The organism is Nocardioides sp. Z40_12 (assembly GCF_058215795.1).
This window is the reverse complement of the sequence record NZ_JBZAJA010000002.1, coordinates 502225-558104: the sequence shown is the minus strand read 5'-3', so window position 1 is coordinate 558104 and position 55880 is coordinate 502225. Positions and strand designations below refer to the sequence as shown.

Below are 55880 nucleotides of genomic sequence, written 5' to 3'. Positions count from 1 at the left end.
TCACCCGCGCCGGCGTTCCCGCGGCCGAATTGAGCGCCAGCCTGGCGGGCGTGCTGCGACGCGCGTGCGAGTTCGACGACGCCGCCCCGGCGCTGGAGACGATCGCAGGCGACGCGCGGTTCCCCGGATGGGCACGGCTGTACGTGGCTCTCGCGGCCGGCATGCCCGACAAGGTGGCCGAGCTCGAGAAGCATACCGTTCAGCTCCTGACGTCCTGCACCAACACGTCGCTCATCCGGGTCGGGCGACAAGATTCGGGTTCAGCGACAACAAACGTGGGAAGCGGTGCGTCACACCCGGTAAGAAGTCCAGCGAGTGACATCTCGAGAGGAAACCCATGGACCCGCTCCGCCCCCGTCATGCCCCATCCACCCGGATCGGGGTCGCGCGTGCCCTGACCGCCACGACCGCGTCCGCAGCAGCCCTCTCTGTCGTCGCGCTGGCCGGACCGGTGCTCGCCGCGCCCGACGGCGGGAGCCAAGCCGCCTGGCAGTCCGCGTGGACAGGTGCGGAGGACGTCGGAGGCGACGTGTGGGTGCAGGGTTCGGTGATCGACCCGACCACCGGTGACGTGCTCACCTTCGGCCACCACGGCGGTCTGCCCGGTCACAAGCGACTGCGTCGCGTCTCCGGGGAGACCGGGTCCACGCTCTGGGAGGTGGGGCTGCCCCCGGAGGCCTCCGGGGGCATGGCACTGGCCTACGACCCGGCTGCCGGACGCACCGTGGTGGCGGGCCAGGAGCCGTCGGTGAACCCGGCCGCGTCCAAGGCGGTGGTGCACTCGGTGACGTCCGACGGGAGCCTCGGCTGGACGCGCGAGGCGGTGGGCAAGGGCGAGCTGATCGAGCTGGTGGTCGACCCGCGTACCGGCACCTCGTGCCTGTCCTCACGCTCCAAGGGCAGGGCGGGGAGCGGGAAGCCGACCGCCACGTGGCACCTCACCTGCTTGGACCGGGCCGGCACGACGACCCTGTCGAAGTCGTTCACCCACAGCGGCGCTGGCACGGCGCCGGTGGTGGCGGTCGACCCGGACCGCCAGCGCTGGTACGTCGCGGGCACCCACCGCACGATGAAGGGGCAGCGCCTGGTGCTGGTCTCCTACGACGCGGCCGGGAAGCGCGTGTGGAAGCGCGTGCGCGACCGGAGCGGCGCGCTCGAGTCGCGGGTCGCGGCGATCACCGTCGACCAGAACAACCACCGGGTGCACGTGGGTGGCTCGGTGGTCCGCACCAAGAACCAGGGCAAGAAGAACCAGGGCACCAAGAACCTGGGCACCCTGACCACCTGGAACGCCGCGGGCAGCCTCGCGTTCGACCGCAGCTGGAGCTCCAACCAGAGCCAGGGCGTCCTGGACCTCGCGGTCGACCCGGGCAGTCACCGCCTCTTCGCCGCCACCACCGACGACCGCTTCGGCGTCAGCGTGCGGCTGATGTCAAGCAAGGGCCGGCTGAAGAAGGTGGTCCGGCACGACGGCGGCCCCGGGAACGGCACCGCCCAGCTGGAGATCGACCCCGAGCGCCGCCTGGTGCTGGTCGGGTCGGAGTCGGTGGGCGTCTACACCTGGGGCGGCAAGCCGGTCTGGCGCGACACCAGCGAGAAGCGCCTCGTGCGCGACGTCGACCACGACGCCGACCGCGGTCGTCTGGTCGTCACCTGGTCCAGCCTGGGCGACCTGGGCGGCGGCCAGCGCGCGTGGGTCACTGCCTGGTCGTCCTGAGCACGGGTCGGCGGTGAGGACCGTGCACCGAGCCGGTCCTCACCGCACCTCGACCAGCCTGGCCAGCGCGAAGTGCATCGGGTCGGTCCAGGCCCACAGACCGCCCCAGGCGAAGCCCCACTTCGCGAAGATCGACACCACCCGCCGGTCGATCTCGCCGACCGTGCCCCGCTGGTTGCCCGGCACGTTGAGGTCGACCGCGATGCCGAAGGCGTGCAGCGAGAGGCTGGCGGTCTCGGCGATGAAGCGCGGTTGGTAGCAGCCGCCGTACTGCTCGGGGCGGATCTCGCCGGCCAGGCCGCTGCGCTCGATCTCGGTCAGCGCCGCCCGCAGCTGGGGCAGCAGCACCGCGTGATGGACGCGACGGGCGACGAGGAGGTCCAGGGATGAACGCCGACGCGATCGTGATGATGGTGGTGGCCATGCTGATCCTGTGGGGCGGGCTGCTGGTGGCGGTGATCCGGCTCAGCCGGAGCCCCGACCTCCCCCGGAACGACGAGGTGCACCGAGACCTCTGAGCGACCGCACGGCGACCCAGGAGACCAGCCCGCCGACGACCAGCAGCCCCGCACAGATCCGGAGCGCCGCGTCGTACGCCGGACCGAACGCGCCCGGGTCGGCGTACCCGTCGCCGGTCGTGCGCGCCACCACCCGCCTACTTCAACACGCTTCCGTAGCCCGCGCACCCGCTACGACCGAACCGCACGTTGCCTGAGCAGTGCGTATCAACGGTATGCGACGCCCAACAGGTGTTCGATGCTCACCCGCGCAGGAAGTCCATCCGGACCTGTCGCACCGCGTTGTCCACGTTGAGGTCGACCAGGCAGATGCTCTGCCAGGTGCCGAGCGCCAGGCGGCCGCCGTCGACCGGGACCGACGCGTAGGGCGGGACCAGCGCGGGCATCACGTGGGAGCGTCCGTGCCCCGGAGAGCCGTGCCGGTGCCGCCAGCGGTCGTCGGCGGGGAGCAGGTCGCCGAGGGCGGCGAGCAGGTCGACGTCGGAACCCGCGCCGGTCTCCAGGATCGCCAGCCCCGCCGTGGCGTGCGGCACGAAGAGGTGGAGCAGCCCGTCCCCGCGGCCGGCCACGAACTCGGCGCAGTCGTCGGTGATGTCCAGCACCCGCTCGACGTCCCCGGTCAGGTAGTCGGTCCTCAGCGTCTCCACGGCCCTCAGCCCGTCTCCGAGAGGTGCGCCTCGAGGCGACGCACCTTGCCCTCGAGCTCCCCGGAGTCGTGGCCCGCCCGCAGGTCGGCCTTCAGGACCAGGCCGACCCGCGGCGACGCCTCGGCGACCTTGAAGACGGCCTCCTTGACCACCGCCATCACCTCGTCCCACTCCCCCTCGATGTTGGTGAACATCGAGTTGGTCTCGCACGGCAGGCCGGAGTCACGGATCACCTGGACGGCCTCGGCGACCGCGGCGGCGACCCCTCCGGTCTCGTCGGCGGACGCGGGACTGATGCTCAGAGCGACGATCATCCCGACACGGTAGCGAGTCTCCGCCGGGAAGGCTCTTGTGTAGTAATTTGGTAGACATTATCCCATTGAGGTCCTCCGCGGCACCCAGGAGTCAGCATGACCGTCCTTCGCAGCAGCACCCGTCCCCGGCCGCTGGAGGTCCTAGTGGTCGGCGGCGGCGCCTCCGCGGTGATCGCGGTCCTCCACCTGTTCCGGCGGACCACCGCGGAGAGTCCCGTCGACGTGCACCTGGTGGAGCGCACCCCCCGCCCGGGACCTGGCCTGGCCTACCGCACCGAGAACCCGCGGCACACGGTCAACAACTTCGCCGAGCGGCTCAGCGCCGTCGACGGCGACCCGGGCCACCTGATCCGCTGGTGCGCAGCGCGCGGCATGGACCTCGGGGCACGCTCCTTCCCCTCTCGCCGCATCTACGGCGACTACCTCGCCGCAGTGCTCGAGGAGGTGGAGGTGCCCGCCGGCTCCTCGCTGCGCCGCACCCGCGACGAGGTGGTGGACCTCGCCGACGACGGGGCCAGGTGGCGGGCCGAGCTGGCCTCCGGCGCGAGCCTGGGCGCCGACCGGGTCGTCCTGGCGCTGGGGAACCCGCCACCCCGCCCCCAGGACCACCTCGCCGCCGATCTCGGGGAGCGGTTCGTCCCGGACCCGTGGGAGGCGGACTGGCGCTCGCGGGTGGACGGCGTCCGGAACGTGCTCCTCCTGGGCACCGGGCTGACCATGCTGGACATGGCCGTGGAGCTGGAGCACCTCCTTCCCCGGGCCGAGATCGTCGCCGCCTCGCGCCGGGGCGCCCTACCTACCGCGCACGTGGTGGAGCCCACCGACGGCACCGACTGGCGCGACGCGGTGGACGCCGCCCGCGGATTCGCCAACCAGCTGTGGGCCGGGCTCTCGCCTGAGGACCAGGCGCGGTTCGCCGCCACCTACGCCCACACCTGGGACCTGCACCGGCACCGCATGTCCCCGGCGATGGCACACCACCTGGACCGCCTGCGCGACCAGGGCACCCTGGTGGTGCGCACCCTTGACCAGGTCGTTCCCGCGGACTTCGACCTCGTCCTCAACTGCACCGGTCCCCGTCCGGTGCCCACACGGGGCTGGAGCCGGCTGGTCGACGCGCTGCTCGACCGCGGCCTGCTGCGGCCCCACCGCCTCGGGCTCGGGGCCGACCTGGTGTCGCCGGGCCACCCGGTCGACGAGAGCGGCCGGGTCCTCGAGGGGCTGTTCTGGCTGGGGGCCGCCCGCAAGGGGCTGGAGTGGGAGGTGGGCGCCATCCCCGACCTGCGCGCCCAGGCCGTGGCCCTGGCCGAGGTCGTCGCGGCGGCCGCCCAGGAGGCGGCGGACGAACGAGCCACGCTGTTCCGCTGACAGGTCCGAGGTCCCCTGGCACGACAGCTCCCCCGGCACACCGAAGGGGCCGGCCCGGGAGATCCCGGACCGGCCCCTTCGAGCGGTTCAGCTGCGCAGGAGGTTGCGCAGCACGTACTGCATGATGCCGCCGTTGCGGTAGTAGTTCGCCTCACCGGGGGTGTCGATGCGGACGACCGCCTCGAACTCCTTGTCGTCGGCCCTCACCGTGACCGTGCGCGGCGTGGTGCCGTCGTTGAGCGCGGTGATCCCGGTGATGGAGAAGGTCTCCTCGCCGGTCAGGCCGAGCGACTCCGCCGTCTCCCCCTCGGGGAACTGCAGCGGGATGACGCCCATGCCGATCAGGTTGGACCGGTGGATGCGCTCGTAGGACTCGGCGATGACGGCCTTGACGCCCAGCAGCGAGGTGCCCTTGGCCGCCCAGTCGCGCGACGAGCCGGAGCCGTACTCCTTGCCCGCCAGCACCACCAGCGGGGTGCCCGCGGCGATGTAGTTCTCCGAGGCCTCGTAGACCGAGGTGACCTCGCCGCCGTTGGTGAAGTCACGGGTCACGCCGCCCTCGGTGCCGGGCGCCAGCTGGTTGCGCAGCCGGATGTTGGCGAAGGTGCCGCGGATCATCACCTCGTGGTTGCCCCGGCGCGAGCCGTAGGAGTTGAAGTCCCGCTGCCCGACACCGTGCTCGGCCAGGTAACGGCCGGCCGGGGAGTCCTTCTTGATGGCACCGGCCGGGCTGATGTGGTCGGTGGTGACCGAGTCGCCCAGCTTGAGCAGCACCCGCGCGCCCTCGATGTCGGTGACCTGCTCCGGCTCGGCGGGCATCCCGTCGAAGTACGGAGGACGGCGGACGTAGGTCGACTCGGCGTCCCAGGCGAAGGTGTCGCCCTCCGGGGTGGGCAGCGACTGCCACTGCTCGTCCCCGGCGAAGACGTCCTGGTAGGAGTTACCGAACATCTCGGCGTTGATCGCGCCGGCGATGGTCTCCTCGACCTCGGACGGCGAGGGCCAGATGTCCTTGAGGAAGACGTCGTTGCCCTCGGCGTCCTGGCCCAGCGGGTCGCTGAAGAGGTCGACGTCCATCGAGCCGGCCAGCGCGTAGGCGACCACCAGAGGCGGCGAGGCCAGGTAGTTCATCTTCACGTCCGGGTTGATCCGGCCCTCGAAGTTGCGGTTGCCCGACAGCACCGAGACGACCGCGAGGTCCGCCTCGTTGACGGCGGCCGAGACCTCGGGGATCAGCGGCCCGGAGTTGCCGATGCAGGTGGTGCAGCCGTAGCCGACGAGGTTGAAGCCGAGCTTGTCCAGGTACGGCGTCAGGCCGGACTTCTCGTAGTAGTCCGAGACGACCTTCGAGCCCGGCGCCAGCGTGGTCTTGACCCACGGCTTGCGCTGCAGGCCCTTCTCGACCGCCTTCTTGGCCAGCAGGGCGGCGCCGATCATCACCGACGGGTTGGAGGTGTTGGTGCAGGAGGTGATCGCCGCGATGGTGACCGCCCCGTGGTCGAGGGTGAACTTCGTGCCGTCCTCGAGGGTCACCTCGACCGGGCTGCTCGGACGGCCGCCGTCCTTGGCCGCGGCGGAGTGCCAGTCCTGGGGGGCGGGCGCGTCGTCGTGACCGTCGCCGTTGCCGTTGGTGGAGGGCGCGTCGCTGGCCGGGAACGACTCCGCGGAGGCCTCGTCGGCGCCGGTGTTGACGCCGAAGGGCTTCTCCTGGCCGGGCACCCCGGGCTCGCGGTCCTCGCCGCCGGTCTCGTCGGCGGCGACGTAGTCGGCCAGCGCGCTGCGGAAGGCGGGCTTGGCGTCGGTGACCTCGATGCGGTCCTGCGGGCGCTTGGGCCCGGCGATGGACGGCACCACGGTGGAGAGGTCGAGCTCGAGCTTCTCGGAGTAGCGCGGCTCCGCCGAGGGGTCGTGCCAGAGACCCTGCTCCTTGGCGTAGGACTCCACCAGGGCGAGCTGCTCGGCCGAGCGGCCGGTGAGCTCGAGGTACTTCAGGGTCTCCTCGTCGATCGGGAAGACCGCGATGGTGGAGCCGAACTCCGGGCTCATGTTGCCGATCGTGGCGCGGTTGGCCAGGGGCAGCGCCGAGACGCCGGGACCGTAGAACTCCACGAACTTGCCCACCACGCCGTGCTTGCGGAGCATCTCGGTGATGGTCAGCACCAGGTCGGTGGCGGTCGAGCCCTCGGGCAGGTCGCCGGAGAGCTTGAAGCCCACGACCCGCGGGATCAGCATGGAGACGGGCTGCCCGAGCATCGCGGCCTCGGCCTCGATGCCGCCGACGCCCCAGCCCACCACGCCGATGCCGTTGACCATCGTGGTGTGGGAGTCGGTGCCGACGCAGGTGTCGGGGTAGGCCTGGAGGACGCCGTCGACCTCACGGGTGAAGACGGTGCGGGCCAGGTGCTCGATGTTGACCTGGTGCACGATGCCGGTGCCGGGCGGGACGACCTTGAAGTCGTCGAAGGCACCCTGGCCCCAGCGCAGGAACTGGTAGCGCTCGCGGTTGCGCTCGTACTCGATCTCGACGTTGCGCCCGAACGCCTCGGGGGTACCGAAGACGTCGGCGATGACGGAGTGGTCGATCACCATCTCGGCGGGGGCCAGCGGGTTGATCTTGGCGGGGTCGCCCCCGAGCTCGGCCATCGCCTCGCGCATGGTGGCGAGGTCGACCACGCAGGGCACGCCGGTGAAGTCCTGCATGATCACCCGGGCCGGGGTGAACTGGATCTCCTTGTCGGGCTGCGCGTCGGCGTCCCACCCGGCCAGGGCCTTGATGTCGTCGGCGGTGATGTCGGCACCGTCCTCGGTGCGCAGCAGGTTCTCCAGGAGAACCTTCAGGCTGAAGGGCAGCGAGTCGACATCGAGGCCGTCGCCCTCCACCGCGCTCAGACGGAAGATCTCGTAGGACTTCCCGTCCACGTCCAGGGTGCCCTTGGCACCGAAGCTGTCCTGACTGACCATCAGTCGCGTCTCCTAGCGGGGATTGTGGGTGTCACCGCATCCATCTTGCCGCCGCCCTCCACGAGGGCGTAAGCAAGGCTGACCTAACCGGACGTGCGGCACCGGGGAATATCTCTCGACATCAAGATACACGACGGACCATACGGTTGTCCGCCCGCCACACCTCACGACGAGCCCCGCTCCGCCGGGCACGTCGGGCAGAGCGCCCGAGCTTCCCGGTGCGCTCCGCCCGCACCCGGGGATTCAGGCGCTGCTCGCCGGATCCTCGAGGAGCGCGCGGGCCAGACCAGCCAGGAGGGCGGCACGTTCCGGCATCGCCGCGACCCGGACGAACTCCCCTTCCGCGTGCGCGTTCCCACCCACCGCGCCCAGCCCGTCGAGGGTGGGGCATCCCAGCGCTGCGGTGATGTTGCCGTCGGAGGCGCCACCGACGGCGACGGCGCCCGGCACCGCGATGCCGAGGTCCGCGGCGACGGCCCGGGCGGTCGCCACCAGCCCGGCCGCCTGGTCGCTCGTCATGGGCGGGCGCGTCGGCCCGCCCGTGACCACGAGCTCGGCCCCGGGGAGTCGCGGGGTGATGCCGCGGAGCCCCTCGTCGACCCGTCTGAGCTCCTCGGGACTCTCGACCCGCACGTCGACCTCCACCCAGGCCGTGGCGGGGACCACGTTGTTCGCGGTGCCGCTGCGGCCGATCGTCGGGGTGACGGTCGTCCCGGCGGAGGGTCGGCTGAGCCGGTTGACGTCGACGACCACGTCGGCCAGCGCGGTCAGGGCGTTGACCCCCCGCTCGGGCTCCAGCCCGGCGTGCGCCGCTCGACCGGTGATGGCGAACTGGTACATCCCGGTGCCCTTGCGGGCGTGCTTGAGGTCCGGGCCCGCAGCCCCCTCGAGCACCAGCGTCGCCCGGGAGCGCCGGGCGGCCTCCGCGATCAGCCCCCTGCTCGTGGTGGAGCCCGCCTCCTCGTCGGCGGTCACCAGGATCTCCAGCCCGGCCCGGTCGTCGAGGCAGGCGACCCCGTGGAACATCTGGACGAGCCCGGCCTTCATGTCGAAGCATCCCGGGCCGGTGGCGGTCCCGGAGGCCCGGTCCACCTCGAACGGCCAGCGCACCAGGGTGCCCACCGGCCAGACCGTGTCGTAGTGACCGAGCAGCAGCACCCCCGGCACGTCGGAGTCGAAGGCCCACCGAAGGTGACGCCTGCCCTCGACGACCTCGGACGTCGGCGGCACACCGAGCAGACGCTCCCCCAGGGCGGCCACCGCGTCCGCGCCCGCTCCACAGGCCGCCAGGTCCTCCGACGGGGTCTCGCAGGCGACCAGCCCGCCGAGGTCGTCGAGCATCTGCTCCTGCGCTCCGGTCAGCCGCGCCAGCAGGGTCGGACCACCGGCGGGGTTCTCAGCCATGCTGCGTGATTCTGCACCACACCCGCGCCCCGGCGCGTGACGCGAGCCTCGCTCAGCGCGGGGCGGAGCCGATCCTCTCCAGCAGCGCCACGCACTCCACGTGGTGCGTCATCGGGAAGACACCGATCGTGGTGAGCGTGAACGCGATCCTTTGCGGTCGGCTGCGCGCATGAGGCCGAACGAGGCCGTGACCTGCGGCGATGCGGTTTGGGACGCGCGCGGGCGTCGGCGTCCAGATGCGGGTGATTGCGAATGAAAGCGAGCTCAATCCGAGCCCTCCCGTCGGCGGGCGCTAACGGTCGCGAACGAGCGCGGCGAGCGCGGCGAGCGCGGCGAGCGCGGCGAGCGCGGCGAGCTAACCCCACCTACAAGGAGACCGTTCGAGCTGACCTACGACTTTTCGTCCGTGACGCCCAGGAGAGTCCCGGGGAGTGGTGGGGTTTGAGGGCTGGCGGCGAGGCCTGATCGGCGCGCGGTGGCTCTGGCGATCCACCGGCGGGCAACTGCTGTACCGCCGTCGCATCGTGAAGCCGCGCCCCGCCGGCACGCTGGCGCTGCCAGGCGATGCCGCTCGGCTGCGTCAATGGGTCGACCTCGAGACCGGCGCCGTCATGGCCCACGACCCACACGCAGCGACCCTGACCGCGATCGTCGGTGTCTCCCACCCCGCGTTCGTACTGCCCGACCCAGCTGAGCAGGAGCGCCGGGTCGTCTCTTGGGGCCGCGTCCTCTCGACGGCATGCCGCTCCGGGCGAATCGCCTCCGTCCAGGTGACGGAGCGGACGCTGCCTGACTCCGGCAAGGACCTGGCGGACTGGTGGGAGCAGCACGGCAACCGCTCAGGCGCCTGGGCCTCGACAACGTACGGCGAACTCGTCGACCGCGCCGGCCCGGCCGGCGAGCGCCATGCCTCGACCGTGTCCATCTCGCCCGACATGAAGGTGGCCGGACGAGCGATACGGGCCGCTGGCGGAGGCAAGCGAGGTGCCGCCGCCGTACCGGCAAGAGATGGCGACCATGTTCGCCGCCCTCCGATCCGCGGACCTCTCCCCCGGCGACCGGCTCACAGCCGGTGACCTCGCGCTGATCCTCCGGTCGGCGTACGACCCCGCCGTCACGGGCGCACTCGAACGGCAGGGCGATATCGGCCGAGACCTCGCCACCGCGGGACCCGTCGCAAGTCACCGGATCGTGGGGCTCCCTGCGCAGCGACTCCGCGCACCACTGCGTGCTCTGGATCATCGAGTGGCCGCGTTCCCTCGTGTACCCCGGTTTCCTGGCACCCCTGCTGCTGTCCTCGGGCGTGCGCCGAACCTTCACGCTGCTCTACACGACGATGCGCACCGACCGCGCGGCCCGCGACATCCGCAAAAAGAAGACCGAGTACATCTCGGATGCAGCCCAACGTCAGAAGATCGGCCAGATCGAGGATGCCCAGCAGACCGCGGAGTACCGGGACGTCCTCCAGCAGGAGGCTGACCTGACCGCGGGGCACGGCGTGCTGCGAGCGACCGGGTTCGTCGCAGTCAGCGCCAGTGACCCCAACGAGCTCGAGCGCGCCGTTGCGGCCATTGAGCAGGCCGCGATCCAAGCATCCTGCGAAACGCGGCGCCTCTGGGGTCAGCAGGCTCAGGGTTTTGCTGCAGCGGCGCTTCCCCTGTGCCGAATCACGTGAAGCTGACTCGAACCTCCGGGCAGCGTGGCCGAATCCCTGCGAACGTGTTAGCTCTGCGGGAGGATGGAAGCCTCGAAGGATCGGCGGCCAGCGGGAGCCAGCCGTCGCACGGGTGCCACGCCAGGCAGTCGTATGATTGGGCAGTGGGTCGGAAACTGGCGTTTGGGAGCCCAAGATTGGGACAAGGCTGAACTGCACGGTGAAGAGCGGCGGGCCGTGACCGCGTTCCGGCCCGCCGACACCGACGACGGAGACCGCTATAGCCGCTTCCACAGAAGGACTGTGGCCGTTCCGCTCGCCGCCTCGCCACGACCCTCGGGCCCGATGCCATCGTGAGACCGCGCCTTAACCGAGACGACCGTCCGCGACACGCCCATCGCCTCCGCGATCGAGTCCGCCATCGCATCCACATGTCGTCGAAGCCGAGTCGTACCCAAGGTCACGAAACTGTCCAGGTTGACCAGCTCGTAGCCAGCGTTGCGCACATACTTCATGAACTCACGCACGAACTCGAGACTTCGAGCGTCCTCCGCATCGGGATCATTCTCGGGAAAATGCGTACCGAGATCCCCATCCGCGATGGCACCCGCGAGTGCATCGATGATCGCGTGACAGAGAACGTCCCCGTCGCTGTGTGTGTCGAAGCCCGCCGCTGCGTCGGGAATCAGGACGCCACCGAGCCACAGCTCGCGTCCGGGGACGAGAGCATGGATGTCGTGGCCGTGGCCGATTCGGAAGGCAGCGAACTCAGTTGGATCTGGCACGGGAGAATCGTGACACAAGCTTCATGGCTGCGATGAGGAAGACCGAGAGCCCGACACCACCGAGTCCAATGGCGATGGCCGCAACGGATGACTCATGCCTCAGAACGATGGCGAACGTCAGACAGAGGCCAGCCGCCAGTGCAGCGCCAGCCAGCGGCGTCGGACGGCCGGCCCTACCCCAGGACAAAGCACCCAATGAAGACATCGACAGCGCGAACATCAGGGCCAACAGTTCGGGGATCGAACCGCTGGAGCCGGGGGCCAACTCTCGGACATTCGTTCCATAGACGGCGGCCACGAGCGACGGCACAAAGAGCACCGCTGTGACGGTCGTGATGAGCGAGTTCAGGCGCTCCTGCGTCCGCTGCGAGACACCTGCAGTGTATGCCTGCGCACCCTGGCTGATGCTGCTGAGGAGATCGAAGGCGGATCGCAATGACTCCCTCGCGACTCTCAGGTCTCGGTTTAGGTGACCCTGAACCTCACCAAACACCTCGTGAAGGCCGGGAACGCCGCCGACTAGCTTCGAGACGTCGGCGCGTCTGAGAAAGAACCGTTCGCTGACCCTGACTCTATCGAGGTACCCCGCGAGCACGCCGATACCACGCTGAAGGGCGGGCAGATCCATCGTTGCGTAGGCGTCCTCACCCTTAGCAAGTTGCGCGAAGAGTTCGGACTCCCACGTCTCCAGTTCGGTCGTCCAGGTTTCGAGGAAGTACCGCTCGTGGCCGACCGCCTCGGAGAACCAGGTCAGAACCCGCGCGTCGAGGCCGACAGTTGGATCGAGCATGGTCTGCAGCGCGGACTTGGAGCGCGACGGAACCGCATGGTGCGGCCACCGGACATTCTGCGGCTCCCAGTATCCCGTGGGCGCCGTCCAAAGGATCAGCACGCCAGCGCTCCACCTGATCACGCGCGCCCATCGCGTCGCCGAGATCAGCGCCAGACTCCCGCCGCGAGTGCTTGGCAACGTATTGATAGGTACGTCTATGTAGTGCGCGTCGACGTACTGCCAGGACGGCGGCGCGCTGGTATCTCGGTTGGCGTTCACGGTCACGGCCTCGTGGCCCGGAAGGTGAGGCAACTCGTCGATGATCTCGGCCGGGACGAACCGGCGCAGCATGCTGTCCAGTGCGATCAAGTCTTCGAGACCATCGAGGATCACCTCGAGTTGAATGAGATCCGGGGTCGGCCCCTCAACGAGGGGTAGTGCCTCGCCAACGACCTCGAAGTCGAACCCGTGCAGCGACACCGTCCGGTGCGGCCCGGGAAACCGGCCCTCCCATTCGAACAAGGTGGTAAACCACCCTGTGCTTGCCATCACGGATTCGCCGCGAGTCACGGCCGCAAGCAAGATACTCGGCGAAGCCCACCTCTCCGGGCTGTCAGCTTGGGTAACCAGGTCCATCGATTGCGTGTCCTAACTAGATTGACGTACATGGTGCCAGTGAGTTCGAGCAGCGGATGCCGATTCAGTGTTCTGACGGCATGCCTTCCCGCGCGCGCCGACTACATGACGGAGACGGCCGCGAGCGTCGCCGACGTGCGGGGCCGATTGGAACCACTGCGCCTCGAATGGATCGTCGCCATCGACGGACCAGGGACGGTAGATGTCCACTCCGCTGATGTCGTTGTACGTCTGCCGACCAGAAGTGGAATCAGCATCGCCCGCAACGCAGCGCTCGCCCTGGCCACAGGCGACCTGGTCGCCCCCCTCGACGCAGACGACATCTTGGTGGCCGACGGGCTGATGCGCGCGTCGGAGGAGATTGATGAATCCAGCGTTGGATGGGTCGCCCCCAACCGCGTTCTTCACCACTCTGACGAGCCGACGGCACACTGGCACAGCGACAAACTTTGGGAGGTCGGTGAGCTCGCTTCGAGCTGGTCGGCACCGCTCGCGTTCCATCCGAACTCGATCGTCGCTCGCCGAGATCTCGTCCTACTGTGCGGAGGTTGGCCAGCCTTAGCCGCAAACGAGGATCTGCTCCTCGCCATGCTTCTCAGTGAACACTCCGCCGGGAGAAGCGTGCCTGAGGTGCTGACGCGATACCGAGTTTGGGACGGCCAAGAGGTGTCGTCGGGCGCCTACCCCATCCTCAAGGAAGGCGCTTTCCGGTTCATCGAGCAGACGCTCAATGCAACCCGAATCAACGCCGGAAGGAGCCTGGTGAGTCGACCTGAGGCAGGCGGCGCCTACGGAACCCACCCGCGAACGGCCATGGGATGACACCGGTCATCATCATCGGCGACACCGGCGGCAACGCCAACGTCCTCGACGCCTGCCTCCAGATGGCCGGAGTCCTGGAAAACGACGTCCCGCCTGACCGCATGATCATTCACGTTGGTGACGTGGTGCGATGCCACCCCCAGTTCCGAGAAGGCAACCGGGAGTCAGTCGAGCGAATTCGTGACCTCGCCCGTAATAATCCGACGACCTTCGTCCAACTTCTCGGGAACCACGAGTCTGCGGCGCTAGGCGGTCCCGCACGACCCGGTTGGGACGTTCTAGCAAGCCTCGATCCGTCGACATCAGAAACCCTTCGGGAACTCTGGGACACCCAGATGATTCGGCTGGCCACCGCCTGTGATTCGAAAGAATGGGGTCCCGTCCTCGTCACCCATGCCGGACTGACGCGAAGCCGATGGCAGGAGCTTGGGTCACCCCAGTCCACGTACGAGGCTGCTGCGCGTGTGAACGAAAATATGGGGGCGCCTCTCCCTGAGTGGGCGCGTGCGGGGAGTCTGGTTAGCCAGGAAGACGGCATGGCTGACACGACGTGGGCTGAGGTCAACCGCGAACTTGATGAACCCTGGATCACCGCCGGCGATGCGCCGTTCTCCCAGATCCACGGCCACGCATCACCGTTCAACTGGGCAGCCAATGACTGGTGGCCCGATGCTCCCCTCAAGGTGCGGTCAGCGACCAGGGTTCAGACGAGTCTCCGTCGAACCGTGACCAGACTCGCGCCAGCAAGATTCGCGATCTCAGTCGACTGGAACCTGGGCGACGCTCCGATCACTAACGTCGCGACATGGCCGCTGCTTGAAGTGGAGCCGCCGACATGACGCGACTGGTCCTCGTCCGACATGGCGAGACGGCCTCGAACGTCGCGAAGCGGATTCAAGGGTCCGACAACGATCACATCGGCCTGACGGAACTTGGTCATGCCCAGGCTGCGAAAGCTGCCCGCGGGTTGAGCGCGCTCCGTTTCACCAAGATCTGGACCTCGGACTCGCGGCGAGCACTCGAAACGGCGCAGCACATAGGGAGCGCGTCGGACGTGTCTCCGACCCCGGATGTGCGGCTACGAGAGATCGATGTCGGGCTCCTTGCTGGACTGACTCACGACCAAGCCACCTCGATCCACGGACCGCGCCCTTGGGCGTACTCCGAGCACGGAGGAGAGTCCCGCGCCGATGTCGCAGAGCGAATCGTGCCTTGCCTCGCTCAACTCACGGACAGCGTCGGCACACAGGGCACCGCTCTCGCCGTCAGCCATAGTCACGCCATCCGAGTTGCGACCTGCGTGCTGACCGGCTGGGGTCTAGAACACGTCGACTCTTTAGAAACCGTGGCGAACGGCGGATGGGTCGAACTCGTCTCAACTGGGTCAAGTTGGCGCCTGGTCGGCTACAGCCGAGTCACTGCGATTGAGCCTCCACGATAGCGACGAGCACGCCGGGCGCAGTTGAGTCCCTGATAGTGGTGTAGCGCGGTCGCCGAGATCGTCTACGTGTTCGTCGTGGACGTGGACGCGGCCAACGCCGAGAAGCGCAACGGACCGAAGAGCGTCGATCTGCCCGACATCGTCGAGATGCTCATAGCCACCGGCATGCGGATCGGCGAACTGCTCGCCCTTCGCTGGTCCGACACCGAGCTGACGCCGCCGCCAGAGCGGCGGGACGACGACGGGTGGTTCCCGTGGCTGATGGTGAACGGCCAGATCACCTCGAAAGGCAAGCGGGTCGACTACTGCAAGACCCACGCCGCGATCCGCCCCATCGCGCTCCCGGACTGGGCTGCGGCGCTGCTACGCCGACGAAAGGTTGCCCAGACCCCCAACGACCTCGACGCCGTATTCATCACCCGCCACGGCACGTGGCACTTCCCCACCAACATCCAGGGCCGGCTGCGCCACATCCGCCTGCTCGATGACTACGCCGCCCTTGTCGCGCTCCAAGATGTCTCGCCCCACTCGTTCCGCCGAACCGTGGCAACCGAGATCGACGAGGTCTACGACGCCGAGGCCGCCATGAACCAGCTCGGCCACACGTCCAAGGTGGTCACGGAGCGGCACTACATCAACCGCCGGCTCGTCGTGCCCGACTACCGGGCCGCCACCGACCGCCTTGCTCCCGGCCCCGAGACGAGCGATGGGCCGGCTCCCGGGCCCTGAGAAGCCTTCGGCGGTCCCGATTGGCCTCCCGGTCCGTGGGCGCTCTCTAAGCCGTCTACGGGCCGTTCTGCGAGCCCTCAGGCCATCACGCCGGCCCGTCCCGACAGGGGCGAGTGAGACGGCACAACCGAGCCCGAGAACTCAAAGTGAGCCCAAAGTGAGCCTTAAGGCCCGTTCTCGGGACTCACGCCCGAGAGCCCAGATCACATCACCGCAGATCAGAGCCGATTTTCGTAAGCAAAGCCACGCACTCCACGTGGTGCGTCATCGGGAACACGTCGAAGGCGCGCAGCGCCGTCACCCGGTAGCCGGCCTCGGCGAAGAGACCCAGGTCGCGGCCGAGCGCCGCCGGGTCGCACGCCACGTAGGCCACGGCCCGGGGTGCCCGGTCCACCACCTGCGAGACGACAGCGCGCTTCGCGCCGGTACGCGGCGGGTCGAGGACGACCAGGTCGAAGGGCTCGTCGTACTCGCGCGCCAGCACCTCCTCGACGCCGCCAGCGCTCACCCGGACCTTGGCGGAGCCGGCGAGGTTGGCCTGCGCCTGGCGGGCCGCCTCGCGGTCGCCCTCGACCGCGACCACCCGCGCTCCCGGCCCGACCCGCTCGGCCAGGAAGCGGGCGAAGAGCCCGACCCCGGCGAAGAGGTCCAGCACGGACTCCCCGGGCCGGGGGTCGAGCATCTCGAGCACCGCGCTCACCAGGGCCTCGGGGGCGCCGGGGTGGACCTGCCAGAACCCGCCCGGGGCCACCGCGAACTCCCGGCCGAGCACCACGTGGGAGACCTGGGGCTGCCGCGCCTCGATCAGGCAGTCGTCGACCTCGATCACCTCGTGGGAGCGGTGCTTGCGCATCCCGCGTCCTCCCCCGGGCAGCGGGACGAAGCGGCTCCGGGTGCGCCAGCGCAGCCCGTGCTCGTCGCCGGGGACCGGCTCGACGACCAGCCCGGCGACCAGGGGGTCCTCGGGCGGCAGCCCGGCCAGCCGGACGAGCTGTTCGCGGACCACCGCCGCCTTCAGCTCGCGCTGGTGGGCCAGCTCGACGTGCTGGAAGTCGCAGCCGCCGCAGAGCCCGGGGCCGGCGAAGCGGCACGGGGGCGTGACGCGGTGCTCGGAGGCTCGCAGCACCTGCACCGCGTCACCGCGCCAGAACCGGTCGCCGTCGGTGCCCTCGGTGATCTCGACGACCACCCGCTCCCCCGGCAGGGCGTGCCGGGTGAACACCACGCGGGTCTGCTCCGGCGTCGCCGGGTCGGCCACCACCCGCACCACGCAGTGTCCGCCGTGGGCGACGGGGCCCACCTCGGCCTCGAAACGCTCTCCCACCCGGGACCGGCCACGCGCCTTGCGGGGCCGCACCGACCTGCTCACCGAGTCCTCCTCCTGGTCTGACCGACCGTCTCCGACCCTTGCCCGACGCGCCCCCGCCGCAGGTCCCCGGCCTTGACCCGCGGCCCCTCGCGGTCCTCGCGCTCGCGGGCGACCTGCGAGGACTGCAGCTGGAAGGGCACCGAGGTGACCATCACGCCCGGGGAGAAGAGCAGCCGGCCCTTGAGCCGCAGCGCCGTCTGGTTGTGCAGGAGCTGCTCCCACCAGCGGCCCACGACGTACTCCGGGATGTAGACCGCGACCACACCCCGGGGGTTGGCCCGCCGGATCTCCTGGGCGTACTCCACCACCGGCCGGGCGATCTCCCGGTAGGGCGAGTGCAGGACCTTGAGCGGGACGTCGAGGCGCCGCTCGTCCCACTCCGCGACCAGGCGGTCGGTGGCGGCGGAGTCGGTGTCGACCGAGACGGCCTCGAGCACGTTGGGCCGGGTCGCCTTGGCGAAGGCCAGCGCCCGCAGCGTGGGCTTGTGCAGCTTGGAGACGAGCACGATCGCGTGGACCCGGGTGGGCAGGAGCTTGTCCTCCTCCTCGGCGGCGAGCTCGAGCGAGACCCGGTCGTAGTGGGATCGGATGCTCCGCATGACCACGAAGAACAGGCCCATCGCCAGCACGGTGATCCAGGCGCCGTGCAGGAACTTGGTGACCAGCACGACCACCAGCACCACGGCGGTGAGGGTGAAGCCCACCGCGGCGGTCACCCGCGCCCGCTGCATCCGCCGCCGGTCGGCCGTGACCCTGGCGTCCGACAGCGCCCTGCTCCAGTGCCGGACCATGCCGAGCTGGCTGAGGGTGAAGGAGACGAAGACGCCGACGATGTAGAGCTGGATGAGCTGGGTGGTCTGGGCGTCGAAGGCCACGACCAGCGCGATGGAGACGGTGGCGAGGAAGACGATGCCGTTGCTGTAGGCGAGCCGGTCGCCCCGGGCGCCCAGCGCCTTGGGCAGGTAGCCGTCCTCGGCGAGGATCGAGCCCAGGACCGGGAAGCCGTTGAAGGCGGTGTTGGCGGCCAGCACCAGGATCACCGAGGTCACCGTCACCACGAAGTAGAACCCGGGCGGGAAGTCGGTGAAGACCCCGCGCGCGATCTGGGCGATGACGGAGTGCTGGTCGTAGCCCGCGGCGGGACGGCCGTCCTGGGTGAGCCGCTCCAGCTCCAGGGGGTCGACGTACTTCAGGCCCATCTCGCGGGCCAGCACGATCACCGACATCATCATCGAGATCGAGATCAGGCCGAGCAGCAGCAGCGTGGTGGCGGCGTTGCGGCTCTTGGGCTTGCGGAAGGCGGGCACCCCGTTGGAGATCGTCTCGACGCCGGTGAGCGCGGCGCAGCCGGAGGAGAAGGCCCGGGCCAGCAGCAGCATCAGGGCCAGCGTGGTGAGCGGCCCCTCGTAGCCGGGGGCCTGCTGGATCTCCAGGGCCGCGCTCTCCACCAGCGGGAGGTCGCCGCGCCACCACCGCAGCAGCCCGTAGCCGCACATCCCCAGCACCGCGGCGATGAAGAGATAGGTCGGGACGGCGAACCAGGTCGCGGACTCCCGGACGCCGCGCAGGTTGACCGCGGCCAGGAGGAGCACCATCAGGCTGGCGAAGAGCACCTCGTGGCCGTGGAGGAACTCCAGGGCCGAGGACGCGTAGTGGGCGCTCGCGCTGATCGAGACCGCGACGGTCAGCACGTAGTCGACGAGCAGGGCGCTGGCCACCGTGACGCCGGCGTTGCGGCCCAGGTTGACCGAGGCGACCTCGTAGTCACCGCCGCCGCTCGGATAGGCGTGGACGGTCTGCCGGTAGGAGGTCACCACCGTCAGCATCACCAGCGCGACGGCCAGGCCCACCTTCCACGACCAGGCGTAGGCCGAGGCCCCGGCCAGGGAGAGCATGATGAAGATCTCGTCGGGGGCGTAGGCCACCGAGGAGAGGGCGTCGCTGGCGAAGATCGGCAGCGCCACCCGCTTGCGCAGCAGCGACTCGCCCAGCTGGGAGCTGCGCAGCTTGCGCCCCAGCAGGATCCGCTTGGAGACATCGCCGACACCCACGTGCGGAAGGCTAGTCCCCGGCCTCCGCGGACACGCACGCCGACCGGCACGACTGGGATACGGTTTCCCCGTGCACGTCGTCATCATGGGTTGCGGCCGGGTCGGCTCCACCCTCGCCCGCAGCCTCGAGGACCGCAACCACACGGTCTCGGTGATCGACAGCGAGCCCGACTCCTTCCGGCGTCTCGGCCCCTCCTTCAACGGGGACAAGATCACCGGGTACGGCTTCGACCAGGCCGTGCTGGAGAAGGCGGGGATCCGACGCGCCGACGCCTTCGCCGCGGTCTCCAGCGGCGACAACTCCAACATCATCGCGGCGCGGGTCGCCCGGGAGACCTTCGGCATCCAGCAGGTGGTGGCCAGGATCTACGACCCCGGCCGGGCCGAGGTCTACCAGCGGCTGGGCATCACCACGGTCGCCACCGTCAAGTGGACCTCCGACCAGGTGCTGCGCCGGATCCTGCCCGCGGGCGCGGAGCCGACCTACCGCGACCCCTCGGGCACCATCCGGCTCGACCAGGTCCCGGTGCCCGAGGCGTGGATCGGCCACCGCACCGTGCACTTCCAGGAGCAGACCCGAAGCCGGATCGCCTGGATCGACCGGCTCGGCGAGGGCATGCTGCCCAAGCGCGAGAGCGTGATCCAGGAGGGTGACGTGCTCCACCTGGTGATCCGCGAGGAGAACGCCGCCGACGCCTACCGCGTCCTCAACCGCGGCCCCGAGGAGGACTGAGCATGCGCGTCGCCATCGCCGGAGCCGGTGCCGTGGGGCGGTCGATCGCCCGGGAGCTGATCGAGAACGGCCACCAGGTGCTGCTGATCGACCGCAACCCCGACGCGGTGAGGCAGGAGCGGGTGCCGCACGCCGAGTGGCTGCTGGCCGACTCCTGCGAGCTCTCCTCCCTGGAGGAGGCGCGCCTGGACCGCTGCGACGTGGTCATCGCGGCCACCGGAGACGACAAGGCCAACCTGGTCACCTCGCTGCTGGCCAAGACCGAGTTCGGGGTCCCGCGGACCGTGGGACGGGTCAACCACCCCGACAACGAGTGGCTCTTCACCGAGGCCTGGGGTGTCGACGTCAACGTCTCCACGCCCCGGATCATGTCGGCCCTGGTGGAGGAGGCCGTCTCGGTGGGAGACCTGGTGCGCCTGTTCACCTTCCGGCAGGGCAACGCCAACCTGGTGGAGATGACGCTCCCCGACGACTCCCCCTACGTGGGCAGGCCGGCCGGGCTGGTCCCCTTCCCGGAGAACTGCGCCCTGGTCACGATCCTGCGCGACGGCCAGGTCTACCCGCCCAGCGACGAGCAGCCCCTGGAGTCCGGCGACGAGCTGCTCTTCGTGGTGGCCGCCGACTCCGAGGCCGAGCTCGAGCAGACCCTGGCCCCCCGAGAGCACTGACCCCGGCCGCCGGCGAGTGCGCGGTGAGGCCGGAGGGCTCCCCGGGAGTCCCTCCGCGCTCGCCTCAGGCGTTGTCGTCCGGAGCCGGCTCGAGCGGGGTGTGGTTGCGGGCCAGCAGCCACACCATGCTGGCCAGGGCCGCCAGCTGGAGTGGCCAGCCGAGGCCGATCTTGAGCAGGCCCAGGGTGGCGATCGCGGTGTCCGGGTCCCACGCACCCGAGTCGCCGGCCAGCCAGATCGGTCCCTGGATCACGACCCGCAGGATGCAGGGCACTGCCAGCACCCAGGTGAGCAGGCTGCTCAGCCGCACGATCTGCTTGTCACCGTGCCACTGGGTGGGGTCGCCGGTGACGCTGCCCACCATGAAGCCCACCAGGGGCCAGCCGACGATGCAGCTGAGCGCCAGGACGACGGCGTAGCCCCCGTTGTAGAGGAGGCCGGGGAGGAAGTAGGCCAGCGCCTGCTCCTGCTCGGAGCCGCCCGCCGCGGCCGCCCGGTTGACGAAGAACCAGCCGATCCCGATGCCGACCAGGGCGTTGACGCAGAACTGGATGGTGGAGCGCTGCACCAGGCGCACGAGCAGGAGGGCCGCGGCCGCGACGATGCTCACCGTCAGCGCGAGCCGCAGATCCTTGCCGATCAGCCAGGTGGCGGTGAACAGGATCGTCGGGACGGCCGCCTCGACCATGCCGCGCCGGCCGCCGAGGGCCTGGGCGAGCTGACGCCGGACGACGGCCTCGACGGTGTCGACCGCGGAGTCGTCCCCGGCCCGGCCGCCGCCGGCCGGCTCCCCCGCCGCCGGGTCCCCGAGGCTCACGGCACCAGCTCGTATCGGGGGTTGTACATGATCCGGCGACCGTCGTGCCGGCCGATGCGACCCGAGACCGTCATCGCCCGGCCGGGCTCGATGCCGATGATCCGGCGCCGGCCCAGCCACACCAGAGTCACCACGTCCGTGCCGTCCTCCAGGTCCGCCTCGAGGGCGGGCACGCCGCCGCGCGGGCGCAGGGTCACCGTGCGCAGGCTGCCGCGCAGCACCACCGGCTCGCGCTCGGGGGCGTCGGCGATCGTCTGCACCCCGTCGCCGCCGTGCGTGCGGCGCAGGTCCCTGACCTCCTGGTCCCCGCTGTCGGCCCAGCGCGAGAGGCTGTCGCGGAGCCTGCTGCGCACGGTCATCTCACTCGGCCCGTCGCGCGTCGGGCGGCAGGCGGAAGCCGAGCGCACGTCCGACCGGGAGCGCCTGGTCGCCGCGGCGGACCGCGATCATGGCCAGGGCGTCCTCCCACTCCTGCGCCGAGTCCGGCTCGAGTGCCGGGCGGCCGAGCAGGGAGGCCCGCAGCAGCCAGCGGGAGCCGTTGATCCCGATCATCCGGGAGGGTTGGACGGCCTCCGTGCCGTCCTGGCGGCGCACCGGGACCCGGCACTCCAGCTCGGTCCCCCAGCGCCCCTCGCGCTCGGAGACGGTGCCCCCGCGCCGGGTCACGTCCTCGGCGATCTGCGGCCGGACCTCGGACCAGAGGTCCCCGTGGCGCGGGGCCGCGAACACCTGGAGCTCCATCGCACCCTCCGCGCCCGCCAGCAGGACGCCGGCGACCTCGCCGCTCTCCTCGTTGACCTGGAGCCGCAGCTCGAGCCCGGGCGTGGGCGCCACGAGCAGCGCCCCGATGTCGATCCGGTCGATCCCGTCGTCCAGCGACTCCGCGTCGTAGGGCCCCGACGGCGGCGCGGGCGGCTGCGGCTCGGACGTCTGGGACGCCGACTCGTCGGCGGACGTCTCCTGCACCGGCGTCGCCGCCTCGGCGGACTTGCGGCGGAACTTCACCTGTGGTGCCTCCTGGTCTCGGGTTCCCCCGAACGGTGCGGAACGGGGTCTTTCAGGACCCGGACGCGCCGAATCCCCCGGTAGAACCGTAGCCCCCGGCCCCACGGCTGGACTGCGGCAGTTCGTCGACCTCCACGAACCTGGCCCGCTCGAAGCGCTGCACCACCAGCTGCGCGATGCGGTCGCCCCGCCGCAGCTCCAGCGGCTCGACACGGTCGTGGTTGATCAGCAGCACCTTGATCTCCCCGCGGTAGCCGGCGTCGACGGTCCCCGGGGTGTTGAGGATCGAGAGGCCGTGCCGGGCCGCCAGCCCCGAGCGGGGATGGATCAGCGCGACGTACCCCTCGGGCAGCGCCAGGGCGATCCCGGTCGGCACCAGCGCGCGCTCCCCCGGCGCCAGGCTCAGGTCGACGGCGGTGCACAGGTCGGCCCCGGCGTCGCCCGGGTGCGCGTAGGCGGGCAGCGGAAGATCCGGGTCGAGCCGCACGAGGGCCACGTCCAGGAGGGGCACGTCGGACTGGTCCGGGGAGGGAGCGCTCACGGCGACGCACCCTACCCGCCGCCCGAGGCCCCACGCCCCGACCGCCCACGGCGCGACCCGCCCCCCTATTCTTGACCCGTGGAGTACGCCGAACGCCTCTACGTCCCGCTGCGCTGGTGGGTCCAGGGGACCATGCTGGTGGCGAGCCTCTGGCTCGCCGTCGTGGTCGCCATGCCCGAGACCCTCGGCGGCTTCCTGATCTCCCTCGGCGTCACGGCCGCGGCGATGGCGCTGATGATCGCCTTCTTCCTCTCCCTGCAGGCCCGGGTCTCGGTCTCCGGGGGCGAGCTGCGGGCCGGACGGGCCCACATCGACCTGAGCCACGTGGGCGGCGTCGAGGCACTGGACGCGAAGCGCACCCGCGCCGTCAGCGGCGTGGAGGCCGACGCCCGCGCCTACCTGCTGCTGCGGCCCTACCTCAAGCGATCGGTCAAGGTCGAGATCGTCGACCCCGCCGACCCCACCCCCTACTGGCTGCTGCACACCCGCCACCCGGACCGGCTGGCGAGCGCCCTGCGGCAGGGGGCCGCGGAGCGCATGCCGGACCCGGCTGCCGGGTAGGGTCCAGGAAGACAACCAGGAGGACACATGGCATCGAGCTCCAAGTTCTGGACCGTCTTCTCGCTCGGCTCCGCGCTCGCCGGCGCCGCGCTGGCGAAGAAGGCCCTGAACACCTCGTGGCGGGCCGCCACGGGCAAGAACCCGCCGGAGAACCCGGCCGACCCGGACGTGGACGTCTGGGAGGCGGTGGCCTGGGCGACGGTCAGCGGCGTCGCCATCGGCCTGGCCCGGATGTTCGCCACCCGCAAGGCGGCGACCTACTACGCGAAGTCCACCGGACACCTGCCGCCCGACCTCCAGAAGGACGGCCAGCACAAGGACGCCAAGGCCTGAGCCGCCCGGCCCCGCACGCGCGAAGGCCGCGACCCCCACGGGGTCGCGGCCTTCTTCGCGTCGCAGGCGCGGTGCGCCCGGATCACGCGCAGTCGACGCAGGTCATCTTCTTCTCGTCCGCCAGCTGGCTGCGGTGGTGCACCAGGAAGCAGGACATGCAGGTGAACTCGTCCTCCTGCTTGGGCTTGACCTCGACGGCAAGCTCCTCGTGGGACAGGTCGGCGCCGGGGAGCTCGAAGGACTCAGCGGCCTCCGTCTCGTCCTCGTCGACCTTGCCGGAGTTCTTGTCGTGACGCCGCGCCTTGAGCTCTTCGATGCTCTCTTCGCTCTGGTCTTCCTCGGTCTTGCGTGGTGCGTCGTAATCGGTCGCCATGTGTCCTCTTCCACTTCCGGTCCGCTGGCCGGGGCCACCGGCCTAGTCCTCATGCGCGGGCCGATTGTGCACCATGTGCTCGTACGAGGAGCAGTGCCCCGCCCGAGTGCGGCCCAAACGCCCGCGCGACCGGACCAACGACCGCCGGCCCCCGCCTATTCCCCCTCCGCCGACCCTTCGCCAGGACTCCTCAGGAAACCCGTCTCGGCCAGCACGGCGACCAGCGGCTCCCACCCCGCAGCCGGCGCCGCGACCAGGACGCGGCCCGGCTCCAGCCCCGGGCCCGGCGACGGTCCGCCGCCCCGAAGGCGCTCGAAGCGGCCGCCCGCCTCCTGGACCACCAGCGACCCCGCCGCCCAGTCCCAGGACTGGGGGCCCTGCTCCACGTAGGCGTCCGCCCGCCCCTCGGCCACGTGGCACAGGTCGAGGGCGCACGAGCCCATCCGCCGGATGTCGCGGACCCGCGGCAGCAGGCGGGCCACGCAGGCGCCCTGGTGGGCACGGACCTCGGGCAGGTAGCCGAAGCCGGTGAGGACCAGTCGCTGGCCGACCGGGACGTCGTCGCGCACCCGCAGCGGCGAGCCGTCGCGCGTGGCCCCGTGACCGCGGGCGGCGGCGTAGACGTGCCCGGCGGCCACGTCCACCACCGCTCCGGCCACCACCTCGCCCGCCACCTCGGCGGCGACGGAGACCGCGTACTCCGGGATGCCGTAGAGCAGGTTGACGGTCCCGTCGACGGGGTCCACCACCCACCGCACCCCCGTGCTGCCCCGGGTGTCGCCCTCCTCCTCGCCCAGCACGCCGTCGCCGGGGCGCAGCTGCGCCAGGCGCCGCCTGACCAGCTGCTCGCTGGCGCGGTCGATCTCGGTCACCACGTCGACGCTGCTCGACTTGGTGCCGGCGACCGAGACGCCCTCGGCGCGCAGGTCCCGGACCAGGGCGGCCGCCTCCACGGCCACCTCGACGGCGACGTCGCGGAGCCGGACGGCGAGGTCGTGGCCGCCTCCGCTCACTCCGGCATCCCGCACAGGGCCGGGCGCGGGCCCCGGGGGTTGGGGCAGCAGCCGGGTGCGCAGAGGGCCGGCCACGGTCCCAGCGACCCCACGGCCGCCGGCTCCGGGCTCTCGCCGCGCTCCAGCGCCGCCCGCTCGACCACGAGATCTCGGATCATCGCGACGAAGCGGGGGTCGATGCCGGGGGTGGCCGCCCGGGCGGCGCGCAGCCCGAGCCGCTTGGCGGTGTCCATCGCCTCGGTGTCGAGGTCGTAGATGACCTCCATGTGGTCGCTGACGAAGCCGATCGGGACCAGCACCACCGACTGGGCACCCCGGGCGGCGAGCGTCTCCAGGTGGTCGTTGACGTCCGGCTCCAGCCACGGGACGTGGGGCGCCCCCGAGCGGGAGCAGTAGACCAGGTCGTGGCGGAGCCGGCCTCCCGTCTCGTGACGGACCCGGTCGACCACCTCCTCCATCACGCTGCGGTGCTGGGCCACGTAGGCGTCGCCGTGCGGCCCGCTGGTCCGTGCCATCTCGGTGGGAACCGAGTGGGTGACGAAGACCAGCTCCGGCTCGCCGTGCAGCGGGTCACCCAGCTCGGCCAGGGCCGTCAGGGTGGCGTCGACCACCGGCTCCACGAAGCCGGGGTGGTTGAAGTACTGCCGCAGCCGGTCCAGGCGCGGCGCCCCCTCGACCTCGGCGACGGCGTCGGCCAGGTTCTCCCGGTACTGGCGGCACGAGGAGTAGGAGGAGTACGCCGAGGTCGGCAGCACCGCGGCCCGCCGGATCCCGTCGGCCGCCATCTGGCGCACGGTGTCGGTCAGGTAGGGGTCCCAGTTGCGGTTCCCCCAGTAGACGGGGAGGTCGATCCCGGCCCCCGCGAGGTCCTCGCGGAGCGCCGCGAGCAGCATCCGGTTCTGGTCGTTGATCGGCGAGCGCCCGCCGAAGAGGAAGTAGTGCTGCCCCACCTCCTCCAGCCGCTCCCGCGGGATGCCACGACCGCGGGTCACGTTCTCCAGGAAGGGCACCACGTCCTCGGGGCGCTCGGGCCCACCGAAGGAGAGAAGCAGCAGCGCGTCGTAGGGAGAGACGTCGGGACCGGGAGCCAGGGTCATGAAAGCCATCGTAGGCATGCCTAGGCTGCGGTCACGATGTTGGATTCCTACCGCCGTGTGCTCCGCCGTCCCGGCGCTCTCCGCTTCAGCTCCGCCGCCGTGGTGGCCAGGCTGCCGATCTCGATGGTCAGCCTGGGCATCGTGCTGCTCGTGGAGGCCGAGACGGGCTCCTACGGTCTCGCCGGCACCGTCTCGGCGGCCTACGTGCTGGCCGAGGCCGCCCTGGCGCTGGTCCACGGGCGGCTGCTCGACACGCTGGGCCAGTCCGCCGTCCTGCCCCTGGCGATCTCGGCCTTCGGCGTCGCGCTGAGCCTGCTGGTGCTCTCGGTCCAGGAGTCCTGGCCGATCGTGACGACCTACCTCTTCGCGGCGCTGGCCGGCGCCACCCTGCCCCAGGTCGGCGCCAGCGTCCGGACCCGCTGGGCGCACCTGCTCGACGACCCGCGCGAGGTGCAGACCGCCTTCGCGCTGGAGTCGGTGCTCGACGAGGTGGTCTTCATGACCGGCCCGGTGCTGGTGACCGCCCTGGCGACCCTGTGGCACCCGGCCGCCGGTCTGCTCGCGGCGCTGGTCCTGGGTCTTGCCGGCACCCTCGCCTACGCCGCCCAGCGCAGCACCCAGCCGCCGCCCCGCGGCCGGGGCGACACCGGGCCCAGACCCCCGATGCCCTGGCGTGTGGTCGGACCGCTGGCCCTGGTGAGCCTGGCGCTCGGCACGCTCTTCGGCTCCGCCGAGGTCGTGACCGTGGCCTTCGCGGACGAGCAGGGTGTCGCCGCCGCGGCCGGGATCCTGCTCGCGTGCTGGGCCCTGGGCAGCCTGACCGCCGGCCTGGTGACCGGGGCGGTGGCGTGGCGGCGGCCGCCGGCCTTCCGGGTCAGGCTGGGCACGGCCGCCCTCGCGGTCGCCATGGTGCCCCCGGTCTTCGTCTCCTCCGTCCCGCTGATGGCGCTGGTGATGGTGGTCGGCGGGCTCGCCATCGCCCCCACGCTGATCGCCACCCTGACCCTGGTCGAGCAGTCGGTGCCGGCGGGCCGCCTGACCGAGGGCATGGCGATCCTGCACACGGGGCTGATCGCCGGTATCGCCCCGGGCGCCGCCGCCGCGGGATACGTGGTCGACCACCAGGGCGCCTCCGCCGCCTTCTGGGTGGCGGTGGCCGCGGGGGTGGTGGGGCTGGCGGCGTCGGCCCTCGCCCCGCTCGGTGGCAGCGCCGCGCGACCCACGACCGGCACCGGGGCGACGCGCTAGCCCACCTCGCGACGCCGGCCGCGGCGGCCCACTAGCCTGACCCCATGACGGCATGGACGAACTGGGCCGGCACCGAGTCCGCCGTCGTGCCGCGGGTGCTCACCCCCGCCGACGCCGGCGAGGTGCGTGACGCCGTGACCCACGCGCGTGAGACCGGGACGACTGTCAAGATGGTGGGCGCCGGCCACAGCTTCACCGGCATCGCGACCCCCGAGCACACGATGCTGCGGCCCGAGGCGATGACCGGCATCGTCTCGGTCGACCGCGAGGCGATGACCGTCACGGCCTACGCCGGCACCCGGCTCAAGGACCTGAACCGCGAGCTGGAGCGGTTGGGGCTCTCCTTGCACAACATGGGCGACATCGCCGAGCAGACCCTCGCCGGGGCCGTCTCCACCGGTACCCACGGCAGCGGCGGGCTGACCGCCGGGCTGGCCGCCCAGCTCTGCGGCCTCCAGCTGGTCACCGGCACCGGGGAGGTGCTGACCGCGGACGCGGAGCACAGCCCCGAGGTCCTCGAGCTGGGGCGCCTGGCGCTGGGTGCCCTCGGGGTGCTGATCACGCTGACGTTCCGCGTCGAGCCCCTCTTCCTGCTGCTCGCCGAGGAGCGGCCGGTCGGCTGGGACGAGCTGCTGGCCACCCACGACGAGCTGGTCGAGGCCCACCACCACGTCGACGTGCACTGGTTCCCCCACAGCGACGGCGCCCTGCTCAAGGCCAACACCCGGCTCGCCGACGAGGTGGGAGAGCGCCGGCCGCTCCCCGGGTGGCAGCGCCGCCTCGACGACGACCTGCTCTCCAACAAGGTCTTCGGCCTGCTCACCGCCCTCGGCGTCCGCGCCCCGGCCGTCGTCCCCACCGTCAACCGCCTGGCGACCCGGGCCCTGTCGGCCCGGTCGTACTCGGACGTGGCACACCGGGTCCTGGTCTCGACCCGGGAGGTGCGCTTCCGGGAGATGGAGTACGCCGTGCCGCGGGAGGCGGGGCTGGCGGTGCTGCGGGAGGCCCGTCGGGTCATCGACGCCCACGACTGGCGCATCGGCTTCCCGGTGGAGATCCGCACCGCCCCCGCCGACGACGTACCGCTGTCGACGGCCCGCGGGCGCGACGTGTGCTACCTGGCCTTCCACGTCCCGCACACGATGGACCACCGGCCGTACTTCGGGGCCATGGAGGCCCTGGTCCGGGCCCACGACGGGCGGCCCCACTGGGGCAAGCTGCACTCGCTGGGGGTCGAGGAGCTGGCTCGCGTGCACCCGGACCTCGACCGGTTCCGGGCGCTGCGCGAGCGGCTCGACCCGGACCGGGTGTTCGCCAACGCCTACCTGCGCCGCGTGCTCGGGCCCTGATCGGTCGCGTGGTGCGCGCGTGTCCGCCCGTGCCGGGTGGGGGCTGGCGTAGGCTCGCACCACCGCATGAATGCCCCGGTCACCTCCGGGGCCCGACAGGGCAGGAGCAGGAGCAGTGCAGGCGAAGGCACACCTCACGCTCGTGGGACTCAGCGAGGACCGCAAGCGGTTGCTCCTGGTCAACGACGCGGGTGAGGAGTTCACCCTCGCTGCCGACGCCAAGCTCCGCGCAGCCCTGCGCGGAGAGGAACCCCGCCCCGGCCAGTTGGAGATTCGAATGGACAGCGCACTCCGCCCTCGTGACATCCAGGCCCGCATCCGGGCCGGGGAGACCCCCGAGGCCGTGGCCCAGGCCGCCAAGGCGACGGTGGAGAAGATCATGCCGTACGCCGCCCCCGTGCTGGCCGAGCGCGCACACGTCGCCGAGCGGGCCCAGCGCTCCTCGGTGCGGCGTCGCTCGTCGGAGGGGTCCGGCTCCCTCGGTGGCGGGCGGACGCTGGAGGAGACGGTGACGACCCACCTGCGCGGCGCCAACCTCGACCCGGGCTCGGTGGAGTGGGACGCCTTCCGGCGCGAGGACGGCCGGTGGACCCTCACCGGCGAGTTCAGCACGCCCGGCCGCCGCGGCACCGCCACCTTCACCTTCGACGTGCCCGGCAACTACGTGACCGTGGAGAACGACCACGCGCGGTGGCTGGTCGGCGAGGCCGGCCCCACGCCGGCGGCCGAGAGCCCCGCCCCGGCGGGCGCCGGGACCACCCGCCGCCGCCTCTCCGCCGTGCCGGCCGAGGAGCTGCCGCTGGGCGACGACGCCCTGGAAATGCTCGCGGGCACGGGCGCCGCCGCGCCGGCCGGGGCGCACGACGAGACCGCCGACCTGTCCGACAGCCTGCCGGTCGAGGCCTTCCTCGACAAGGAGCCCGCCGACCGCGCCAGCTCCCCGAGCACCACCCAGAAGGCAGACGACCAGGCACGTGAGCCCGCCGCGCCGCAGCCGGCGCAGACCCCGGCCGCCGAGGCGGACGAGCCGGCCGAGACGCCGCGCCGTCCGGTGCGCAAGAGCCGCGGGCGGGCCTCCGTCCCCAGCTGGGACGAGATCATGTTCGGCGGCGGCTCCGGCGACTGAGGCGCCCGCCGGCGTCCCGTGGGCTCAGCGGGCCACCGGACGCCGCGGATCGGTGACCCACCCGCTCCAGCTGCCCGGGTAGAGCGCCGCGCGCACCCCCGCGACCTCCATGGCCAGGACGTCGTGGGCGGCCGTCACCCCCGACCCGCAGTAGGCCGCGACGTCGGCTCCCGGCACGGCGCCGACCGCCGCGTAGAGGTCGGCGAGCTCGGCGACCGGCCGGAACCGCCCGTCCGCGCGGAGGTTGGCCTCGGTCGGCACGTTGACGGCCCCCGGCACGTGCCCGGCCACCGGGTCCAGCGGCTCGACCTCACCGCGGTAGCGCTCCGGCGCCCGCGCGTCGACCAGGACGCCGACGGCAGGGACGTCGTCGGCCTCGACCCAGGGCATGCCGTCCGCCCGGGCGGCGAGGGTGAGGTCGCCGGGGGCGATCTCCTCCTCACCGGCGACCAGCACCCCGCCCGAGGCACGCCAGGCGGCGAGACCGCCGTCGAGCACCCGGACGTCGCGGTGCCCGTGCAGGCGCAGCAGCCACCACGCCCTGGCCGCCGCGCGCCCCTGCCAGTCGTCGAGGACGACCACCGGGCGCTCGTCGCTGACCCCGCAGCGTCGCATGGCGTCGACGAAGTCGGCCGGAGCCGGCAGCGGGTGCCGCCCGCCCGGACCGGGCGGGGCGGCGAGGTCGCGGTCCAGGTCGACGAACGCCGCGCCCGGCAGGTGACCGGCCAGGTAGACCTCCCGGCCCGTCTCCCCCGGCGGCGCCCCGGTGCGGTAGCGCACGTCGAGCACGGTCACGGCGCCGAGCAGCCCGGCCAGCTCCTCGGCGCTGACCAGCGGCCCGCCCGTCGCGGTCACGAGGGGCGCTGGGTCATGGTCTGCTTGGCCGTCAGGGACGGGTCGCGGACCACGACGTCGCCGAGCACCTCGTCGATGCGGGCCATCACCTCGTCAGGGAGGCGGACGCCGGCGGCGGCGACGTTCTCGTGCACCTGCTCGGGGCGCGAGGCACCCACCAGCGCCGAGGCCACGTTGTCGTTCTGGAGGACCCAGGCCACCGCCAGCTGGGACATGGTCAGGTCCACCGACTCCGCGACCGGGCGCAGGCCCTGCACCGCCTCGAGGGTGCGCTCCTGCATGAAGCGGCCGATCATGTCGGCCCCGCCCTTCTCGTCGGTGGCCCGGGAGCCGGGCGGCGGGGCCTGACCCGGCAGGTACTTGCCGGTCAGGACGCCTTGGGCGATCGGGGACCAGACGATCTGGGAGACGCCGAGCTCGCGCGAGGCCGGGACCACCTCGTCCTCGATGACCCGCCAGAGCATGGAGTACTGGGGCTGGCTGGAGATCAGCTGGAAGCCCAGCTCGCGGGAGAGCTCGACCCCGGCCCGCAGCTGGTCGGCCGTCCACTCGCTGACCCCGATGTAGAGCGCCTTCCCGCTGCGCACGATGTCCGCGAAGGCCTGCATGGTCTCCTCGAGCGGGGTGAAGGCGTCGAAGCGGTGTGCCTGGTAGAGGTCGACGTAGTCGGTCTGCAGGCGCCGCAGCGACCCGTCGATCGACTCCATGACGTGCTTGCGGGAGAGGCCGCTGTCGTTGTGCCCCTTGGGCCCGGTCGGCCAGTAGACCTTGGTGAAGATCTCCAGCGACTCCCGCCGCTCCCCCTTCAGCGCCTCGCCCAGGACCGTCTCGGCCGCGGTGTTGGCGTAGACGTCGGCGGTGTCGAAGGTGGTGATGCCGACGTCGAGGGCGGCCCGCACGCACTGGGTCGCGACGTCGTTCTCCACCTGGGAACCGTGGGTGAGCCAGTTGCCGTAGGTGATCTCGGAGATCTTGAGCCCGCTGTTGCCGAGGTGTCGGAATTCCATGGGGCGACGCTAGCCGCACCCCCCAACCGACGGCGAGCCCGGCTGTCCGGCCGGCGGCGGTCCGTGGAAGGATCCTCGACCGTGGCCGAACTGCACTTCTTCACCGGGACCATGGACTCGGGCAAGAGCACCCTGGCGCTCCAGACCAACCACAACCACGCCACCCGGGGACGGGCCGGCAGGATCTTCACCGCCCACGACCGTGGCGGCCAGGCCGTGCTCTCCAGCCGCCTCGGGCTCACCCACGAGGCCCTCGAGGTCGACAGCGACTTCGACTTCTGGAAGTACGTCGTGGACACCCTGACTCGGGGCGGCCGGATCGACTACCTGATCTGCGACGAGGTGCAGTTCTACTCCCCCGAGCAGGTCGAGCAGCTGGCCAAGGTCGTCGACGAGCTCCAGATCGACGTCTTCGCCTTCGGCATCCTGACCGACTTCCGCACCGTGCTCTTCCCCGGCTCCGCGCGGATGGTGGAGCTGGCCGACCGGATGAACGTGCTCCAGGTCGAGGCGCTCTGCTGGTGCGGCAAGCGGGCCACGCACAATGCCCGGACCGAGAACGGCGCCATGGTGGTCGAGGGCGAGGTCGTGGTGGTGGGCGACGTGGAGGCGGCCGACGAGGCGCCGAGCGACGTCGCCTACGAGGTGCTGTGCCGCCAGCACCACCGGCGCCGCCTGACCGCGGCCCGGGCCAAGGCGGTCAGCCTGGCCCCCGAGCCGCTGCCCTTCGGCTGAGCGCGGCCGCGGGTCCCGCGCGGCTCACGCCAGCAGGATGGGGATCCGCATCTCGTCGTCGGTGAGCGACCCGTGCAGCCCGACGAGCTGGTGCTCGTAGGGGAAGTCGGCGGTGGAGACGATCGCGGCGTCGCCCCGGCAGGCCGCCACCACGTCGCCGATCCGGGGCAGCACGCCCGCGTCGACCGGACCGAACCAGCCCGCGGCCACCACCTCGTCGCGGGTCAGCACCTCGGCCCGGTCGCCCAGGACCTCGCGCCAGGTGGCGGCCACGTCGGCGACCGCCCCGCGGGCGCAGTAGACGTGGCGGAAGCGTGCCTCTCCCCCCAGCAGGGCGACGCCGGAGCGGAGCTCGAGGTGCTCGTCGACGTCGATCCGGGAGCCGGGCGGGCTGTCGACCATGCCGTGGTCGGCGATCACCAGCATCCGGGTGTGGGCCGGCAGCGCCTCGCGCATCTGCTCCGCCTCCGCGTCGACCATGGCGAGCTGCTGGAGCCACTGGGTGGAGGCCACCCCGAACTTGTGCCCCGTCCAGTCCAGGTCGGCGTCGTAGACGTAGGTGAGCGAGGGCTGCGCGGCCGAGGCCGCCTGGACGGCGGCGATCCGCTCCCCCACCCGGTCGGCGCCGACGTAGTCGGCGCCGCGGTGGGCGGCCACGGTGAGTCCGCTGGTGGCGAAGTCGCGCTTGTTGACCACCGTCACCGAGACCCCGGCGGCGGTGAGCCGGGAGAACGCCGTCGGGTGCGGCTGCCACTGCCGCGGGTCCACCCCCGACTCCCAGGCGAGCGCGTTGAGCAGCCGGTCGGTGCCGGGGATCCGGGAGGTGTAGCCGACCAGGCCGTGGGCGCCCGGTGGGAGGCCGGTGCCGAACGACGTCAGGCTGGTCGCCGTCGTCGAGGGGACCGTGGCCGACCCGGTGGCCCGGTCGTCGAGCAGCGAGGAGAGGAACGGCGCCGCGTGGGCGTAGCGGGAGAGCAGCCGCGCGCCCAGTCCGTCGATCAGGAACACCACGTAGGACGGGGCCGGCGGCAGGGTCATCGACCCCTCATCCGTGAGCGGTGAGCCGAGGGCGCGGGCCACCGCGGGCACCACGTCGCTCAGGGTCCGCGATCCGTAGTCGGGCGCTCCGAAGGAGTCGGGGCTCATGCCCCGCGGGTCCGCGCCGAGAGCGCCTCGGCGAAGTCGAGCAGGCCGGTCACGGCGTCCCGGCCCTCGGCGGCCGCGGAGACGCGCAGCGAGAAGTCGTCGCCGGCCAGCACCCCGGTGTAGCCGTGGTCGGCGTCGCACTGCGGGTCGGCACAGGAGGCCGGCTCCAGGTCGATCCTGGAGACGCCGCCCCAGCCGATGGTGAGCACCGCCTCGGCGGCCGGCGCCGGCCCGGAGGTCGGGTTGGCGACCATCCGGGTCACCACCACCGAACGCACCGCCGACAGGGTGACCGCCTCCGTCGAGGTCGACGTGTGCGGCTCGGGGAGCAGGTCGTCGCCGGGGTGCTCGTCGGTGTGGGCCAGGATCAGCCGGCTGGGGGTGAGCACCGCCACGGTCAGGTGGCGACGTACCTCGTCGCGCTCGAAGGTCGGCTCGTGGTGCACGTAGAAGGCGACCACCTCCTCGCCCCCCAGGGCGGAGAAGACCCCGTCGATCACGACGTCGGGGTAGTAGCCGGTCCGTTCGACGGCCACCCGCAGGCGGCGGGCGTGGTCCTTCGCGTCCGTGGGGTGACCGGGGGTCCTGCTGCGCATGGGGGCAGTCTGTCATGCCCCTCAGAAGACGTAGCCGAAAGCCTCGAGGTCCGCGGCGAAGACCTCGGCGACCCGGTCCCGCATGACGGGGGTGTACTCGTCGCGGTAGTCGCGCGGCGGGGCGGCGTTGTCGCGGGGCACCCGCTCCGGCGTCGGCAGCCCCAGGTGCAGCATGACGCTGCGCACGTCGTCCTCGAAGGACTCGGTCCGCCCGACGAAGTCCGCCTCCCGGCCGGGCGCCCGCAGGTAGGTGACCTGGGGGGTGCGCAGCCGCGGCCAGTCGTCGGGCCCCCGCATCACGAACGCCTCGAAGTCGGGGTAGTCCCGGGCCACGCCGGCCATGAACCCCCCGCCCTCCAGGAAGCGGCGTGCCTTCGGCGACCCCTTCGCGGCCAGCTCGCGGAAGCGCTGCACCATCCCGTACCAGGAGACCAGCCGGGACCAGGGGTTGCGCACGAAGCCGACGGTCCAGTAGTCGACCAGGCCGGGCTCGGCCCGCAGCACCTGGGCCAGGCGCGCGTGCCGGGTCAGGCCGTCCAGGGTGCGCACGTCCGGGAGCAGCGGCCGGAGCAGGTGCTCGACGCTGACGCCGCCCGTCTTCTGCACGTGCACGAAGAGGAAGCGATGGGAGTCGGAGACCAGCACGGCCGCGATCCTAGTGCGAGGGCGCGCGGCGCCCGCGCGCTCAGTCCGGGAGCGTGTCGCCCGGCATCATGCTCAGCCGCCGCACGAACCAGTCCGAGCGGGGGTCGAGCACCGGTTCGATCCGGCAGGCGCCACCGAGCACCGAGCACCCGTCCCGGCCGGCCAGCACCAGCGGGAGGGAGAGCGAGCGGACCTGCGGCAGGTCGTGCTGGAGCTGGGCCACCCGGCGCACGATCCGCTCCACCTCCTCCACGTCGACGATCTCGCTCCCGCGGTAGCCGAAGAGCAGCGGCGAGGCCTTGATCTCCCGGACCATGTCCTGGGCGTCGTGCTCGGCCAGCGGCGGGATCCGGAAGGACCGGTCCTGGAGGAGCTCGGTCATCGGCCCGCCGACCCCGAAGGAGACCACCGGCCCGAAGAGCGGGTCCTCGATGCTGGCCACCGCCACCGGCACCCCGGGCGGCGCGTTGCGCTGCACCACGAACCCGGCGGACCCGGGGTCGGTGATCACCTCGTGCAGGGTGTTCCAGGCATCGGTCATCTCGGCGGCGGAGTCGATGTTGCGCCACACGTGGGCGAGGTCGGGACGGTCCCGCAGGTGGAGGGCCGTCGCCTTGAGCACCACGTCCCAGCCCAGCTGCTCCCCCGCCTCCAGCGCCGCCTCGAGGTCGGCGACCGGGTAGCTGCGCCACATCTCGATGCCGTAGGCGGCCAGCAGGTCGTGCAGCGACTCCTCGCCGAGGTCGTGGCCCTCGGGGTGCTCGGCCAGCAGCTCGCCGACCAGCTTCTTGGCGGCCGGGCGGTCGACCAGCTCGGCGTCCGCCGGCGGCTTGTCGGGGCTCCGCAGCCACATCGCGTACTCCACCACCCGGGCCAGCGCCCGGACAGCCGCCTCGACCGCCGGGTAGGACGGGACCGAGCCGCGGCCGGCGGTCGACCCGGCGACGTCCGGCACGCGCAGCAGCTCGGGCACCCCCTCCGCGCCCAGGAAGGTGGTGACCAGAGGCTTGTCGGACTGCTCGCCGATGGCGGCCAGCACGTTGGCCACGTCCTCGCCGGAGACGTTGAGCGGCGGGATGTAGATCGCCGCGACCGCGTCGACCTCCGGGTCGTCGATGGCCGCGTCGAGGGCGTCCTCGAAGTCCTCGGCGCCCGCGTCGGAGCCCAGGGCGACCTGCTTGTTGACCACCAGGCCCGCGCCGGCGGCGGCGTCGGCGGCGAGCAGCCCGAGCGCGTCGGAGTTGCCGACCACCGCCACCCGGCGGCCGCGGGGCAGGGGCTGGTGGGCGAGCAGCTGGGCGACGTCGAACATCTCCTCCAGGGTGTCGACCTGGATCACCCCGGCCTGCCGGAACATCGCGTCCACCGACTGGGAGGGCGCGGCGATCTTGCGCACGGCGTGGCCCATCGGCACACCCTGGGTGGTGCGGCCCGACCGGACCGCGATGATCGGCTTGCGCCGCGAGACGCGCCGCGCGATGCGCGAGAACTTCCGCGGGTTGCCGATCGACTCCAGGTACAGCAGGACCACCTCGGTGGAGTCGTCCTCCTCCCAGTACTGGAGCAGGTCGTTGCCCGAGACGTCGGCGCGGTTGCCCGCGCTCACGAAGGTGGTGAGGCCGAGCCCTCGGTTGTTGACCTTCTCCAGGATCGCCGAACCGAGCGCGCCGGACTGGCAGAAGAAGCCCGCGCGACCGCGCGGCGGCATCACCGAGGACAGGGAGGCGTTGAGGGAGACCTCGGGCGCGGTGTTGATCACGCCCAGGCAGTTGGGGCCGATCAGGCGCAGGCCGTAGGAGCGGGAGAGCCCGACGAGCTGTCGCTGCCGGTTGCGGCCCTCCTCCCCGGTCTCGGCGAACCCCGAGGAGATCACCACCAGGCCGTGGACGCCCTTGGCCGCGCAGTCCAGGACGACTTCCTGGACCGCCTCGGCGGGCACCGCCACGATGGCGACGTCGACCTCGTCGGGGATCTCGGTGACCGAGGCGTAGGTGGGGAGCCCGGAGACCGCGTCCGCCGTCGGGTTGACCGCGTAGACGCGCCCGGTGAAGTCGCCGAGCACCAGGTTGCGCACCAGGGCCTGGCCGATGGTGTCCTGGCGCCGGCTGGCGCCGATGACCGCGACCGAGCGCGGGTTGAAGAACTTCTCGATCGAGGCGGACTCGGCGCGGTGCTCGCGCTGCTCCATCACCCCGATGGCGGTGTCGGTCGGGTCGATGGAGAACTCCAGGCTCACCACGCCGTCGTCGTACTGGCTGGCCACCTGGTAGCCGGCGTCCTTGAACGTGCGGATCATCGGGTGGTTGTCGGGCAGGACCTCGGCCACGAACCGCTCGATGCCGCACTCGCGCCCCGCCTGGGCGAGGTGCTCGAGCAGCAGCTGGCCGATGCCGCGACCCTGGTGCTTGTCCTCCACCAGGAAGGCGACCTCGGCCTGGCCCGGCTCCACGGCGTCGTAGCGGCCGACCGCGATCATCTGGCCGCCCACCAGCAGCACGAACGCGACCCGGTCGCGGTAGTCGACCTGGGTGAAGCGCGCCACGTCGCGGTCGGAGAGCCGCGGCATGGGGGCGAAGAACCGGTAGTACTTCGACTGGTCGGAGACCCGGCTGTAGAACTCGACGAGCAGGTCGGCGTCGGAGGCCCTGATCGGGCGGATGTGCGCGGTCCGGCCGTCCCGGAGCAGGACGTCCGCCTCCCAGTGACGAGGTGGCTCGTAGGAGGTGGTGGTGGCGGAGTCCGCATCGGTCACGTGCTGAATCTAACGCGTCCCTGCGGCTCGGCGCGCCCTACCTCGGCAACCCGGACCAGGACCGGGAGAATGGCGGCCATGGCACGACGTGGCACGAAGCCCCCGATCCCCGACGATTTCGAGGAGCACATCCTCGACATCGACGTCGGCGACGAGATCAAGACCTCCTTCCTGGAGTACGCCTACTCCGTCATCTACTCCCGGGCCCTGCCCGACGCCCGCGACGGCCTCAAGCCGGTGCAGCGGCGCATCCTCTACACGATGGACGACATGTCCCTGCGCCCCGACCGCGGACACGTCAAGAGCGCCCGGGTGGTCGGCGAGGTGATGGGCAAGCTGCACCCCCACGGCGACACCGCCATCTACGACGCCCTGGTGCGGATGGCCCAACCGTGGTCGATGCGGCTGCCGATGGTCGACGGGCACGGCAACTTCGGCTCCCCCGACGACTCCCCGGCCGCGATGCGCTACACCGAGTGCCGGATGGCCCCGGCGGCCGTCGCGATGACCCGCTCCCTGGACGAGGACACGGTCGACTTCAAGGCCAACTACGACTCCCGCGAGCTCGAGCCCACCGTCCTGCCCTCGGCCATCCCCAACCTGCTGGTCAACGGCGCCACCGGCATCGCGGTCGGGATGGCCACCAACATCCCCCCGCACAACCTCGTCGAGGTCGTCCAGGGCCTCCAGCACCTGCTCAAGCACCCCAAGGCGGAGCTGGAGGACCTGATGCGGCTCATCCCCGGGCCCGACCTGCCCACCGGGGGCAAGATCGTCGGCCTCGACGGCGTGCGCGACGCCTACGCCGCCGGCCGCGGCAGCTTCAAGATGCGGGCCACCGCTCGGATCGAGGCGGTGACCCCGCGCAAGAAGGGCATCGTCGTCACCGAGCTGCCCTACGGCGTGGGCACCGAGCGCGTGGTCGAGCGGATCAAGGTGCTGGTCCAGTCCAAGAAGATCCAGGGCATCTCCGACATCAAGGACCTCACCGACCGGACCAACGGGCTGCGCCTGGTCATCGAGGTCAAGAACGGCTTCGTGCCCGAGGCGCTGCTCGAGCAGCTCTACAAGATGACCCCCCTGGAGGAGTCCTTCGGGATCAACGCCGTCGCCCTGGTCGACGGGCAGCCGCGCACCCTGGGGCTCAAGGAGATGCTCGAGGTCTTCCTGGCCCACCGCCTCGACGTGGTGCGGCGCCGCTCGACGTTCCGTCGCGGCAAGGCCGCGGACCGTCTCCACCTGGTGGAGGGCCTGCTCCTGGCCATCCTCGACATCGACGAGGTGATCCAGCTGATCCGCGGCAGCGACAACGCCGCCGCGGCCAAGGAGCGCCTGATGTCGGTCTTCGACCTGACCACCATCCAGGCCGAGTACATCCTCGACATGCCCCTGCGCCGGCTCACCAAGTTCTCCAAGCTGGAGCTGGACAAGGAGCGGACCGAGCTGGAGGAGCAGATCGAGGAGCTCGACGCGATCCTCAACGACGAGGCCCGCCTGCGCGCGGTCGTCTCCGAGGAGCTCGCCGAGGTCGCCAAGACCTTCGGCACCCCCCGACGCACGGTCCTGCTCGCCTCGGCCGGCACCGCGGTCACGGCCGGCACCGCCTCCCTGGAGGTGGCCGACGACCCCTGCTTCGCCTTCCTCTCCTCCAGCGGCCTGCTGGCCCGCTCCTCGACCGACGAGCTCCCCGGCGAGGGCGGCGGGCGGGCCAACCACGACGTCGTCGTCTCCGCGGTCCGGACCACGGTCCGCGGCGAGGTCGGGGTGCTGACCTCGCGGGGCCGGCTGGTGCGCACCCAGGTCCTCGACATGCCCCAGCTGCCACCGTCGGCCAACGACCCCAACCTGCAGGGCGGGCTGCCGCTCACCGAGGTCCTCCAGCTGGAGGCCGGGGAGCGCGCCCTGGCGCTGGCCCCGCTGACCGGGGAGGGACCCGGGCTCGCCCTGGGCACCGCGCTAGGCGTCGTCAAGCGGGTCAACCCCGAGGTCCTCGCGCGCGAGGAGTGGGAGGTGATCTCCCTCAAGGACGGCGACGAGGTGGTCGGGGCCGTGCCGCTGGCCACCGGCGAGGAGGAGCTGTGCTTCATCACCTCCGACGCGCAGCTGCTGCACTTCTCCGCCGACGGGGTCCGTCCTCAGGGCCGCTCCGGGGGCGGGATCGCCGGCATCCGGCTGAACGCCGGGGCGAGGGTCGTCTGGTTCGGTGCGCTGCAGGGCGAGGACGCCGTGGTCTTCACCGCCTCCGGGGCCTCCACCGCGCTCCCGGGCACCGAGCCGGGCGCCTGGAAGCTCACCCCGTTCACCGAGTACCCGGCCAAGGGCCGCGCCACCGGCGGGGTGCGCTGCCACCGCTTCCTCCGGGGCGAGGACACCCTGGTGCTGGCCTGGGCGGGGCCGGCGCCGGCCCGCGCGGCCGCCGCCAGCGGCGCGCCCGTCGAGCTGCCCGCGGCCGACGGCAGGCGGGACGGCTCGGGGGTCCCCGGCAGCATCCCGGTCGTCGCCGTGGCGTCGCCGGTGGCCCGGCAGCTGGGGGTCGCCGCGGATGGGTGAGCGCGTGGCGGCGCTCCCGTGGGGGCGGCTGTGTCACCCTGCCCCCATGACTGCCTCGCACACCGCTGCCCTGCACGCCCCGGCCCGGGGCCGCCGCACCCGGCGGGCCCGCCCCGGGCTCCGGCGAACGGCCCTGGCCGCCCTGTTCCTGGCTCCCGCCGCCGCGCTGTCCGCGTGCAGCTCCGACGAGCCGGCCGACGAGCGGGACGTCGAGGAGGCGCTGGCGACGGCGAGCGACCGGCTGGTGGAGACGCCTGGCCTCCACCTCGACCTCACCACCGACGACCTGCCCGACGGGGTCACCGGCATCACCAGCGCCACGGGGGTGGCGACCGACGCACCCGCCTTCGAGGGCGACCTGGGCATCCGGCTGGCCGGCAGCGTCTTCAGCGTCCCGGTGGTGGCGGTCGACGACATCGTCTGGGCCCAGGTCCCGCTGGCGCCGGGCTGGTCCGACGTCGACCCGGCCGAGTACGGCGCTCCCGACCCGTCGCGGCTGATCAGCCCCGACCAGGGCTTCGCCACCCTCCTGCAGGAGGTGCAGGACCCTCAGCAGGGTGACCAGGAGCGCGGCGGCGTCGACAACGCCGAGGTGCTCACCAGCTACACCGGGACCATCGACGGCGCGGTGATGGAGAACGTGATCCCCAGCAGCGCCGGAGACACCTTCGAGGCCGTCTTCCTCCTCACCGAGGACGACGAGCTGCGCCGCGCCGAGCTCACCGGCGTCTTCTACCCCGACACCGAGGAGATGACCTACACCGTCGACCTGACGGACTACGGCACCACCAAGGAGATCGTCGCCCCGTGACGTCCCGGGTCGATCGCGCCCAGCGGGCGCTGCTGTGGCTGGCCGCGGGCGCGGTGGCCTTCGCCGCGGCCGACACCTACGTGGTCGTGCTCGCGCTGCCCGACATGATGGGCAGCGCCGGCATCCCGGTGGACCAGCTCCAGCGTGCCGCGCCCATCGTCTCGGGGTTCCTGCTCGGCTACGTGGCCATGCTGCCGCTGATCGGCCGGATCGCGGACCTCCGGGGCCGGGTCCCGGTGCTGGTGGCCTCCCTGGTGCTGTTCGCGCTGGGCTCCCTGGTCACCACCCTCGCCTACGACATGCCCTCGATGGTGGTGGGCCGCTTCCTCCAGGGGGTCGGCGGCGGCGGCCTCGTCCCGGCGACGCTCGCCCTGGTGGCCGACCTGTATCCCGAGGAGCGGCGCGGCGTCCCGCTGGGCATCGTCTCCGCGGTCCAGGAGGTCGGCTCGGTCCTGGGGCCGCTGCTGGGCGCCGTCGTGCTCGCCCTGGCCGACTGGCGCGCCATCTTCGCCCTCAACCTGGCCGTGGGGCTGCTGCTCGCCGCCGGGATCCGCGCCCTGGCCGCCCGGGCCCCGCGCCTGCTCGACGACCGCTCTCGCGACCTCCTGGCCTCCCCCGGCGGCCCGCGGCGTGACCTGCCGGGCGCCGCCCTGGCGCTGCTGGTGCTCCTCGCCGGCGCGCTCACCTTCCTGCGGCCCCCGCCGATCCTGCGCGACCTGCGCTGGGGCGAGCTCTTCGTCCCCTTCGTCACCGGCAGCCGCTGGCTCACCCCGGTGGGCGTGCTGACCATGGTGGCCGCAGCGGCCCTGGTCGTCCGCCTGCTCACCGCGCGTCGTCCCCTGGTCGACGTCCGCTCCTGGGGGCGCGCGCTGCGCGAGGCCGACCTGACCGGCGCCGCGCTGCTCTCCGTGGCGCTCGGCGGGGTCGTCCTCGCCTTCGCCACCGCCGACCCCAAGGTGGAGGTCTTCTCCGACCAGGGGGTCTGGTACCTGGCCGGCGCCGCCCTGGGAACGGCCGGGCTGCTGCTCCACCTGCGCCGCGCGGCCGACCCGATCGTGCCGCGCGGGGCGCTGCGCCGGACGCCGGCCTGGGGCGCGATGCTGGTCAGCCTCTTCGTGGGGGCCGCCCTGATCGCGGCGCTGATCGACATCCCCCTCTTCGCCCGGACGACCATCTACGGCGACTCCCAGCTGATGGCCGCCCTGGTGCTGGTCAGGTTCCTGGTGGCCCTCCCGGTGGGCGCGGTGCTCGGCGGCTTCCTCACCCGGCGCTGGGGCTCCGGCCCCACCGCCGCGCTCGGCATGGTCCTGGCCGCCGGCGCCTTCCTCGCGATGTCGACGTGGGGCATCGACGCCCTGGAGCACTGGCACGCCAGCGTGCCGCTGGTCGTCGGCGGGCTGGGCTTCGGGCTGGCCCTGGCTCCGGTCAACGCGGCCGTGCTGGCCTTCACCGACCCGGGCGTGCACGGGCTCAGCAGCGCCCTGGTGGTAGTGGCCCGGATGGTGGGGATGCTGGTGGGGATCTCGGCTCTCACCACGCTCGGCCTGCGCCGCTACTACGCCGAGCAGGCCGACGTCCCGCCGGTCCGGGAGGTCTGCGGCGGCCCCTCCCGGTGTACGGAGTTCACCCTGCTGCTGAAGGAGGCGGGGATCGCCCAGGAGCAGACCGTCTTCGCCGGCGCCGCGGCCTGCGCCCTCCTGGCGGCCGTGCTGGCCCTGGTGCTGCTGCGGGCGGCGGGCCCGGCCAGGACGCCGGTGGTGCGTGGGCTAGATTTTTCCTCGTGACCGACTTCGACGACCTGCTGGCAGCCAACCAGGCCTTCGCGGCCGACTTCGACCTCGGCGGATTCGACGGGCGGGCCCATGCCGGCGTCGCCATCGTGACCTGCATGGACTCGCGCATCGACCCGCTGGCGATGCTGGGCCTCAAGCACGGCGACGCCAAGATCTTCCGCAACCCGGGCGGCCGGGTCACCCCCCAGGCCCTCGAGGCGCTGGTGCTGGGCGCCCACCTGCTCGGGGTCGAGCGCGTCCTGGTGGTGCCGCACACCCGCTGCGCGATGACCACCGCCAGCGAGGAGGAGCTGCAGGAGCGGATCGGCTCCGCCCTCGGCGAGGACGCCACCTGGCAGTCGTTCGGCGTGGTCGACGACCAGGTCGCCCGCCTGCGCCAGGACGTGCGCAAGGTGCGCTCGCACCCGCTGATCCCCAGCACCGTGCTGGTCGGCGGCTTCGTCTACGACGTCGACACCGGCCTGATGCGCCAGGTCGACTGACCCGAGCCGCCCACGGGCCGGGCGCCCACGCGGATCCTCATCCTCGGGCGCCCGCCCTCGGCTGGGAGCCGACCCGGCGCCTCAGGCGTCCAGCGTCTCCAGGTCGACCTCGTAGGCCCCCTGGACGATGAACTCCTTGCGGGGGGCCACCTCCGAGCCCATCAGGAGCTCGAAGACCGACGCGGCATCGCCGGCGTCGTCGACCGTGAGCCGCCGCAGCGTCCGTCGGCGGGGATCCATGGTGGTCTCCTCCAGCTGGTCCGCGTCCATCTCTCCGAGGCCCTTGTAGCGCTGCACCGGGTCCTTCCAGCGCACGTTCTTCTTCTTCAGCTCGGCCAGCTTCCGCTGGAGCTCGTCGTCGGAGTAGGTGTAGACGTACTTGTCCATGCCCTTCTTGGGGTTCGTCAGCTCGATCCGGTGCAGCGGTGGGACCGCGGTGTAGACGCGACCCGCGGCCAGCAGGTCGGGCATGTACTTGAAGAAGAGGGTGGCGAGCAGGCAGCGGATGTGGGCGCCGTCCGAGTCGGCGTCGGCCATGAAGATGATCCGCCCGTAGCGGGCCGCCTCGAGGTCGAAGGTGCGCCCCGACCCCGCCCCGACCACCTGGATGATCGAGGCGCACTCGGTGTTCTTGAGCATGTCGCCGACCGAGGCCTTCTGCACGTTGAGGATCTTGCCGCGGATCGGGAGCAGCGCCTGGAACTCCGAGTCGCGGGCGAGCTTGGCGGTGCCCAGCGCCGAGTCGCCCTCCACGATGAAGAGCTCGGAGCGCTCGTTGTCCGTGGTGCGGCAGTCGACCAGCTTGGCGGGCAGGGCCGAGGACTCCAGCGCGTTCTTGCGCCGCTGGGTCTCCTTGTGCTGACGGGCCGCGATCCGGGTCTTGGAGGCGTTGCCCACCTTCTCCATGACCAGCTTGGCCTGCGCCTTCTCGCCCCGCTTGCTGGAGGTCAGGAACTTCTTCAGCTCCCCGGCGACCACCTTGCGCACGATGGTCCGGGCCGCGGGCGTGCCGAGGATCTCCTTGGTCTGGCCCTCGAACTGGGGCTCGGCCAGGCGCACCGTCACCACCGCGGTCAGACCCTCCAGGACGTCGTCCTTGATGACGTCCTGGTCGCCGACCTTGAGCACCTTGGCCGACTTCATCACCTCGTTGAACGTCTTGGTGACCGCCTGCTCGAACCCGCTCACGTGGGTGCCGCCCTTCGGGGTGGCGATCACGTTGACGTAGGAGCGCAGGGTGGTGTCGTAGTCCATGCTCCAGCGCAGCGCCACGTCGACGCCGAGCTCGCGCTCGATCTCCTGGGGGGTCATGTGACCCTTCTCGTCCAGCAGCGGCACCGTCTCGGTGAAGCTGCCGGAGCCCTGGAGGCGCAGCACGTCGGTGACCGGCTCCCCGGAGGAGAGGAACTCCGCGAACTCCGAGATGCCGCCGTCGTGGCGGAAGGTCTCCACCACCGGCTCCTCGCCCCGCAGGTCGCGGATCACCAGCTCGAGGCCGGGCACGATGTAGGAGGTCTGACGGGCGCGGGTGACCAGCTCGTCGAAGACGAAGGTGGCGTCGCGGGTGAAGATCTGCCGGTCGGGCCAGAAGCGCACCCGGGTCCCGCTGCGCCCCTTGGCCACCCGGCGCCCCTTGCGGGTCAGCCCGGAGCGCGGGGTGAACTCGGCGTCGGGCGCGTCGGTCTCGAAGACCCCGGGCGTCCCGCGGCGGAAGCTGATCCCCTGCTGGGCCGGGGTCCGGTCGACGTCGATGTCCATCCGCGACGACAGCGCGTTGACCACCGACAGCCCGACCCCGTGCAGGCCTCCGGTGGCGACGTAGGAGCCGCCGCCGAACTTCCCGCCGGCGTGCAGCTTGGTGGCCACGACCTCGACGCCGGGCAGACCGGTCTTGGGCTCCTTGTCGGTCGGGATCCCGCGGCCGTCGTCGATCACCTCCGCGGAGCCGTCAGCCAGCAGCGTCACCTCGACCCGCTGGGCCGCCCCGGCCAGGGCCTCGTCCACGCCGTTGTCGATCACCTCCCACAGGCAGTGCATCAGGCCCTTGGTGTCGGTCGAGCCGATGTACATGCCGGGCCGCTTGCGCACCGCCTCCAGTCCTTCGAGGACGAGGAGGTGCGCTGCGTTGTAGGAGGTGTCCGTCGGTGCTGCCACGGGAGGAGAATCTACCCGCGACACGCCAGCGATCAGCCGCGGCACGCCTGCACCCCCGCCGCCGTCTGCGGGTCTAGCGTGGCGGCACACCCGCGGCGGGGAGCGGGCGGGGAACAAGAACGGCCCACCAAGGGTTGGGCATAATCGAAAACGGGTAGAGACCCGCATGGTTGGATAGTGGTTCGTCGACCTGACATCCCGGGGAATCTTTGCCGGACCAAGTACGTTGGGCCAGACACCGATGGAGAGAAACGAGGCCGATGTGACTACTGCAGTTGCCCCCACACCCGCCCTCACGGCGGCGGATCGTTGCGACCGTTGCGGAGCGCAGGCCTACCTCCGGGTGGAGCTCCAGAGCGGCGGCGAGCTGCTCTTCTGCGCGCACCACGCCCGCGAGCACGGTGACAAGCTCCGCCAGGTGGCTGTCGCCGTCGTCGATGAGACCCACAAGCTCGGCACCCCCGGCTCGACCTCCGGGTCGGACGCCTGAGGCATCCCTGCTCCACACGGCCCCGGACCTCCCGGTCCGGGGCCGTCGACGTCTGCGCTGAGGTCGACCGGTGAGCGCGGCGACCCTGGTCACGGGGCTCGTCCTGGCGATCGGCCTGGTGGGCATCCTGGTGCCGGTCCTGCCCGGCACCCTGCTGGTCCTGCTGGGGATCGCGGGATGGGCCTGGTACGTCGGCACCGCGACCGCGTGGACGGTCCTGGCCGCCGCCGTCGCCCTGCTGGCCGTGGGCGCGGTGGTCAAGTACGTGGTGCCCGGGCGGCGCCTGCGCGACGCAGGCATCCCCGCCTCGACGCTGTGGGCCGGCGGGGCTTTCGCGGTGGCCGGCTTCTTCGTGGTGCCGGTCGTCGGCCTGCTGCTCGGCTTCGTGCTGGGCGTGCGCCTTGCCGAGCAGCGCCGGCTGGGCGGGGTGGCCGCCCGGCGCTCCACGGGTCACGCGCTGAGGGCGGTGCTGCTCAGCGTCGTCGTGGAGCTCGCTGCGGCGATGCTGGCCACGCTGGCCTGGGTCGCCGGCGTGCTCCTGGGCTGAGTCCCGCCCGGCCCCCGGCCCGGCGGGATCAGTCTGGAGGCGTCAGGAGGTCGGCGTAGATCGACGCCATCCGCTCGGTCCCCTCCTGGCTCGGGTGGAGGGGGAGGCTCTCCTCCAGCATCAGGTCCTCGCTGGTGGAGCCGTCCTTGGCGAGCACCGGCCAGTGCGCGGCCAGGTCGAAGACGCCCACCCGGTCCGGGTAGAGGGCGGCGACCTCCTGCCGGGCCCGGCGGACCTCCTGCCAGGCGACGCTGTCCCAGGTGCCGGCCTCGTAGCCGTCGACGATCAGCACCACCGCCCGCGGGGCGGAGGCCAGGGCGCGCTCCACCACGATCTGGAGGTCCTGGCGGTAGAGCGGGTCGGGGTTCGTCCCGAGGTTGATCAGCACGAGCCGGGGGTCCAGGGCCGCCACCTCGCGCCAGTGGCCCCGTGCCGTCTCCAGGGTGACGAAGTGCTGGGTCCCGGCTCCGGAGTGCGATCCGTCGTAGACGTGGATGCCGGAGTGGGCGTCGGGGTCGAGGAACTCCACGCCGTTGTGGACGAGGTCGCCTGTCGGGCCCACGCTCTGCACCTCCACGTCGTGCTCCCCCGCCCCCAGGTCGGCGGACTCCCACCACAGGCCGGCCTCGGGCGCCGCAGCGGCGGAGCTGATCGTCCCCCCCGCGTCCGACCCGTCGCTCAGTGAGCCCTGCGCCGTGACGTCGACCCCGTCGACCAGCACCCTCCCCTGCCCCCCGGCGACGCCCGTGGTGCCGTACCAGACCCGCACCCGGCGCGCCTCGAGCGCGGGATAGCGCAGCGTCGCGGTGGGCGGCATGAAGAGGCTCCGTCCGCCCAGGCCCCAGGCATCGAACAGGTGCTCGTGGGAGGGCGCCCCACCCCGCACCGCGTCGTCCTGGGTGACGGAGTCGACGTAGAAGGCGGGCAGGTAGCCGGCGGCTCCGGGGGCGTCCAGGCGCTCGCGCAGCTCGTCCTGGAGGAGGCCGACCAGTCGGGTGCGGTGGACCGGGGGCGTCATCCAGATCCCCTCAGAGATCGAGTCGCCGACGACCACGACGCGCGCGGGCGCCTCGTCGCGCTCCCGGACGGCCTCGTACCAGGGGCGCAGCAGCGCCCGCAGCTCGGGGTCCGAGCTCCCTTCGGGCTCCTCACCCACCGAGCCGGCCCACCAGGCCAGGGCACCCGCGAGGACCAGCGCCAGCAGGGCGGCGCCCGCCAAGCGGCCCCTCCGGCCGCGCCCCCACCGGATCCCGCCCATCAGTCATCGCCGACCCGGCTCGACCTCAGTCGAGGTAGTCGCGCAGGACCTGGGAGCGGCTGGGGTGGCGCAGCTTGGACATCGTCTTGGACTCGATCTGGCGGATCCGCTCGCGGGTGACGCCGTAGACCTTGCCGATCTCGTCGAGCGTCTTCGGCTGCCCGTCGGTGAGACCGAACCGCATGCTCACCACGCCCGCCTCGCGCTCGGAGAGGGTGTCCAGGACGGCGTGCAGCTGCTCCTGGAGGAGGGTGAACGAGACGGCGTCCGCGGGGACGATCGCCTCGGAGTCCTCGATCAGGTCACCGAACTCCGAGTCGCCGTCCTCGCCGAGCGGGGTGTGCAGCGAGATCGGCTCCCGGCCGTACTTCTGGACCTCGATGACCTTCTCCGGGGTCATGTCGAGCTCCTTGGCCAGCTCCTCCGGGGTGGGCTCGCGGCCCAGGTCCTGGAGCATCTGACGCTGCACGCGCGCGAGCTTGTTGATGACCTCGACCATGTGGACCGGGATCCGGATGGTCCGGGCCTGGTCGGCCATCGCGCGGGTGATGGCCTGGCGGATCCACCAGGTCGCGTAGGTCGAGAACTTGTAGCCCTTGGTGTAGTCGAACTTCTCCACCGCGCGGATCAGACCCAGGTTGCCCTCCTGGATCAGGTCGAGGAAGAGCATGCCGCGGCCGGTGTAGCGCTTGGCCAGGGAGACCACGAGACGCAGGTTGGCCTCGAGCAGGTGGTTCTTGGCGCGGCGGCCGTCCTCGGCGATCCACTCGAACTCCTCGAGCGTCTTGGCGCTGAGCTTGCCGCCCTTGGCCAGCTTCTCCTCGGAGAAGAGGCCCGCCTCGATCCGCTTGGCGAGCTCGACCTCCATCTCCGCGTTGAGGAGGGGGACCTTGCCGATCTGCTTGAGGTAGTCCTTGACCGGGTCCGCGGTCGCACCGGCGACCATGACCTGCTGCTCGGGCTCGTCGGTGTCGTCGGCTGCGGAGACGACGAAGGCCTGCTTCTCGTCCTCCTTGATCGTCGGGTCGACGACGACGTCCTTCTCGAACTGCTCGTCGGGGATGTCGGGGAGGACCTTCTTGCCGTCCGCGCCGATCACCGGCTCGCCGACGGGGCCGGGGGCCGCCGTCTTGGCCGCACGCTTGGCGGGCGCGGCCCGCTTCGCCGGGGTCGCCTTGACCGCGCCGCTCTTGGCGGCCTTGGCCGTGGTCGTCTTGCGCGGGGTCCCCGCGGCGGCGGTGCGCGACGTCGACTGCGCGCTGATGTCGACCGTGATCCCCTGCCCGCTCAGGTGGGTGAGGAGCGCCTTGAGGTGGCGCGGCTCGACCAGAGCGGCGTCACTGGCCTGACGCACCTGGTCCGGGGTCACCGTGCCGGTGGCCGCACCTGTCTTGATGAGGGACACGACGGCCGGGTGCGACAGCACCTCGGCGGGGAGCAGCTTGCGTGCGTTCGAAGACACGAACACCTCTCGTCACGGAAAAGGGGCGCGGCAAGGCCCGCTTACGTCAAGGCCGCGTCCAACATTCTGCCATGCCCCCGGTGACGGGTCGGCGCCCCACTCCCGGCGGACGTCTTCTTCCGGTCCCGTCGCTACGCGCCGGAGGCCTTCGCCGCGGCCTTGGCGGCCTGCTTGTACTCCCTCACCTTGAGCAGACTGTCGGCGTCGACCACGTCGGCCACGGATCGGTAGCCCTCCAGCGCGTAGTCACCCGCCGCGGCCTCCCAGCCCTCGGGGCGCACGCCCATCTGCTTGGCAAGAAGAGCCACGAAGATCTGGGCCTTCTGCTTGCCGAACCCCGGCAGGGCCATCACTCGCCTGAGGAGGTCCTTGCCGTCGGTCGCCTCGTTCCAGAGCCGGGTGACGTCGCCCCCGTACTGCTCCTCCACGATCGTCGCGATGCCGTGGAGCTTGGCAGCCATCGACCCGGGGAAACGGTGCACCGCCGGCGGCTGCGAGCAGACAGCCTTGAAGTCGTCGGGGTCCATCGACGCGATCTGGGCCGTGTCCAGCGCTCCGAGCCTGTTGAGCAGCTTGGCGCCTCCACGGAACGCGTGCTCCAACGGCTGCGGGCAGCAGTAATCGTGACGGGCCAGGTACTGCTGGTCCCCCATCCTCACGACTTGGCGGCAGCCTTCTTGGCTTGCTTGAAGTCTCGAACCTTCTGAAGCGAGTCGGGATCGACCACATCAGCAACCGATCGGTAGCCGTCCAAGGCATAATCGCCTGCCGCCGCTTCCCAACCGGCGGGCCGCACGTCGAGTTGCTTTGCGAGCAGAGCGACGAAGATCTGTGCCTTCTGATGCCCGAAGCCGGGAAGTGCTTGGAGCCTCTTCAGAAGGTCGGACCCCGTGGACGCCTCCAACCACAGTCGACTGGTATCTCCACCGTAATTTTCGACGATGGCTTGAGCCAGGGCCTGCACACGCATTGCCATCGATCCCGGGAACCTATGGATGGCGGGCGGTGAAGCGCACAGCGCCTTGAAGTCCTCGGAATCGGCAGCGACGACATCCGCAGGGTCGAGCGATCCGAACCGATCAAGGATCTTGGCAGGGCCAGCAAACGCCCGCTCCATTGGGAACTGCTGGTCGAGGAGCATGCCGGTGAGCAGCGCGAAGCTGTCCTCCGACAGCACCCGATCCGCTTCCGGTTCTTGAGCAATCTGGATCCGCACTCCCGCATCCTCCCACGCCACAGGGACCTACGGCCGACCTCGGATGACCAGTCCAAGGCCCTGCCGGTACAGCCGCGGCGTTTCGAAGGCGCCTGCAGTCGCGACGTCGCCTCCGACAGGCTGCAGAAGACCGATTTCTGCAAGTTCCCGCAAGAGGTCATCACCGCTCGGCTCAAGACCATGCATTTTGGCAAGCAGATCGTGCCTTGTGAAACGAGCGGTGGTTTCGCCTTCAAAGCGCCTGATGTGCTGGGCCAGATCCGGAAATTCCGCGAGATAGGTGGCTACGCGCATGTCTGAAGTAGCCCGGAACGCCTCGAGGATCGCTTCGCGCCCAATCAGACTCCCTGACGCCGCGGCGCCCGTTTGAAGCTGACGTTCTCGAGCAGAGTTCGCCAAGTAGATGGCCTCTCGAGGTAGTACCGTGCCAAGTCCGTCTGTCACACGGGTGATGAGCCAGTCGACGAACGAGGCTTCGTTCTGTCCGACGTAGGCAGATGGCGGGAAGAGGGCAGTCAGTCCGCTGCGGACCTCGTCAGGGGTCAGTTCCTCGATCGCTACGGCCTCGATCAGGCGGTCTTCACGCTCTGCCACCCACTCCCACACGAGAGCGTCAACAGTGGCGCGCTTCAGCAGCATGGCGGCGATCTGATCACCAGACCACTTCAGTTCCACCATTTTGTCACTGAGATGGCTCTTGTTCGTAAACTGAAGGTGGCGCCACAAGTCCGTACGCATAAACACCTTCGGCTGGATCCTCGGGAATGTCCGCCGCACGTACATCGCAGCCGTCATCAAGCCCTCGAGTGCCTTCTGGCGCTCCTCGCGGTCGCCTGGGTACAACTCGTCGATCTTGTCGAACAGGATCCAGAGGTTCGTGCCTTCCGCTTCCAGCGCCTCCTGGGCATGCTCCAACAGGGTGACCGTGTCCCAAGATTGTGCGCCAGTTCGGAAGTCGACTTCAACCCCCTTGACGGTGATCTTCGGAACGGGCGTCTTGCCCGAGACAGCGAACTTCCAGATGTGCTTCAGGATCGGGCCGATGCGGAAGTCCCGACGTCCGCCAACGGCCTTGCTTAATTCGCGAAGCGGGCCCTTCGGCAGATTCTCAAAGTTCTTGACGGCAAGGCCGGCTCGAATCGCGATGTAGATGCGCCAGACCTGATCGTGGGTGTAGTCCGCCTCACCCCCAAGATCCGTCAGCGCTGAGGTGTCAACCTCGGACAGGTCCGAAAGACCTGTGCCCGCGGTGATCAACACGTCCTTCAACTCGCGGGGCGCAAGCGCTCGCGCTGTCCCCTCATGCTTGGTGAGCAATTCGAACAGGGCCGACTTCCCTGTTCCCTTTGCGCCGAGGGCAAGCCATACCGTCGGTCGTACGAACTTGTCGAAGTCCGCTGTACGGACGAACCGTCGATCCAAGTCCGATTCGGATTCTGAGTCGACCGTGCCGAAGTCGAGGCTCCGCAGTACATCAACAGGCTGGGTCAAGTGCAGTCTCTAATCACGAGTTCCGATGGCGGGTGGCCGTGAGGGTACACGGCGGTCCCCCAATCAGAACGCGTGCTCCATCCCGTACTGCTGGTCCAGCGCCATGCCGACCAGCACGGCGAACGGGTACTCGTCCAGGACGCGGTCTGCTTCAGGCTCGTTGGCGATCTGGAAACCCATGCCCCCAGCCTACGATGCGGTGACGTCGCCTCGGCGTCGCGGAGGCGGTCAGGGTCGACGTGGCGTCGCCCGGAGGACGCCGCCTCAGAACTGGGGATGGTCGAAGTTGTTCGACCAGGCCTGCGTCTCGTTGCTGCTGTCCGAGCGAGGCCTGCCCTTGGCTCCGCACAGCCACAACGTCAGGTTCAGCCCGATGACGAACGCGGCGAAGCACACGATGACCGCCCATGTGGGCATGGGACATCTCCTCCCTGTGGCGGGACCGGGGCGGAGGGGCGGAGCCCTCGCACCCCGGGGGTCTCAGGCCTTGACCGCCATCACCGGGCAGTGCGCGTCGAGCAGGATGCGCTGCGCGTTGCTGCCCAGGATCAGCTTGCCGACCGGCGTGCGCTTGCGCAGCCCGATCACGATCAGGTCGGCCTTGTTGGCCTCGGCGAGGCTGATCAGGTCCTCGGACGGCTCGAAGCCGCGGACCATCTGGCGGACGTCGTAGTCGATGCCCGCCTCGTCGAGCCGCTGCTGGACCGACTCGATCTCGCGGGAGGTGCGCTGGGCCGCCTCACCGTCGTACTCGGCACCGCCCCGGTGCGAGTTCACGACGACGAGCTTGGCCCCCCGCAGCCGGGCCTCCTCGATGGCCTTGGCCAGCGCCGCCTCCCCCTCCGGCTTGGCGACATATCCCACGACCACGGTCGGCATCAGCGACTACCTCTTTCCCAGGTTCGAGTGCCGCCGGGCGGCGGCACGCGAGCACCGTACCCAATCCGCGGGGCCTTGGGGAGGCTGTGGAGAAACGACATCGCCGGGCCCGCGGCTGGGGCAGGGTGGCGCCGTGGTCCCCTCACCCACTCCCTCGCGCCCGGGCCCAGCCGTCGGCGGCGAGCCCGCTGCGCCGTCGCGCGCCCTCCAGGGGCGACTGCGCGCCGCGGTGCTGGCGCACAAGACCGCCGCCCCGCGCGGCCACCTGACACCCGTGCTGCGGGCGGGCCTGCCCGGCTGCCCCGACGACGAGAGGGCGTGGGTGTTCCGGCCGCTCCCGGCCGACCCGCTCGACCACGACAGCCGCGTCGAGGTGGCGGTCGCCCTGGCCAACCGCGCGCTGCTGCTGGTGCCGGAGCCGCTCCTGTGGCTCGCGCGCTCGGGTGAGCTGGAGCCGGCGCCGTGCGACCTGGAGTGGCAGGCGGCGGGCAGCGAGGCGTGGCACGAGCTCGGCCTGCGGCCCGGCTTCGTGGTGCTCACCCGGCACGGCTGGCGCCACCACCCCAGCGGCGCGGAACGGACCTGGCGCCGGCTTCGCCGCCGCAGCTGAGCGGCGGCCCGACCAAGGGCTGGGCGTCGGGTCCGGTCAGGACCAGGTGTGCACCGGCTCGTTGCTGTGCATGCGCTCGACGTAGTCGAGCAGGGAGGCCCGCAGGGCGTCGAAGCGGTCCTGGTGCTGCCGCGCCTCCATCTGGGCCGCGAACCACTCCGCGCCGTTGGTGCGCAGCAGGCAGCGCTGCTCGATCATGCCGAGGTAGTGGTCGCGCTCACCGGCCTCCACCCCGCTCGCGGCCAGGCCTTCGTCGGCCAGCGGCAGCAGCCGGCGCAGCACCAGCTCGCTGGCGCTCACCTGCCCCAGGCCAGGCCAGTAGACCTGGGCGTCGATCCCGTGCCTGGCGGCCACGTGGAAGTTCTCCTCGGCGGCGCTGAAGGACATCTGGGACCACAGCGGCCGTTCGCCGGTGGCCAGGGCGCGCACCAGACCGAAGTAGAAGGCCGCGTTGGCGATGGTGTCGGCCACCGTGGGGCCGGCCGCGAGCAGACGGTTCTCCACCCTCAGGTGCGGGCCCTCGGGGGTCACGTCGTAGACGGGCCGGTTCCAGCGGTAGATGGTGCCGTTGTGCAGCCGCAGCTCGTTCAGCGCCGGAGTGCCGCCGGCCTCCAGCACCTCCAGCGGGTCCTCCTCCTCGGTGACCGGGAGGAGGGCTGGGAAGTAGCGCACGTTCTCCTCGAAGAGGTCGAAGACCGAGGTGATCCACCGCTCGCCGAACCAGACCCGCGGGCGCACGCCCTGGGCCTTGAGCTCCTCGCTGCGGGTGTCGGTCGCCTGCTCGAAGAGGGGGATCCGGGTCTCCCGCCACAGCTGGCGTCCGAGCAGGTAGGGCGAGTTGGCTCCCACCGCCAGCTGGACCCCGGCGATCACCTGACTGGCGTTCCAGTAGGCGGCGAACTCCTCCGGGGAGGTCTGGACGTGGAACTGCGTGCTGGTGCAGGCCGCCTCCGGGACGATGGAGTCGGTGGTCGTCTCCAGCCGCTCGGGGCCGGCGATCGAGATGGTGATGTCCTCGCCGCGGGCGTTGAGGATCTGCTCGCTGAGCAGCTTGTAGCGGGGGTTGGGGCTCAACGACTCCCGGGTCATGTGACCCTCCGCCAGCGTGGGCAGGATCCCGATCATCACCAGGTGGGCGCCGACCTGGGAGGAGCTGGCCTCGGCGTCGTTGAGGCTGGTGCGCAACCCCTGCTCGAAGGCCGCGAGGCCGCGCTCGCGCAGTCGCGCCGGCGCGCAGTTGATCTCGATGTTGAACTGGCCCAGCTCGGTCTGGAAGGACGGGTCGGCGATCGCCTCCAACGCCTCCGCGCTGCTCAGCGAGGGGTCCCCGTCGGCGTTGATCAGGTTGAGCTCCACCTCCAGCCCGGTCATCGGGTCGTCGGTGTCGAACCGGGACTCGCTGAGCATCCGGGCGAAGACGTCGAGGCAGCGCCGGACCTTCTCCCGGTGCCGGGTCCGGTCGGAGCGGGAGAACTCCTGTGCCTCTACCTCTGCGCCCATGGCGTCACGATAGCCATCCGGAGGGCCAGGGGCGGCCCATCAGCCGGCGTCGCCCGCCTGGTGGTCCTCGGCGTCCACCGGCGCCACCCACCCGGCCCCCGACGCAGCCTCCCGGGACGGCTGCCAGGAGGACACCGGCCCGAGGACCGGCAGCCCGTCCGGAGGGACCGCCCGGGTGAGCAGGTCGGCGACCACCAGCGCCAGCGGACAGACCCCGGACCCGGCCCGGGCGGCGTCCACCGCGCACCAGGCCAGCGCCCCGTCTCCGGCGCGCCAGGCGAGGATGCCCAGGACCGAGGCCGGCGCGGAGCTGAGCGCGGCGGGGGTCGCCCGGAGCACCGCGATCCACAGGTCGACGTGGCGCCGGGCGTCGGTCCGCGGGACCCGGATCCACAGCTCGTCGCGCAGCCGGGGGTGGGCGGCGGCCAGGGCCAGTCGCGCGACCTCGCCCGCGTCGGGGACCCGGCCGCTCCCGGCCAGACGGCACACGGTCGCCCGCACCCACGCCTGGTCCGGGAACCCCACGGCGGGGAGGGCCCGAGCGGTCTCGCGGACCCGCTCCGGCACCGGTGCCAGCGACCGGGCCAGGTCGGCCCGGGACCGGTGCACCACGTGGCCGCGCACCACGGCCTCGGCCACGAAGGGGTGGGCCAGGACGTCGAACTCCTTCGCCGGGGCGCGCCCCGGACCGTCGACCTGGGCCCACGCCCGGCCGTCGCAGCCGACCACCAGCAGCACCGAGATGCCGGCCCGGTCGAAGGAGCGCCGGAGCGTCCCGGCGGCGGCCGCCGCCCGGTCGAGCCCGGCATAGACGAGCAGGACGACGCGGTCGAGCCGATGCCGCACTGC

56 protein-coding genes (1 of these 56 running past the window's edge) are annotated in these 55880 nt (G+C 71.5%); 24 read left to right on the top strand and 32 right to left on the bottom strand.

The window, feature by feature from the left end; genetic code table 11:
* Positions 1 to 337 precede the first annotated feature (337 nt).
* Positions 338 to 1717 (top strand): hypothetical protein, encoded by a 1380-nt coding sequence (locus tag AC4BG9_RS05875; protein ID WP_490570140.1) that lies wholly within the window; start codon positions 338 to 340, stop codon positions 1715 to 1717.
* A 39-nt stretch (positions 1718 to 1756) separates the two neighbouring features.
* Here AC4BG9_RS05875 and AC4BG9_RS05870 read toward each other — a convergent pair whose 3' ends face one another.
* A complete protein-coding gene (locus AC4BG9_RS05870; RefSeq protein ID WP_490570139.1) occupies positions 1757 to 2065 on the bottom strand; it encodes a M15 family metallopeptidase in 309 nt (102 codons plus the stop codon).
* A 38-nt stretch (positions 2066 to 2103) separates the two neighbouring features.
* Here AC4BG9_RS05870 and AC4BG9_RS05865 point away from each other — a divergent pair, with 38 nt between their 5' ends.
* The gene (locus AC4BG9_RS05865; RefSeq protein WP_490570138.1) at positions 2104 to 2235 is read left to right on the top strand and encodes a methionine/alanine import family NSS transporter small subunit; all 132 of its coding nucleotides are present in this window, start codon (positions 2104 to 2106) and stop codon (positions 2233 to 2235) included.
* A gap of 242 nt (positions 2236 to 2477) precedes the next feature.
* On the opposite strand, the gene AC4BG9_RS05860 is transcribed toward AC4BG9_RS05865, so the two are convergent.
* A complete protein-coding gene (locus AC4BG9_RS05860; protein WP_490570137.1) occupies positions 2478 to 2882 on the bottom strand; it encodes a YjbQ family protein in 405 nt (134 codons plus the stop codon).
* 5 nt (positions 2883 to 2887) lie between these two features.
* Complete coding sequence (locus AC4BG9_RS05855) at positions 2888 to 3196, bottom strand: thiamine-binding protein (RefSeq protein WP_490570136.1); 309 nt, start codon at positions 3194 to 3196, stop codon at positions 2888 to 2890.
* Between the two features lie 96 nt (positions 3197 to 3292).
* On the opposite strand from AC4BG9_RS05855, the gene AC4BG9_RS05850 reads away from it, so the two are divergent.
* Complete coding sequence (locus AC4BG9_RS05850; RefSeq protein ID WP_490570135.1) at positions 3293 to 4564, top strand: FAD/NAD(P)-binding protein; 1272 nt, start codon at positions 3293 to 3295, stop codon at positions 4562 to 4564.
* Between the two features lie 87 nt (positions 4565 to 4651).
* Here AC4BG9_RS05850 and AC4BG9_RS05845 read toward each other — a convergent pair whose 3' ends face one another.
* Complete coding sequence (locus tag AC4BG9_RS05845; RefSeq protein WP_490570134.1) at positions 4652 to 7525, bottom strand: aconitate hydratase; 2874 nt, start codon at positions 7523 to 7525, stop codon at positions 4652 to 4654.
* 243 nt (positions 7526 to 7768) lie between these two features.
* Positions 7769 to 8929 carry a M20/M25/M40 family metallo-hydrolase gene (locus tag AC4BG9_RS05840; protein ID WP_490570133.1) on the bottom strand — a complete coding sequence of 387 codons (1161 nt, stop codon included), beginning with the start codon at positions 8927 to 8929 and terminating at the stop codon, positions 7769 to 7771.
* Between the two features lie 431 nt (positions 8930 to 9360).
* On the opposite strand from AC4BG9_RS05840, the gene AC4BG9_RS05835 reads away from it, so the two are divergent.
* Together AC4BG9_RS05835 and AC4BG9_RS05830 are read left to right on the top strand one after the other, a co-directional pair.
* Positions 9361 to 10005 (top strand): SCO6880 family protein, encoded by a 645-nt coding sequence (locus AC4BG9_RS05835; protein WP_490570132.1) that lies wholly within the window; start codon positions 9361 to 9363, stop codon positions 10003 to 10005.
* A 152-nt stretch (positions 10006 to 10157) separates the two neighbouring features.
* Entirely contained in the window at positions 10158 to 10604 is a 447-nt protein-coding gene (locus AC4BG9_RS05830; RefSeq protein WP_490570131.1) for an SCO6880 family protein, read from the top strand.
* A 257-nt stretch (positions 10605 to 10861) separates the two neighbouring features.
* Here the strand turns inward: AC4BG9_RS05830 and ispF are convergent, their stop codons facing one another.
* Together ispF and AC4BG9_RS05820 are read right to left on the bottom strand one after the other, a co-directional pair.
* On the bottom strand, positions 10862 to 11368 hold the full coding sequence (gene ispF / locus AC4BG9_RS05825; RefSeq protein ID WP_490570130.1) for a 2-C-methyl-D-erythritol 2,4-cyclodiphosphate synthase: 507 nt from the start codon (positions 11366 to 11368) through the stop codon (positions 10862 to 10864).
* The gene (locus AC4BG9_RS05820; protein WP_490570129.1) at positions 11352 to 12776 is read right to left on the bottom strand and encodes a CorA family divalent cation transporter; all 1425 of its coding nucleotides are present in this window, start codon (positions 12774 to 12776) and stop codon (positions 11352 to 11354) included. The genes ispF and AC4BG9_RS05820 overlap by 17 nt, the downstream gene beginning before the upstream one ends.
* A gap of 30 nt (positions 12777 to 12806) precedes the next feature.
* Here AC4BG9_RS05820 and AC4BG9_RS05815 point away from each other — a divergent pair, with 30 nt between their 5' ends.
* The 4 genes from AC4BG9_RS05815 to AC4BG9_RS05800 all read left to right on the top strand — a co-directional run bounded on the left by AC4BG9_RS05815 (position 12807) and on the right by AC4BG9_RS05800 (position 15768).
* Positions 12807 to 13598, top strand: coding sequence for a glycosyltransferase family 2 protein (locus AC4BG9_RS05815; protein WP_490570128.1), 792 nt, complete (start codon positions 12807 to 12809; stop codon positions 13596 to 13598).
* Positions 13595 to 14437, top strand: coding sequence for a metallophosphoesterase family protein (locus tag AC4BG9_RS05810; RefSeq protein WP_490570127.1), 843 nt, complete (start codon positions 13595 to 13597; stop codon positions 14435 to 14437). Before AC4BG9_RS05815 ends, AC4BG9_RS05810 begins: the two co-directional genes overlap by 4 nt.
* On the top strand, positions 14434 to 15039 hold the full coding sequence (locus AC4BG9_RS05805) for a histidine phosphatase family protein (RefSeq protein ID WP_490570126.1): 606 nt from the start codon (positions 14434 to 14436) through the stop codon (positions 15037 to 15039). The genes AC4BG9_RS05810 and AC4BG9_RS05805 overlap by 4 nt, the downstream gene beginning before the upstream one ends.
* A gap of 66 nt (positions 15040 to 15105) precedes the next feature.
* Complete coding sequence (locus tag AC4BG9_RS05800) at positions 15106 to 15768, top strand: tyrosine-type recombinase/integrase (protein WP_490570125.1); 663 nt, start codon at positions 15106 to 15108, stop codon at positions 15766 to 15768.
* A 208-nt stretch (positions 15769 to 15976) separates the two neighbouring features.
* Here the strand turns inward: AC4BG9_RS05800 and AC4BG9_RS05795 are convergent, their stop codons facing one another.
* Together AC4BG9_RS05795 and AC4BG9_RS05790 are read right to left on the bottom strand one after the other, a co-directional pair.
* Positions 15977 to 17137, bottom strand: a complete 1161-nt coding sequence (locus AC4BG9_RS05795) for a class I SAM-dependent RNA methyltransferase (protein ID WP_490570124.1) — start codon at positions 17135 to 17137, stop codon at positions 15977 to 15979.
* Positions 17134 to 19188 (bottom strand): APC family permease, encoded by a 2055-nt coding sequence (locus AC4BG9_RS05790; RefSeq protein WP_490570123.1) that lies wholly within the window; start codon positions 19186 to 19188, stop codon positions 17134 to 17136. The genes AC4BG9_RS05795 and AC4BG9_RS05790 overlap by 4 nt, the downstream gene beginning before the upstream one ends.
* Before the next feature lie 85 nt (positions 19189 to 19273).
* On the opposite strand from AC4BG9_RS05790, the gene AC4BG9_RS05785 reads away from it, so the two are divergent.
* Together AC4BG9_RS05785 and AC4BG9_RS05780 are read left to right on the top strand one after the other, a co-directional pair.
* The gene (locus AC4BG9_RS05785; protein WP_490570224.1) at positions 19274 to 19921 is read left to right on the top strand and encodes a potassium channel family protein; all 648 of its coding nucleotides are present in this window, start codon (positions 19274 to 19276) and stop codon (positions 19919 to 19921) included.
* Positions 19922 to 19923: 2 nt separating this feature from the next.
* Positions 19924 to 20589, top strand: coding sequence for a potassium channel family protein (locus AC4BG9_RS05780; protein WP_490570122.1), 666 nt, complete (start codon positions 19924 to 19926; stop codon positions 20587 to 20589).
* A gap of 64 nt (positions 20590 to 20653) precedes the next feature.
* Here the strand turns inward: AC4BG9_RS05780 and AC4BG9_RS05775 are convergent, their stop codons facing one another.
* From AC4BG9_RS05775 to dut, 4 genes are read right to left on the bottom strand one after another with little or no spacing between them, the layout of a single operon-like run.
* A complete protein-coding gene (locus AC4BG9_RS05775) occupies positions 20654 to 21406 on the bottom strand; it encodes a DUF3159 domain-containing protein (protein WP_490570121.1) in 753 nt (250 codons plus the stop codon).
* Positions 21403 to 21765 carry an OB-fold nucleic acid binding domain-containing protein gene (locus AC4BG9_RS05770; protein ID WP_490570120.1) on the bottom strand — a complete coding sequence of 121 codons (363 nt, stop codon included), beginning with the start codon at positions 21763 to 21765 and terminating at the stop codon, positions 21403 to 21405. Before AC4BG9_RS05770 ends, AC4BG9_RS05775 begins: the two co-directional genes overlap by 4 nt.
* 1 nt (position 21766) lies before the next feature.
* Positions 21767 to 22411, bottom strand: a complete 645-nt coding sequence (locus AC4BG9_RS05765; RefSeq protein ID WP_490570119.1) for a DUF3710 domain-containing protein — start codon at positions 22409 to 22411, stop codon at positions 21767 to 21769.
* A 52-nt stretch (positions 22412 to 22463) separates the two neighbouring features.
* Complete coding sequence (dut, locus tag AC4BG9_RS05760; RefSeq protein ID WP_490570223.1) at positions 22464 to 22922, bottom strand: dUTP diphosphatase; 459 nt, start codon at positions 22920 to 22922, stop codon at positions 22464 to 22466.
* Between the two features lie 108 nt (positions 22923 to 23030).
* Between dut and AC4BG9_RS05755 the strand changes: the two genes are divergently transcribed.
* Together AC4BG9_RS05755 and AC4BG9_RS05750 are read left to right on the top strand one after the other, a co-directional pair.
* Entirely contained in the window at positions 23031 to 23513 is a 483-nt protein-coding gene (locus tag AC4BG9_RS05755) for a DUF3093 domain-containing protein (RefSeq protein WP_490570118.1), read from the top strand.
* Positions 23514 to 23540: 27 nt separating this feature from the next.
* Entirely contained in the window at positions 23541 to 23846 is a 306-nt protein-coding gene (locus tag AC4BG9_RS05750; protein ID WP_490570117.1) for a DUF4235 domain-containing protein, read from the top strand.
* A gap of 82 nt (positions 23847 to 23928) precedes the next feature.
* Here the strand turns inward: AC4BG9_RS05750 and AC4BG9_RS05745 are convergent, their stop codons facing one another.
* The 3 genes from AC4BG9_RS05745 to AC4BG9_RS05735 form a co-directional block, all read right to left on the bottom strand.
* Positions 23929 to 24219 (bottom strand): DUF4193 domain-containing protein, encoded by a 291-nt coding sequence (locus AC4BG9_RS05745; RefSeq protein WP_490570116.1) that lies wholly within the window; start codon positions 24217 to 24219, stop codon positions 23929 to 23931.
* Positions 24220 to 24374: 155 nt separating this feature from the next.
* Positions 24375 to 25232 (bottom strand): inositol monophosphatase family protein, encoded by an 858-nt coding sequence (locus AC4BG9_RS05740; RefSeq protein ID WP_490570115.1) that lies wholly within the window; start codon positions 25230 to 25232, stop codon positions 24375 to 24377.
* Positions 25229 to 26329, bottom strand: coding sequence for a ferrochelatase (locus AC4BG9_RS05735; RefSeq protein ID WP_490570114.1), 1101 nt, complete (start codon positions 26327 to 26329; stop codon positions 25229 to 25231). Before AC4BG9_RS05735 ends, AC4BG9_RS05740 begins: the two co-directional genes overlap by 4 nt.
* Positions 26330 to 26365: 36 nt before the next feature.
* Between AC4BG9_RS05735 and AC4BG9_RS05730 the strand changes: the two genes are divergently transcribed.
* From AC4BG9_RS05730 to sepH, 3 genes are all read left to right on the top strand, one after another.
* Positions 26366 to 27577: an MFS transporter gene (locus AC4BG9_RS05730; protein ID WP_490570113.1), complete on the top strand. Its 1212-nt coding sequence runs from the start codon at positions 26366 to 26368 to the stop codon at positions 27575 to 27577.
* Between the two features lie 44 nt (positions 27578 to 27621).
* Positions 27622 to 28926 (top strand): D-arabinono-1,4-lactone oxidase, encoded by a 1305-nt coding sequence (locus tag AC4BG9_RS05725; RefSeq protein WP_490570112.1) that lies wholly within the window; start codon positions 27622 to 27624, stop codon positions 28924 to 28926.
* A 115-nt stretch (positions 28927 to 29041) separates the two neighbouring features.
* Complete coding sequence (sepH, locus tag AC4BG9_RS05720) at positions 29042 to 30052, top strand: septation protein SepH (protein WP_490570111.1); 1011 nt, start codon at positions 29042 to 29044, stop codon at positions 30050 to 30052.
* Positions 30053 to 30076: 24 nt separating this feature from the next.
* Here the strand turns inward: sepH and AC4BG9_RS05715 are convergent, their stop codons facing one another.
* Together AC4BG9_RS05715 and AC4BG9_RS05710 are read right to left on the bottom strand one after the other, a co-directional pair.
* On the bottom strand, positions 30077 to 30907 hold the full coding sequence (locus tag AC4BG9_RS05715) for a sulfurtransferase (protein WP_490570110.1): 831 nt from the start codon (positions 30905 to 30907) through the stop codon (positions 30077 to 30079).
* Complete coding sequence (locus AC4BG9_RS05710) at positions 30904 to 31914, bottom strand: aldo/keto reductase family protein (protein WP_490570109.1); 1011 nt, start codon at positions 31912 to 31914, stop codon at positions 30904 to 30906. Before AC4BG9_RS05710 ends, AC4BG9_RS05715 begins: the two co-directional genes overlap by 4 nt.
* A gap of 81 nt (positions 31915 to 31995) precedes the next feature.
* Here AC4BG9_RS05710 and AC4BG9_RS05705 point away from each other — a divergent pair, with 81 nt between their 5' ends.
* Positions 31996 to 32649 carry a thymidine kinase gene (locus AC4BG9_RS05705; RefSeq protein WP_490570108.1) on the top strand — a complete coding sequence of 218 codons (654 nt, stop codon included), beginning with the start codon at positions 31996 to 31998 and terminating at the stop codon, positions 32647 to 32649.
* Positions 32650 to 32673: 24 nt separating this feature from the next.
* Here the strand turns inward: AC4BG9_RS05705 and AC4BG9_RS05700 are convergent, their stop codons facing one another.
* The 4 genes from AC4BG9_RS05700 to AC4BG9_RS05685 are packed head-to-tail and all read right to left on the bottom strand — an operon-like array spanning position 32674 to position 37788.
* The gene (locus AC4BG9_RS05700) at positions 32674 to 33795 is read right to left on the bottom strand and encodes an alkaline phosphatase family protein (RefSeq protein WP_490570107.1); all 1122 of its coding nucleotides are present in this window, start codon (positions 33793 to 33795) and stop codon (positions 32674 to 32676) included.
* On the bottom strand, positions 33792 to 34391 hold the full coding sequence (locus AC4BG9_RS05695; RefSeq protein WP_490570106.1) for a DUF5998 family protein: 600 nt from the start codon (positions 34389 to 34391) through the stop codon (positions 33792 to 33794). The genes AC4BG9_RS05700 and AC4BG9_RS05695 overlap by 4 nt, the downstream gene beginning before the upstream one ends.
* A 21-nt stretch (positions 34392 to 34412) precedes the next feature.
* Entirely contained in the window at positions 34413 to 35036 is a 624-nt protein-coding gene (locus tag AC4BG9_RS05690; protein WP_490570105.1) for a sulfotransferase family 2 domain-containing protein, read from the bottom strand.
* 40 nt (positions 35037 to 35076) lie between these two features.
* Complete coding sequence (locus AC4BG9_RS05685) at positions 35077 to 37788, bottom strand: bifunctional acetate--CoA ligase family protein/GNAT family N-acetyltransferase (RefSeq protein ID WP_490570104.1); 2712 nt, start codon at positions 37786 to 37788, stop codon at positions 35077 to 35079.
* Between the two features lie 78 nt (positions 37789 to 37866).
* On the opposite strand from AC4BG9_RS05685, the gene AC4BG9_RS05680 reads away from it, so the two are divergent.
* From AC4BG9_RS05680 to AC4BG9_RS05665, 4 genes are read left to right on the top strand one after another with little or no spacing between them, the layout of a single operon-like run.
* Entirely contained in the window at positions 37867 to 40338 is a 2472-nt protein-coding gene (locus AC4BG9_RS05680; RefSeq protein ID WP_490570103.1) for a DNA gyrase/topoisomerase IV subunit A, read from the top strand.
* A 46-nt stretch (positions 40339 to 40384) separates the two neighbouring features.
* Entirely contained in the window at positions 40385 to 41149 is a 765-nt protein-coding gene (locus tag AC4BG9_RS05675; RefSeq protein ID WP_490570102.1) for an LppX_LprAFG lipoprotein, read from the top strand.
* A complete protein-coding gene (locus AC4BG9_RS05670; RefSeq protein WP_490570101.1) occupies positions 41146 to 42933 on the top strand; it encodes an MFS transporter in 1788 nt (595 codons plus the stop codon). Before AC4BG9_RS05675 ends, AC4BG9_RS05670 begins: the two co-directional genes overlap by 4 nt.
* Positions 42930 to 43424: a beta-class carbonic anhydrase gene (locus AC4BG9_RS05665; RefSeq protein WP_490570100.1), complete on the top strand. Its 495-nt coding sequence runs from the start codon at positions 42930 to 42932 to the stop codon at positions 43422 to 43424. The genes AC4BG9_RS05670 and AC4BG9_RS05665 overlap by 4 nt, the downstream gene beginning before the upstream one ends.
* A gap of 81 nt (positions 43425 to 43505) precedes the next feature.
* Here AC4BG9_RS05665 and AC4BG9_RS05660 read toward each other — a convergent pair whose 3' ends face one another.
* A complete protein-coding gene (locus AC4BG9_RS05660; RefSeq protein ID WP_490570099.1) occupies positions 43506 to 45578 on the bottom strand; it encodes a DNA gyrase/topoisomerase IV subunit B in 2073 nt (690 codons plus the stop codon).
* 241 nt (positions 45579 to 45819) lie between these two features.
* Between AC4BG9_RS05660 and AC4BG9_RS05655 the strand changes: the two genes are divergently transcribed.
* On the top strand, positions 45820 to 46068 hold the full coding sequence (locus tag AC4BG9_RS05655) for a DUF7455 domain-containing protein (RefSeq protein WP_490570098.1): 249 nt from the start codon (positions 45820 to 45822) through the stop codon (positions 46066 to 46068).
* Positions 46069 to 46138: 70 nt separating this feature from the next.
* Positions 46139 to 46615 carry a DUF456 domain-containing protein gene (locus AC4BG9_RS05650; RefSeq protein ID WP_490570097.1) on the top strand — a complete coding sequence of 159 codons (477 nt, stop codon included), beginning with the start codon at positions 46139 to 46141 and terminating at the stop codon, positions 46613 to 46615.
* A 28-nt stretch (positions 46616 to 46643) separates the two neighbouring features.
* Here AC4BG9_RS05650 and AC4BG9_RS05645 read toward each other — a convergent pair whose 3' ends face one another.
* The 7 genes from AC4BG9_RS05645 to AC4BG9_RS05615 form a co-directional block, all read right to left on the bottom strand.
* Positions 46644 to 47834: an SGNH/GDSL hydrolase family protein gene (locus tag AC4BG9_RS05645; protein ID WP_490570096.1), complete on the bottom strand. Its 1191-nt coding sequence runs from the start codon at positions 47832 to 47834 to the stop codon at positions 46644 to 46646.
* A gap of 64 nt (positions 47835 to 47898) precedes the next feature.
* Positions 47899 to 49341: an RNA polymerase sigma factor gene (locus AC4BG9_RS05640; protein WP_490570095.1), complete on the bottom strand. Its 1443-nt coding sequence runs from the start codon at positions 49339 to 49341 to the stop codon at positions 47899 to 47901.
* Positions 49342 to 49466: 125 nt separating this feature from the next.
* Positions 49467 to 49988 carry an HhH-GPD-type base excision DNA repair protein gene (locus AC4BG9_RS05635; protein WP_490570222.1) on the bottom strand — a complete coding sequence of 174 codons (522 nt, stop codon included), beginning with the start codon at positions 49986 to 49988 and terminating at the stop codon, positions 49467 to 49469.
* A 2-nt stretch (positions 49989 to 49990) separates the two neighbouring features.
* Positions 49991 to 50551, bottom strand: coding sequence for an HhH-GPD-type base excision DNA repair protein (locus tag AC4BG9_RS05630; protein WP_490570094.1), 561 nt, complete (start codon positions 50549 to 50551; stop codon positions 49991 to 49993).
* A gap of 27 nt (positions 50552 to 50578) precedes the next feature.
* On the bottom strand, positions 50579 to 52042 hold the full coding sequence (locus AC4BG9_RS05625; RefSeq protein ID WP_490570093.1) for a P-loop ATPase, Sll1717 family: 1464 nt from the start codon (positions 52040 to 52042) through the stop codon (positions 50579 to 50581).
* Positions 52043 to 52306: 264 nt separating this feature from the next.
* A complete protein-coding gene (locus AC4BG9_RS05620; RefSeq protein WP_490570092.1) occupies positions 52307 to 52459 on the bottom strand; it encodes a hypothetical protein in 153 nt (50 codons plus the stop codon).
* 63 nt (positions 52460 to 52522) lie between these two features.
* Entirely contained in the window at positions 52523 to 52921 is a 399-nt protein-coding gene (locus AC4BG9_RS05615; RefSeq protein WP_490570091.1) for a universal stress protein, read from the bottom strand.
* Positions 52922 to 53054: 133 nt separating this feature from the next.
* Between AC4BG9_RS05615 and AC4BG9_RS05610 the strand changes: the two genes are divergently transcribed.
* Positions 53055 to 53531: a hypothetical protein gene (locus AC4BG9_RS05610; protein ID WP_490570090.1), complete on the top strand. Its 477-nt coding sequence runs from the start codon at positions 53055 to 53057 to the stop codon at positions 53529 to 53531.
* A gap of 36 nt (positions 53532 to 53567) precedes the next feature.
* Here the strand turns inward: AC4BG9_RS05610 and AC4BG9_RS05605 are convergent, their stop codons facing one another.
* On the bottom strand, positions 53568 to 55031 hold the full coding sequence (locus tag AC4BG9_RS05605) for a glutamate-cysteine ligase family protein (protein WP_490570089.1): 1464 nt from the start codon (positions 55029 to 55031) through the stop codon (positions 53568 to 53570).
* Between the two features lie 39 nt (positions 55032 to 55070).
* Positions 55071 to 55880: the 3' portion of a DUF4192 domain-containing protein gene (locus AC4BG9_RS05600; protein WP_490570088.1), read on the bottom strand. It continues 192 nt past the right edge of the window; the window shows 810 of its 1002 coding nt (coding positions 193–1002); the start codon falls outside the window, past its right edge — the gene reads right to left on this strand; the stop codon is at positions 55071 to 55073.

What these genes read in the sequence shown, in the direction of transcription:
- AC4BG9_RS05710 (WP_490570109.1), bottom strand. Translation starts at nt 31,914, where the DNA reads ATGGAATTCCGACACCTCGGCAACAGCGGGCTCAAGATCTCCGAGATC.
- AC4BG9_RS05845 (WP_490570134.1), bottom strand. Translation starts at nt 7,525, where the DNA reads ATGGTCAGTCAGGACAGCTTCGGTGCCAAGGGCACCCTGGACGTGGAC.
- AC4BG9_RS05815 (WP_490570128.1), top strand. Translation starts at nt 12,807, where the DNA reads ATGGTGCCAGTGAGTTCGAGCAGCGGATGCCGATTCAGTGTTCTGACG.
- AC4BG9_RS05635 (WP_490570222.1), bottom strand. Translation starts at nt 49,988, where the DNA reads ATGGGGGACCAGCAGTACCTGGCCCGTCACGATTACTGCTGCCCGCAG.
- AC4BG9_RS05780 (WP_490570122.1), top strand. Translation starts at nt 19,924, where the DNA reads ATGCGCGTCGCCATCGCCGGAGCCGGTGCCGTGGGGCGGTCGATCGCC.
- AC4BG9_RS05605 (WP_490570089.1), bottom strand. Translation starts at nt 55,031, where the DNA reads ATGGGCGCAGAGGTAGAGGCACAGGAGTTCTCCCGCTCCGACCGGACC.
- AC4BG9_RS05865 (WP_490570138.1), top strand. Translation starts at nt 2,104, where the DNA reads ATGAACGCCGACGCGATCGTGATGATGGTGGTGGCCATGCTGATCCTG.
- AC4BG9_RS05820 (WP_490570129.1), bottom strand. Translation starts at nt 12,776, where the DNA reads ATGGACCTGGTTACCCAAGCTGACAGCCCGGAGAGGTGGGCTTCGCCG.
- AC4BG9_RS05675 (WP_490570102.1), top strand. Translation starts at nt 40,385, where the DNA reads ATGACTGCCTCGCACACCGCTGCCCTGCACGCCCCGGCCCGGGGCCGC.
- AC4BG9_RS05695 (WP_490570106.1), bottom strand. Translation starts at nt 34,391, where the DNA reads ATGCGCAGCAGGACCCCCGGTCACCCCACGGACGCGAAGGACCACGCC.
- AC4BG9_RS05725 (WP_490570112.1), top strand. Translation starts at nt 27,622, where the DNA reads ATGACGGCATGGACGAACTGGGCCGGCACCGAGTCCGCCGTCGTGCCG.
- AC4BG9_RS05805 (WP_490570126.1), top strand. Translation starts at nt 14,434, where the DNA reads ATGACGCGACTGGTCCTCGTCCGACATGGCGAGACGGCCTCGAACGTC.
- AC4BG9_RS05840 (WP_490570133.1), bottom strand. Translation starts at nt 8,929, where the DNA reads ATGGCTGAGAACCCCGCCGGTGGTCCGACCCTGCTGGCGCGGCTGACC.
- AC4BG9_RS05770 (WP_490570120.1), bottom strand. Translation starts at nt 21,765, where the DNA reads ATGACCGTGCGCAGCAGGCTCCGCGACAGCCTCTCGCGCTGGGCCGAC.
- AC4BG9_RS05750 (WP_490570117.1), top strand. Translation starts at nt 23,541, where the DNA reads ATGGCATCGAGCTCCAAGTTCTGGACCGTCTTCTCGCTCGGCTCCGCG.
- AC4BG9_RS05615 (WP_490570091.1), bottom strand. Translation starts at nt 52,921, where the DNA reads ATGCCGACCGTGGTCGTGGGATATGTCGCCAAGCCGGAGGGGGAGGCG.
- AC4BG9_RS05620 (WP_490570092.1), bottom strand. Translation starts at nt 52,459, where the DNA reads ATGCCCACATGGGCGGTCATCGTGTGCTTCGCCGCGTTCGTCATCGGG.
- AC4BG9_RS05700 (WP_490570107.1), bottom strand. Translation starts at nt 33,795, where the DNA reads ATGAGCCCCGACTCCTTCGGAGCGCCCGACTACGGATCGCGGACCCTG.
- AC4BG9_RS05735 (WP_490570114.1), bottom strand. Translation starts at nt 26,329, where the DNA reads ATGACCCTGGCTCCCGGTCCCGACGTCTCTCCCTACGACGCGCTGCTG.
- AC4BG9_RS05855 (WP_490570136.1), bottom strand. Translation starts at nt 3,196, where the DNA reads ATGATCGTCGCTCTGAGCATCAGTCCCGCGTCCGCCGACGAGACCGGA.
- AC4BG9_RS05730 (WP_490570113.1), top strand. Translation starts at nt 26,366, where the DNA reads ATGTTGGATTCCTACCGCCGTGTGCTCCGCCGTCCCGGCGCTCTCCGC.
- AC4BG9_RS05745 (WP_490570116.1), bottom strand. Translation starts at nt 24,219, where the DNA reads ATGGCGACCGATTACGACGCACCACGCAAGACCGAGGAAGACCAGAGC.
- AC4BG9_RS05875 (WP_490570140.1), top strand. Translation starts at nt 338, where the DNA reads ATGGACCCGCTCCGCCCCCGTCATGCCCCATCCACCCGGATCGGGGTC.
- AC4BG9_RS05850 (WP_490570135.1), top strand. Translation starts at nt 3,293, where the DNA reads ATGACCGTCCTTCGCAGCAGCACCCGTCCCCGGCCGCTGGAGGTCCTA.
- AC4BG9_RS05810 (WP_490570127.1), top strand. Translation starts at nt 13,595, where the DNA reads ATGACACCGGTCATCATCATCGGCGACACCGGCGGCAACGCCAACGTC.
- AC4BG9_RS05680 (WP_490570103.1), top strand. Translation starts at nt 37,867, where the DNA reads ATGGCACGACGTGGCACGAAGCCCCCGATCCCCGACGATTTCGAGGAG.
- AC4BG9_RS05655 (WP_490570098.1), top strand. Translation starts at nt 45,820, where the DNA reads ATGGAGAGAAACGAGGCCGATGTGACTACTGCAGTTGCCCCCACACCC.
- AC4BG9_RS05785 (WP_490570224.1), top strand. Translation starts at nt 19,274, where the DNA reads ATGGGTTGCGGCCGGGTCGGCTCCACCCTCGCCCGCAGCCTCGAGGAC.